Genomic DNA, 56,515 nt, shown 5'->3' with positions numbered 1-56,515 from the left:
TCGGGGTCGGCCGGCTTGAGGTGCAGCGTGACGGCGGTGCCCTGCGGGGCCTGGTCCACGGTCTCCAGGGTGTACGTGCCCGCGCCGCGGGAGCTCCATCGGGTGCCCTGGGTCTCGCCCGCCTTGCGGGTCACCAGGGTCATCTCGTCGGCCGCCATGAAGCCGGAGTAGAAACCGACGCCGAACTGGCCGATGAGCCCCTCGGCGCCGCCCGCCTCCTTGGCCTCCCGCAGTTCCCGGAGGAACTCGGCGGTCCCCGAGTTGGCGATGGTGCCGATGAGCCGCCCCACCTCGTCGTACGACATCCCGATGCCGTTGTCCCGCACGGTGAGCGTACGGGCCTCCTTGTCGACCTCGATCTCGATGTGCAGGTCGGAGGTGTCGGCGTCGGGCGCGTCGTCGCGCAGGGCCGCGAGGCGCAGCTTGTCCAGCGCGTCGGACGCGTTGGAGACGAGTTCGCGCAGGAAGACGTCCTTGTGCGAGTAGACCGAGTGGATCATCAGCTGGAGCAGCTGACGGGCCTCTACCTGGTACTCAAACGTTTCGGTCGGCATGGTCGGTGTTTACCTCACAGGTCCCACTGTCGCCGGATCTGGTGAAGTTCACTGTAAAGCACCAAGTCAGCGCGCAGCTCCCGTTGTTCCCAACACCGCCGCCCGCGACACCCCGCCGCCCGACGGGCCGTCCCGCTGTCCCCCGCTCTGGGGTCCCTCTCCCCCGGGCCGGGGGGACGGCCGGGCATCGGCGCCGCCGTGGCGCGCCTGTTCGCCCCGGAGGGCGCCCGGGTGCCGGGGTGCGGCCGGTGACCGGGCCCCTTGCGGACGTTCAGGAACGGATGGTGTCCCGGCGCGCGACGATCAGGGCCATGCCGTCGTCGAGCCGGCCTCCCGCGTGTTCCCTGAGATCGGCGGTGATGCGCCGGACCAGCGGCACGGGCGCCTCGTCCACCCAGGCGGCGAGGCGCGCGCGGAGCGGGTAGAAGACCCCGCGCTCGTCACGGGCCTCGCTGACTCCGTCCGTGTACAGCACCAGCCGGTCGCCGTGGTGGAAGGGAACGGCGAGCAGGTCCCCGCCCGCAGGTCGTCGGGCAGCGGGGCATCGGCGGCGGGGATGCCGCCGGCCTCGCGGTGTCGGCCCACCATCGTCACCCGGGCCGTCGCCGACGTCGTACGCCGGCCGATCAGCCGGGGCGCGTACCGGGCACCGTACCGAGCGGGTCGTGGGCTGTCGCCCATGCCGCCGTCGACGGCGACGAAGCTGTGCCCGGCCGTGCGTTCTTCGACGGACAGCACCCGGTACACGGCGACGCCCGCCGGGTCCACCACGAAGCGGGCGCGGGGGCCGGTGCGGAGAGCTGCGGGTCCACCGTGACGAGGGCGACGCCGAGCGGGACGAGCAGCGAACGCAGCGCGGGCTCGGCCAGTTCGAGCCACGGCTGCTCACGGCCGAGGGTCGCGGTCAGGCGCCGCGGCGAGGTGAAGCCGACGGCCGTGCGGCTGCCCAAAGGGGTGCGGAAAACCCGGAGAACACAGAGCGCGTGTTCCCATGGTCCCGGCCGGACCGGGACGAACAGGCGTCCGGCCGGGTGCCGATCGGCAGGCTCGGGGTCGTCGTCCAGGAGTTCTGTCACGGGATGCCTCCGACGGGATCCGTTGTGTTCGGGCGGGTCTGCTGGATCGCCCCGGCCGCGGGGAGGCAGACCGGGGCGCTGCGTCGACGTTAGGCCCTGCCGCCCCGGCCTCCGACGCCTCATGACGCGACCCTGACGGTCGGCGGTCCAACGCTGACGAACCCCTGACACCGCCGTCCCCCGACGGCCATGCCCGCACCACCGGGAGCGGGCCCGCCCGGACACACCGCCGTCCTCACCCACACCAGCGGAGGCGGGTCCGCACCGGCACACCGCCGTCCTCCCTGCCCGGCCACGGCACGGCTGGGCGAGCAGACCCTGGAACCGGGTGCCGACTGCACGGGAGGCACATCGGGCCTGACCCCCCGCTCCGCGCCGCCCGGCCGTGGCCCGGCCGGGTGGTGCGGCCTCAGTGCGGGTGGGGTTCGTCGCGGTGGGCGGGGCCGTGGGGTGCCTCGCAGTGGTCGGGGCCGTCGGTCCGCTCGCCGGGACGGGTGACACGGAGGACGGATGCGGCGGCGTGGTCGACCTGGAGGGTGGTGTGGGTGATGCCGTAGTCGCGCCGCAGCAGTGCCTCCAGGTCCCGGCGGACGGCGTGGCAGTCGCCGTCCGGGTCGACCAGGACATGCGCGGACAGGGCCGGCTGGCCGGAGGTGATCTGCCAGACGTGCAGGTCGTGGACCTCGATGACGGCCGGCCGGCCGACGAGGGTGTCGCCCAGCAGGTCCGGGTCGACATCGGCGGGGGCGGCCTCCAGGAAGATCCGACCGGAGTCGCGCAGCAGCCCGTATCCGGCCCTCGCCATCAGGGCGACGACGACGAGTGTGGCGAAGGCGTCGGCCCGTGCGAAGCCGGTGAGCACCACGATCAGGGCGGCGATCGCCGTACCGATGAAGGCGAACAGGTCGTTGAGGATGTGCTGGTAGGCGCCCTCGACGTTGAGCGAGGCCCGGTTGGCCTTGGAGATGCACCAGGTCGCGGCGATGTTCACGGCGATCCCGGCGAGCGCGGTGGCCAGCATCGCACCGCCCTCGACCTGCGGTGGCGCGATCAGCCGGCGCACCGCCTCGTAGGCGAGCCAGGCACCGAGCAGCAGCAGGGTCAGCCCGTTGGCCTGGGCGGAAAGGATCTCGGCCCGCTTCAGGCCGTATGTGTAGCCGCCGCGCGCCGGCCGGGCGGCGAGCCGCATCGCGACAAGTGCGAGCACGATGGAGACGGCGTCGGTGAGCATGTGCGCCGCGTCCGAGATCAGCGCCAGGGAACTCGCGACGATACCGACGGCGACCTCGGCGGCCATGAACACCGTGATCAGCGTGAGCGCGATGGCCAGCCAGCGGCGGTCGGCGTCCGCGGCCAGGCCGTGCGAGTGCCCCGCGTGGCCGCCCGCGCCGTGGTCGTGCCCCACGCCGTGGTCGTGCTCGCTCATCTCGTGCCTCCCCGCTCGTGACGGATGCCCGACTCGCAGTGAAACGCATGCGCGGGGGAAACGCCAAAGACTGCACCGGTGACCGTTGTCATGTCCGTTAATAGCCCGTTGACCTGCGGAAATACCCGGCCGGTCGGGACGGTCCCGGAGGCGGGCGCGGCGGGCACGTCGCTCGCTCCGTTGGGGGGCCTGCGCCGTCCGTGCGGCGGACGGACCGTCTGGGGGAGATACGGTCGCCCCCGGGGGCGACCTGGCGCGGTGCTGGGACAGGGACGAGCCGCGGTCCGGCCGCCCCGGGACATCGCCTCGCCCGTGCCCGCCGTGGACGAGGCCGCGGCGCCGGCCGCGACCGACGACGAACTGCGCACCGCGAGAGCGGGCCCGTCCGGGCGCCCTCGTTCGCGCGGCCCCGGGGTTATCGCGGCTGGGGAGTCGGCCGGTCGGCGTCGAGGGCCGCTCGCCCGTGTCCGGGTCCGCGCGGGGCCATGTCCGGGTCCGCGCGGGGCTATGTCCGGGCCCGCGCGGGGCTATGTCCGGGCCCGCGCGGGGCTATGTCCGGGCCCGCGCGGGGCTATGTCCGGGCCCGCGCGGGGCTATCGGACGGCGCTTTTCGGGGGGCGCTCGCGCAGGGCCCCGTATCCGATGAAGTACGCGGGCAGCCGGCGCAGCAGCCGGGAGGAGGCGAGCAGACCGGCCGCACGCCGGGCCCTGCGCACATCGCCGAGGGGCGGGCGGCCCTGAAGGACGGGAGCGATGAGGCGCGCATGGGCCACGCGTTGCAGTCCCTGGGTGGCGACGGTGGTGGGCCGGCGGCGGCGCTGGATGCCGCGCACGTCGTGCAGGCCCACGGTGCCGCGGCGCAGCGGTCCGACCAGATGGCGCGCGGCGGCCACGGCGTCCTCGACGGCGAGGTTGATGCCGATGCCGAAGACCGGGGACATCGCGTGGGCGGCATCGCCGATGCACAGCAGCCCGGGCCGGTGCCAGCGGCGCAGCCGGTCAAGGCGGACGTCGAGGAGCTTGACCTCGTCCCAGGAGCGCAGCCGGTCGACGCGGTCCGCGATCCACGGGACGGCGGTGGCGTACTCGGTGCGGAAGCGGTCGAGCCCGGCGGCGCGGCGGCGGGCGTCGGAGCCCTTGGGGATGAGGGCGGCGCACTGCCAGTAGTCCCCGCGGTCGATCATCGCGGTCAGGAAGCGGTCGCCCGCGGCGCCGACGAGTCCGCGCGGATCCCCCGCGTGCCGGGGCAGCCGGAACCACCAGGCGTCCATCGGGCAGCGGTAGCGGCGCAGTCCCAGTTCCGGCCGGGAGCGGGCCAGGGAGCCGCGGCCGTCGCAGGCGACGGTGAGCAGGGCGCGCAGCTCTTTGTGGCGGCCGTCCCGGGTGCGGTAGCGGACGCCGGTCACCCGGCCGTGCTCGACCAGGAAGGAGTGGGCCTCGGTGCCCATCCGCAGGTGGAAGGAGGGTTCCCGCCGGGCCTCGTCCGCGAGCAGGTCCAGGAGGTCCCACTGGGGCACCATCGCCACGTAGTTGTACGGGCCGCGCAGCACCGCGAGGTCGGCGACCGTGACCTGCGACCGGCCGGCCCCGACGGGCATCTGGACGGTGTGCACCCGGCGCTGCGGGAGCCGGGCGAACCTGTCGGCCAGGCCCAGCTCGTCCAGCAGGGCGAGCGTCGAGGGGTGCACGGTGTCGCCGCGGAAGTCGCGCAGGAAGTCCTCGTGTTTCTCCAGGACGGTCACCTCGACGCCGGCCCGGGCCAGCAGCAGGGCGAGCACCATACCCGCGGGGCCACCGCCCACGACACAACATGTGGTCCGTTCCATCACGGCCCTGCCTTTCCGGAGAGCAGCGGTTCGTCACCAGTAATTCATCACCCAGTGAATAGTGTACTCGCCGGGCCCCCGTCACGACATCCCGAAGGCGCGGGGCGCGGATGGAGCGGGTGCGGTCGGTCAGGGGGCACGGCCGGGCACGGGTGCCGCGGGTGCGGTCGGTCACGGGGCACAGTCGGGCACGGGTGGCCGACGCGGCCGGTCACGCGGGCCGGTGGGGCGGCCGTCGGTTCCGTGGCGAACAGCCCGGAGGGCAACGGGGCGGCGGGGGCGGGCAGTTCGTCATCGACGCCCGCGTGCCGGGCAGCCGCCGCGGCTGCGGGCCGGGGCGCTCCCGCTGAGCCCGTCGGTACGCCCTCTCTGCGGGGAGCCGGTCCGCTCAAGGTGCGGCGGCGTGTCCGGGGTGGGGCGGGGTCACTCGTGTCGTGGGCGCCGGTGCCGCACCGCACACTGCGCGGTACGGCACCGGCACTCGGGGTCAGCCCTGATGTGCGGGGGTCTTCCGGCCCGGTGCCGGCTTCTGGCCCGGCTCGTGCGGGGTCCCGAGGAACTCCGTCAGTTCACCCGGTGACCGGTCCTGTGCCCGGGCCAGGGACCAGAACAGCAGGGCGACCCCCATGGCGCCGGGGTCGGCCCAGCCGACGGCGCGTTCGCCGACGTAGGAGGCGCGTCCGCGCCGGGCCCGCAGCGAGGCCGTGGCCCGGGCGCCGGCGAGGGCGGCGAGGGCGACGTCCCGCAGGTCCTCCCCCGCCTCCAGGGCGTCCCGGGCCGGGACCAGGGCGTCCACCATGGTGCGGTCCCCGGGCTCCGCCTCCCCGACCCGCTGGATCGCGGCGAGTCCCTCGCGTACCCCGCGGGCCCAGGCCGTGCGGTCGTCCCCGGCGGCGAGGGCGCCCGCGATCTCCTGGAACAGCAGTCCGAGCAGGGGGCCGCTGGTGCCGCCGACCTCGTTCAGGAAGACCTCCGCGGCCACCGCGAACGGCGGTGCGGCGGGCCGGGCCGCCAGGGCCGAGACGACCCGGTCGAGTCCTTCGCGGAGGTTGTCGCCGAAGTCGCCGTCGCCGGAGAGCTGGTCGAGGGCGGTGAGGGTCTCGTGCGCGGTGTGGGCCGCCTGCGCGTAGGTGCGCAGGACGAGATGCCGGTCGATGGTCAACGGATCGTCTCCAGTGCGGGGAAGGCGGGGGTGCGGGCCGGTGCGTGCCAGAAGGCGGTCCAGTCCTCGCGCAGGGCGGTCACGGTGAGGGAGAAGCCGCTCATGTCCAGGGCCGGGACAAAGGTCCCGACGAGCCGGCCGGCCACGCTCAGGCCGCGTTTGTCCAGCAGTTCGGACACCCGTGCGTGGACGGCGTGCAACTCCAGCAGCGTGGTCGCGCCGAGGCCGTTGACCAGCAGCAGGACACGGCCGGTGGGCGTCGGCAGCGCGTCGAGGACCCGCTGGGTCATGCGGTCGACAAGTTCTTCGAAGCCGGGGTGTTCCAGGGTGGCGGCGGCGCGCTCGCCGTGGATGCCGACGCCGTATTCGAGCGTGCCGTCGGGCAGGGCGAACGCCTCGCCGCCGCGGGACGGGGAGGTCTGGGCGCGCGCGGCGACCGCGAGGCTGCGCGAGGCCGCGGCGAACTCGGCGCCGAGGCCGGCGAGTTCGTCGAGGCCGAGGCCGTGGTCGGCAGCGCCGCCGAGGAGCTTTTCCACGATGACGGTGGCGCCGGTGCCGCGGCGGCCGGTGGCGGTCTCGGCGCTGTCGGTGGCGAGGTCGTCGTCTACGAGGACGCGGCGCACGGGGATGCCGTCGGCGCGCAGGCGTTCGGCGGCGATGCCGAAGTTGATGCGGTCTCCGGTGTAGTTCTTCACGATGTGCAGCACGCCGTCCGGGCCGGCGACGGCCCGGGACGCCTCGTACACCTGCCGGTTGTGCGGCGAGGCGAAGATCCGGCCGGGGGCGGCGGCGTCCAGCATGCCGCGGCCGACGAATCCGGTGTGCAGGGGCTCGTGGCCGGAGCCGCCGCCGGAAACGATGCCCACGCGCCGGCCGGGGTGCCGGTCGCGGGTGGTGACGTACAGCGGGTCCTCGGTGAGGTACAGCAGGTCGGGGTGGGCCAGGGCCAGGCCGCGCAGGGCCTGCTCCACGGGGTGCTGCTCGGGCAGGAACAGGCTGTTCACGAGACCTGGGTCCTTTCGGGGAGGTGCGGGGCCGGTGCGCCGGTCGTGGGGGCGGGCGCCTCGCCGGCGGCCGGCCGGGTGCCGGCCGGGGCGGAGACGACGGCGACGCCCACGCAGTGGACGATCAGCCGGGCCCGCTGTCCGCCGGCCGCGGACAGCGGGGCGGTGCCGAGGAGCGGGGAGAGACCGCCGCCGAGGGCGGCGCCGGTCTGCTGGGTGACCGACAGCCCCGTGTAGCGGACGTTGACCGGATAGAGGGGGGAGAAGAGGGCACCTTGAGCGCCGTACATGGCGCCGTGCCCGATGCCGAGTCCGAGGGTCATACCCAACACGTAGGCCCAGAACTGGCCGGTCTGCAGCAGCAGGAAGGACGGCACGGCGAGGATCGCCTGGAAGAGGGCACCGGCGATGTACACCTTGCGCCGCCCGATACGGTCCGAGAGGGCCTCGAAATACGGTCCGAGCGGGCCTCGACGTACGGCAGGATGCGGCATTCGACGGCGCAGGCGATCAGCACGGCGAGCAGCACGGGGCTCTTCGGCAGGTCGAGTCCGGTGGTGACGTAAGTGATCGCCACCACGCAGCAGATGGTGAAGTGACACAACGATGAGTTGTGCAAGCGTGCGGTGATACGTCAGCCTCGTCAAGAGTCGAGCGTCTTTGGACCGGCACGGCACAACCGGATGTTGTGCGGCTAGGGTGGCCGGGTGGATCTCAACGCTGTGCGCACCTTTGTCGCGGTCGCGGAATCAGGGCAGTTCCCGCGGGCGGCCGTCGACCTGTCCCTCACTCCACAGGCCGTCTCCAAGCGGGTCGCCGCGCTGGAGAAGGACCTCGGTGTGCGGCTGTTCACCCGCACGGCGCAGGGGGCCCGGCTGACCATCGACGGGCAGGTCTTCCTGCCGCACGCCCGCGATCCCCTTCAGGTCCGGGACCGGGCCGTCGCCGCCGTGTGCCCCGGCCGGCGTGCGCTGCGCGTCGACGTCATCGGCCGCAGGCTCTCGCCGGCGGGCGAGCTGCGCGACTTCCACCGGGCGCACCCGGAGATCGCCCTCGACGTGGTCACCCTCTTCGACGCGGACGCCGCCGTCGCGGCCCTGCGGTCAGGCGCCATCGACGCCGCCTTCCGCGCCGTCGCCATGCCGGGGCATGAGCTGCCCGACGACATCGAGGCCGCACCCGTCTACGACGAACCGCTCCAGCTGTTCACCGGCCCCGGCCACGAGTTCGCGACCGCCGGCGCCCTGACCCCCGCACAACTGGCGGGGCAGCGCGTCCGGATGCCCGGCAACGCACCGGGAACCGAGTGGACCGCGTACTACGACGAACTGGCCGCCGAATTCGGCTGCACCATCGACACGGTCGGACCCGACTTCGGCGTCGAGGCCCTGATCGACACGATCGCCGCGTCCTCGACGCCGGCGACCTTCCTCAGCGAGCGGACACCGCTGGTCCGGCCCGTCGGCCACGACCTGCGGCGCATCCCGCTGCACCGGCCCACACCGGTCTACCCGCACTCCCTGCTGTGGCACACCCGCAACCGGCACCCCGCCCTCGGCGCCCTGCGCGACCACTTCGCGGCGCTGCGCCCGGAGCACACGGGAGGCGACGTCTGGACGCCGCGCTGGGCCCGGCGCCGCACCCCGCGGCCCGCGGGCGACCGCGGACGCCCGCGGGCCCGCCGACGCGGGTCCTCAGATCCCGGCCGCCCGCGCACTCTCGTCGACGCGTTCGCGCGCCCAGGCCGAAAAGGCCCGCACCGCGGCGCCGGGAAGGGGCTCGGCGGCTGCGCGCGGGCGCTCGAAACTGCGTACCGCGGCCTCGACGAGCGGCCGGAAGTCCGCCTCGGCCGTGGCGATCTCGCGTGCCGCGGCGCGCTTGGCCTGCCAGCGGCCGGTACGGCAGAACACCACCGAGCGACAGCCGTTGAGGACGCGGTTGTCCGCGAGGTGCCCCTCGCCGTCGCTGTGCTCGCGCAGGGAGGCGCGGATCGCGGAGAGCAGCTCGGGGGGCCGCGGCGCGGCGATCGCCTCCCGCGCGGGCCGGCCGTACAGCGGGACACCGCACTGGTGGGCGACGGAACGGTCGATGACGTACCAGAACGAGGGGGAGCGGGTGGCGTCGTAGTCGGCCCGGTTCGGCAGTAGTGCGCCGGTGTCGAGGTTCAGCAGATACCCGGCCGCGCCGGACGGCCGGGCGGCGAAGTCCGCCGCGTAGACCACCAGTTCGAGCCCGGTCGCGGGGCAGGGCAGTCCCGGGTGGGCCAGGGCCCTGGCCAGGTCGCGCAGCACGGGCCGCGGCAGCGCCGGTTCGACCACGACGGTGACGTCGATGTCGCTGCGCCCGTGCCGGTAGTCGCCGAGCGCGAGGGAGCCGACGCCGACGACGCTCACCAACCGGGGTCCGCACACCGCGCTCGTGCGCCGGACCAGTTCCTCCAGATAGTCGCGCACCGCGGCGGGGACGGCCCGCGACTGTCCGCTCAGGGGGATCACCCGGCCAGTATCCACGGCGGCACCCGGTGAAAACGACCTTCGTGGGAGGTGGGACGGGCGCGTGTTTCGGGGCACTCGGCAGGACGCAAGCGATACCAGCGCAGGCAAGGAGCGGTCATGGCCGAGCAGAAGTCGCCTTCGCGCCCCGTCGCGCCCCTGCGCGCCGCGGCCTCGGCGGTGCGCAAGGTGCCCGGCGCCGAGGCGCTGACCAGGGCCGGCGAAGGCATACTGGACAAGGTCGAATCGGTGTCGCCCCGCGGACGGCGGCTGGCCGTCTACACCGGCGCCGGGGTGCTCGGGGCGGTCGGCGCGGTCGAATGGCCCGTCGCCCTCACCGGCGCGGCGGTCGTCTGGCTCACCCAGGCGCGCTCCAAGGAAGCCGAGGCCGAGGCGGCGGGCGCCGTCGCGGGCCCGGCGGCGCCGACGACGGCCGCAGCGGCTCCACAGCGCGCGAGCACCGGCCGCCGGACATCGACGCCGGCTCCGAAGAAGTCGACAGCGGCACAGAAGCCGACACCGGCGCAGAAGTCGACGGTGGCGCAGAAGAAGACCGCGTCGGCGGCCCCGCGGGGCACGACCTCCAAGAGCGGTACGAGCACCCGTACGACGAGGAGCGGTACGAGCGCCCGTACGACGACGGCGAAGCGAGGGCGCACCACTCGCTGAGCCGCGACCCAGGGGAAGTGATGCGTCATGGTTCTGGGCTTGCTGACCGCCCCGTCGGCCGCCGTCCGGGCACTGCCCACGGCGCCGTGGTTGCTGGCGCAAGTGGCCGCACCCGCGGCCGGGATCGCCGCCGGGGCGATCGCCGGCACGGCCCGGGCCGGAGTGCGGGGCGTGGACGGCGCGGTCCGGGTGGCCCGGGTCGCGCGCACCGCCCTGCCCGGGTCCGCGGCACAGTGGCGGGCCGGCGCGCGAGCCCATCTCGCGCTGCGGCCCGCGGACCCGGAGCAGTCGGCCGAGCGGACGCGCCGGGCCGCCCGTCGGCTGGCCGAGGAGGTGGGCCGGCACCCGGATGTGCTCCTCGCCTACTGGGACGACGGTCTGGGCCATCTGGTGGTGACCGGGACCGAGGACGCGGTCGGCGACGACGTCGTGGAGCACGCGCTGCGGCTGGCGGACCGCCACGGGCTGGCCCCGGCGGACGGCGGCCCCGAGGAGAGCGCGCATCCGGCCGACCCGGCCGGGGTGCGGGCGGCGGCGGCCCTGCTCGCGGCCGACGTGGTGGGAACGGGCGTGGCGATCACGGCGTACTTCCTGCGGCTGCCGCCGTCGCCCCGCGTGGTCACCGCCGTCGTGACGCTGCTGCGGGAGAATCCGCGGTTTCGCGCACTGCTGAGGGACCGGATCGGCCACTTCGGCATGGACATGACGTTGACGTGCGCGAACGCCATCGCGCACGGGGGCGGGCAGACGCCCGCCTCGCTGCTGCTCGACGGAGCGCTGCGCGCCTGCCAACTCGCGGACACCGTGTCCCGGGCCGCCTTCTTCGACACCCACCACGACAAGCTCAGCGGACCCGACCGCATCAGCATCGCGGACCCTCGCGCCCCGCGCCCCGCCCTGCGTGTCTCCCCGGCCCAGCACTACGCCGGCCACGCCACGCTCGGCAGTGTGCTCGGAGCGGCGGCGACCCTGCTGGTCAAGCGTGATGTCACCGAGGCGGCCGAGGCGGTCCTCGCGGGATCGCCGAAGGCCGCGCGCTACGGGCCGGCCGCCTTCCACGCCCTGCTCGGCGCCGCGCTCGCCCGATCGGGCGTCCTCGCCCGTGAACCGGAGCGGCTGCGGGAACTGGAGATGGCGGGCACGCTCGTGCTGCATCCGAGCGCGCTGCGCACCGAACGGGGAGAGGCCGACCCCTGGGCGGAACCCGTGCTGGACGCGGCACGCCGGGCCGGACTGCATGTCGTCCTCGTGGACGACCCCGCGCTTGAGGACTTCACCGGCCTCGCCGACCAGGTCGTGGACGCACGGCGACCGCTGGACGACGTGGTCCAGGGGCTCGGCGACGACGCGGGCGCCGTCATCACCGTCGCCCGGATCCGCTCCCGCGACAGCCATGTCGTGCTGGACGGGCTGCTCGCCAGCGACATCGCCTGCGCCCTCACCGACGCGGGCGGCGCCGTCGTCTGGGGTGCGGACGTGCTCGCCCCGCACGGACTGCCCGACGTGTGGCGGGTGTTGACGGCGATACCGGCGGCCCGTCGCGTCGGCGGCCGGGCGCAGACCCTGGCCCGCTCGGGCGCCGCGCTGTCGGGACTGCTGGTGGCCGTCGGCGGGTCGAAGGGCGGCCGGGGCCGGCGATCCGCGCTGCCGGGACTGCGGCACGCCCCCGTCGACCTCGCGGCGGCCGCCGCCCTGCTGACCGCCGCCCGCGCGGCGCTCGGCGTCGCCGCGGCCCGCCCGCCCGTGCCGCGGCCCCGGGTGCACTGGCACGAGATGGAGGCGAACGAGGCCCTGGACCGGCTGGAGCACCAACCGGCCGCGGGGCACGGCCGGTTGGAACAGGCGTCGGCCCAGGCCCGCAGAGCGGCACAGGCCGCGTCGCACACCGCCGTCCTCGCCCCCGCGTGGTGGACGGTGCGACTCGCCAAGGCCGTACGCGACGAACTGCACGATCCCCTCACCCCCGTACTGGCCGTCGGTTCGGCCGCCTCCGCGATCCTCGGCTCGGTCGTGGACGCCCTGCTCGTCCTCGGCGCCCTGGATCTGAACGCGCTCGTCGGCGGCATCGAGCGGCTGCGCGCCGAACGCGCCGTGTCCGGGCTGCTCGCCCAGCAGAAGCGGACCGCACGGCTCGCCCCGAGCGTCCGGGCCGAGCCGCACACCGTGGACGCCGCCGAACTGGAACCGGGAGACGTCATCGAGTTGCAGACCGACGACGTCGTGCCCGCCGACGCCCGGCTGCTGTGGGAGGACGGACTGGAGGTCGACGAGTCGGCGCTGACCGGGGAGTCACTGCCGGTGGAGAAGCAGACCGAGCCGACCCCGCACGCCGCGGTCGCCGACCGGCGCTCCATGGTGTTCGAGGGCACGACCGTGACGGTCGGGCACGCGCGGGCCGTGGTGGTGGACACCGGCGAGCGCACCGAGGCATCCCGGGCGGTGCGGCTCGCCGCCCGCACCCCGCCGGCCGCGGGCGTGCAGGGCAGGCTGCGCGAACTCACCGCCGGGGCGCTGCCGTTGACGTTCGCGGGCGGAGCCGCGATCACCTCTCTCGCGCTGCTGAGGGGCACGCCCGTCCGGGAGGCGGTCAGCGGCGGGGTCGCCGTCGCGGTGGCGGCCGTGCCCGAGGGTCTGCCGCTGGTGGCCACCGTGGCGCAGTTGGCGGCGGCCCGGCGGCTGAGCCGCGACGGGGTGCTGGTGCGTACGACACGGGCGCTGGAGGCGCTCGGCCGCATGGACACCATCTGTTTCGACAAGACCGGCACCCTCACCGAGAACCGGCTGCGGCTGGCGAAGGCCACCGACCACGACGGCACGGTCCACCCGGTGGGCGCCCCGGGCGCGGCCGACACGCTGCGCGTCGCCGCGCGGGCCTGTCCCCGCCTCAACGGCGGCTCGGACCGGCCGGTGCACGCCACGGACGAGGCGGTGCTCGACGCCACCGGACCCGACCCGGACTGGGCACAGTCGGAGGGACGGCAGTTCGAGGCCGCCCGCGGATACGCCGCCGCGGTCGGCCGGGCCGGTCAGGGCCCGCGCATGCTGGTCGTCAAGGGCGCCCCGGAGACCGTGCTGCCCGCCTGCGCCGGGCTGCCCGAGCGGATTTCCGAGGCGGCGCGGACCCTCGCCGGGGACGGCCTGCGGATCCTGGCGGTGGCCCGGCGTCGGCTGAGCGCGGCCGAGGACCCCGAGGACGTGCTCGAACAGGACCTGGGCGACCTGGAGTTCACCGGGCTGCTCGGGCTGGCGGACACGCCGCGCGACACGTCCCAGACGCTGGTGCGCGGCCTGCGCGAGGCCGGCGTACGACCGGTGATGCTCACCGGCGACCACCCGCAGACCGCGCATTCGATCGCGCTGGCGCTCGGCTGGCCCGAGGACACCGCCGTCATCACCGGGAGCGAGCTGGCGGCAGCCGACCGTTCGGCCAGGGCCCGTATGCTGCGCGACACCACCGTGGTGGCGCGGGTCGCGCCCGAGCAGAAACTCAAGGTCGTCGAGGCGCTGCGGGACGCCGGCCGCGTGGTGGGCATGGTCGGGGACGGCGCGAACGACGCGGCGGCGATCCGCGCGGCCGACGTCGGCGTCGGCATCAACGCCCGGGGTTCGTCGGCCGCGCGCAACGCCGCCGACCTGGTCCTCACCGACGACGATCTGACGGTCCTGATCGACGCGGTGCGGGAGGGCCGCGCCCTGTGGCGCAGCGTCGCCGACGCGATCGCCATCCTGATCGGCGGCAACGCGGGGGAGATCGGGTTCGGGCTGGTCGGCACGCTGCTGTCGGGGAGGGCGCCGCTGTCCACCCGGCAGATGCTGCTGGTCAACCTGTTCACGGACCTGTTCCCGGCGATGGCGGTCGCGGTCACACGGAAGGAGACCGAAGAGCCGTCGGAGGCGAGGTTCGCGAACTCCCCCGAAGCGGCGTCGGCCGTGCTCGGCGCCCCGCTGCTCACACAGATCCGGCACCGGGCGCTCACCACGTGCCTGGGTGCCGTCACGGCCTGGCTGATCGGCCGCTGGACGCCCGGCACGGCCCGCCGCTCCAGCACGATGGCCCTGTGCGGCGTCGTCGGCGCGCAGCTCGCCCAGACCCTGCTGGACCGCCGCGACAGCCGCCTGGTCCGGTTCACCTCACTGGGCTCGGCGATGGTGCTCGCGGCGCTGGTGCAGACCCCGGGCGTCAGCCGCTTCTTCGGCTGCACCCCGCTCGGACCCGTCGCCTGGCTCGGCGTCGCGGCGTCGATCGCGCTGGCCCTGATGGGGCAGCGGGCCCTGCCCCGCCTGGAGAAGACCGTCGGCCGCCTGCTCCCCTCATAGCCCGACGCCCCGCACCGCCCGCCCGGCGTGTGCCGCGCCGCGCCGCGGACCCGGCCCCGTCCCCCCAGCCGATGATCCGGCGCCCTGCGGCCGCCGTAACCGGTCGGCGCCCTGCCGTGCGGCATGCGGATGCTCGCCCGCACCCGGGAGATCGCCGCCTGGCCATTTCCCACCGCGACGCGGATGTCGTCGGCTTCGACATCGCCGTAGCCGAGGACGGCTTCCCCGGCCGCCGTAACCCGGTAGACGTGCGCCACGCAGCGGTCGATGTGGATGCCGAGGTGACCGGATGCGCCGGTGGTGTCCAGGACGGCAGCACTGCGGAGACCGCCCGGCCACCGTCTTGAACGGATCGGACACCGCTAACGGATCGGACAGCGCCGGGCCGCCGGGTCCCGGCGTGCCCCGCCCGGCACTCACTCGGCGACCGCCGGGACCAGGGAGGCCCAGCGGATCCGGGTCGCGGACAGGCAGACGATCAGTGCCGAGACCGCCACCGCGGCCATGCCCGGGACCAGGCCGGCCGCGCCCGCGATGAAGCCGATCAGGGCAGGACCCACCAGCAGCCCGGTGGTGCCCATCGCGGCCACCAGCGCCAGGGCGTCGGACCCCTTCGCCGCCGCGGCCACGTACACGCACGGTGTCACGGCCGCCGCACCGAGACCCACGCAGGCGAAGCCGGCCAGCGTGGGCACCACCCCGCCGGCCAGGAGGGCGAGCGCCAGACCGACGCCGGCCACCGCGCTGCCGACGCGCACCACGCGTCCGTCGCCCCAGCGGGTGCGCCAGCGGTCGGCGAGGACCCGGGCCACCAGCATCATCATCGAGACGACGGCGATGCCCATCGGCGCCACCGTCTCGGACGCTTTGGCGACGTCCTTCATGTAGAGCGCGGACCAGTCGTTCATGGCGCCCTCGGTCACGGTGCCGAACGCCATGGCGCAGCCCATCCACAGCGTCATGCGCGACGGCACGGTCAGCGCCGGACGGCGCTTCTTCGCCCCCTCGGGTGGCTGTGCGCCGGCGTCCGGCCCGGCGGTCTCGGCCGGCTGCCGCGCCGCCTCGGTGAGCAGCCCCGGCCGGGCGTAGCCGAGCAGCAGCATCAGCAGGACGACGGCCACGGCGAAGTGCGCCGTGACGGCCGAGGTCACCAGGTTCACCCCGGAGGCCAGCAGCGCGGCGCCGAGCAGCCCGGCGCTGAAGGTGGCGTGCAGCTGGGACATGGCGGTGCGCCGGAACCTCGTCTCCAGCTCGGCGCCCTGCGCGTTCATGGCGACGTTCAGCGCGCCGACGCCGACGCCGTCACAGCAGATGATCAGGAGGGCGACCGGATAGTTCGGCGCCACGGACAAAAGCGCCAGCAGCGCCGTGAGGAGGAGTGCCGAGGCGAGGGCGAGACGCCGGGAGCCGAGCCGCCGCATGAGGAGGGCGACCAGCGGGAAGGAGGCGGCGGCCCCGGCGCCGCAGGCCATCAGCAGCAGCCCCAGTTCCGTCTCGGACAGCCCGAGTCCGCTTTTGAGCGTGGGCAGCCGCGCGGCCCAGGTGGCGTACTGGAAGCCGAGGAAGCAGAACAGCGCGGCGATGGCCCACTTGGCGCGGCGCGACGCGTCGTGCACACGGACGGTGTTCGTCAACCCGCTTCCTCCTGTTCGAGGGGCCGGCTCGCGGGCACCCCTGTCGACATGTAGACGGCGTCTTCGCCGTAGCCGGGCGGGACGTGGACCCCGTGATGGGTCCGGTAGCCGTGGGCCCGCCAGAAGCCCTCCATCCCGTCGATCGCGACGAGCGAGATCCGTTCGTATCTGCGGGCGGCGGCCACGGCCGTGAGACGGGCGAGCAGCCGGCGCCCCAGGCCCCTGCCGCGCAGCGGCTCGGCGACGGCGAGGTCGTGCAGATGGAGGTTGCGCGAGTGATGGGTCAGCCGCTCCGGCCGGGTCAGATCGGGGTAGCGGAACATCGGGTAGGGCAGGGCGAGCACATAGCCCGCGATCCGGCCGTCCAGGTCGAGGACGAAGCAGGTGCCGGGCGAGGCCCGCCCCCGGGACTCCAGGGCGGCCCGGCCCTCGGTGAGCGAACTGCCCGCGTAGGTGTCGGCCTCCAGGGCGGCGACGTGCGGCCAGTCGGCGTCGGCGATGGCACGGACGCGCGGCGGGTGGCCCATCAGTGCGTCCTCTCCACGGTCATGACGGGACCGGTGTGTCCGTCGCGCACACAGGTGTACGGCAGCGGACGGAATCCGTTGAACCCCCGGGTCGTGTAGCTGGTGGCGTAGGCGCCGGCGGACAGGATCCAGACGGGGTCGCCCGAGGCGGCGGCGGCCGGGACGCGCGTGGCGCGGTGTCCGCTCCCGTAGGCGTCGTCGCTGTCGCAGGTCGGTCCGGCGATCACCGCCGGCACCCGGTCCCCGCCCCGGTGGCCGGGGAAGACAAGCCGGTGGCGCAGCTGGTCCATCTCGTACAGTCCGTTGAACTTGCCGCAGCTCAGGTACAACCAGTGCGCCCTGCCCCCGTCGTTCCCCTCGGGCTGCTCGGGCTGCTCGGGCTGCTCGGGCTGCTCGGGCTGCTCGCGGCTGGTCAGCCGGTACACATGCGCCCGGATGGCGCCGTGGTCGGCCACCAGGTGGCGGCCCGGCTCCATCACGAAGTCGAGGGGGCCGGGGCTGAGGTGCCGCAGCTGCTCCATGCCGTCGCGGATGACGGCGAACATCTTGTCCAGCGGTGGTTCGAGCGGGCGTCCCTGCCGGTCGAGGTAGCCGAGCGCGGGCAGGCCGCCGCCGAGGTTGACGAGGTCGAGCGTGATGCCCCGCCCGGCCAGCGCGGCGATCGCGTCGCCGAGCAAGTCGAACGCCTGCCGCCAGGCGTCGGCGGTCATCTGCTGCGAGCCGACGTGCACCGACAGTCCGGCCGGTGTCAGGCCGGCCGCCGCCGCCGCGGACAGCACCCGCACCGCGTCGTCCCGGGTGCAGCCGAACTTACGGCTCAGGCCCCACAGCGCGCCTTCGCCGCTGGTGGCGAGCCGGCAGAACACCCGGGAGCCCGGGGCGTGGGCGGCGATCGCCGCGACGTCCTGCACGCTGTCGGTGGCGAAGGTGCGCACCCCGAGCCGATGTGCCTCGGCGATGTCCGCGTCGGACTTCACGGTGTTTCCGTAGTGGATCCGGTCGACGGGCACACCGGTGCGCAGGGCCTGGGCGATCTCGGCGGGGCTCGCCGCGTCGAAGCCGGCGCCCCGCCCCGCGAGGCAGCTCAGCACCTCGTCGACGGGGCACGCCTTGAGCGCGAACCGCACGGCGATCTGCGGCAGTTCACGCAGCAGTTGCTCGTAGTGGTGCTCGATCCCGGCGAGGTCGTAGACGATGCGGTCCGACGTGGCGCGGGCGAGGGCGGCTGCAAGCCGCGGGGACAGGTCCACGCTCACCCGCCCGCGCTCCTGGGCCCCCGGTCCCGTGCCGCCCGCACGAGCCGCGCCCAGGCGCCGGTCAGCAGGGCGAAGTCCGCCATGTCCCGTTCGGCCTCGTCGAGGAGTTGTTCTCGGCGTGGGGCCAGCAGGTCGGCGAACGCCTCGTAACGGCCGCCGAGTTTGCGGTACGAGGTGTCGACGCGGTCCAGCCGCCACACGTTCTCGGCGCGGTCGAGGCCGGTGCTCTCGCGCAGGAACTCAACGACGGTGTCGGCCCGGACGTGCCCGCGGTGGTCGAGCAGCGCGTCGCCCGCCGCGGCCATCCGGGCGTAGACGTGGTGGAAGTAGAGCATGGACAGCAGGAACTTCACGAACCGCGTCTGGTAGGCGACGAACCCGGTGTCGGTGCGCCGCTGCGGGGTGTAGAAGTTCTCGATGGTGCGGTTGTGCAGCACGCCGGGGAGCGCGGCGTCGTGGACCAGGTGGATGAGGAAGTAGTCGCTGCCGATGGTGCTGGTCGCCGGGGGCAGTGGTACCCGCTCGTACACCGCGTGGTCGAAGCTGATGTTGCACATGTCCACCCGCATGGGGTCGACGACGGTGAGCGTCGAGTGGTCTTCGGTGAACCGGGCGGAGCCGGCGCCGGTGAACGACTCCTCGACCAGCTGCCGTTTGCTTGTCTCCGGCCAGTCGGCGGGCGCCCACAGGCTCACGACGTCGTGGTGGACGCCCGGGTCGAGGCGGGCGATCTCGCCGATGTCCACGGAGAGTTCGCCGATGAACGAGGAACCCACCATGGACACGGGCCGCTCGGCGTGGGCCGGGTCGAGAAGCGTTTCGGTCACGCCCGCGGACGCCTCGGCCGCGGGCCTGCCCAGGGACCGCAGTTCGTGGTGGATGGGGAAGAGCGGCGTGCCGTCCGGGCACTGGTAGGTGCTGTCCGAGTCCCTGCGGTGCACGGAGCGGCAGCCGAGCGCGGCGGCGATCAGGAAGGCACGGTTCGTGCAGGCGCCGTAGGAGACATCGGCGGGCAGCAGGAGCCGGAGCATCGCGCCCCCGTCGGCGATGCCGGAGCGCTGGATCACGTCGCGCAGGAGGTCGCGCTGCTCCGCCTCGCCGAGGTGGTGCACGATCACATGGGGTACGGCCGGGAGTTCCGCCACGGCGCGGGCGTGCGCGGCCCGGGTGGCGTCGTCGCAGGAGTCGAGGATCAGCAGGTGCACCTCGACGTCGAAGTGGCGGGCCGCGTACGCCGCCTCCTCGCCGATGGCGGCGATGGTGGCGGAGCACGCCCGGTTCGTGGGCAGGGCCAGACAGATCCGGTCGGGGCGTCCTACGTGGTTCACTCGGCGCACGCCCGTCCGCTCCAGGATTCCTGTCCCAGCAGCCTGCGGCCCAGGTCGCTCAGGGTGGCGGGTCCGTAGCGCAGCGCCTCGGGCCGGGTCGCGTCGCCGAGCAGTGTCGCGTTCCAGTCCGGGGTGCTCAGCGTCCGCCACGACTCGACGCGGGAGTTCCGCAGTGTCTCGTGTTCTTCCAGCGCCGGCATCATCGACAGATACTGGACGGCCCTGACACCGTTGTCAGAGGTGTTGGGCGCCACTCCGTGCGCCAGCAGGCCGTTGAAGATCAGCAGGTCGCCGGCCTGGAGCTCGGGCCGCACCACCGGGAACTCGGCGCGGTCGATCGCGGGCCTGATCGGGTCGCGGCCCGCGGGCTGCTCGATGCGCCACTGCTCGAAGCGGCGGAACAGCTCGGGCGCGCACTGGAAACCGCCGAGTTCGGGCTGGGTGTCGTTGAGGGCGATGATGCCCTGCACCCGCTGCGGCAGCACGCCGAGGGTGGTGTCGACATCCCAGTGCAGCTCGATGTCGAAACCCTCGTCGGTGGGTGCGATGAGGGAGCGGGAACGGTTGCCCCGGTTGGGCGGGTTGAGGTTGAGCCGGTCGAGCGTGACCCACAACTCCTCGCAGTCCCATACGTCGACGAAGGCGTCGTGGACGCGCTGGGTCTGCCGGCTGTCCCAGATGAGCTGGTGGTGGTACGCCTCGACGAATCCATAGACATGCAGGTCGCGGTCCAGGTCCGAGCGGAACTCGCGCTCCTCGTACCAGGTTTCGGGCCGGTCGGGGTCCAGGCCCTGGAACTCCCAGGCGAATGCGAGCAGGCTCTTCGCGGCGCCGGGCGAGATGGCGTCCCGGACGACGACATAGCCGTACGTCTGCCAGAAGGCGAAGTCCTCCTCGGACAGCACGCGCAGCGGGCGGGACTTGTCGAGGTCGCGCAGCGGTGTCTGTGCGAGATAGCTCTCGCCGTCCGCGCTGAAGTAGGGGCGCCGTGAGGCGGCACGGTACAGATAGGGGGCATGCGTCGGCATGCAATCACTCCAGGGATCGAGTTCTTCGGCGGCCGAGTGGCTGAATCCCAGATCGCCACGACGATCGAACTGAGGTACGTTCAACTTGGACTGGACCAGTTGCGGTGTCAACGATCTCCGCTCGAAGCTGCCCGCCAAGTGCCTGTGAACTGCCGGTCGTTGAGGTCCACGGCCGGTGGCGCCCTGACCGGCGCGGACACGCCGAGGGCCCCGCGGCGCGGTCGCGCTGCGGGGCCCTCGGCCCGGGGACGTCGGGGGACTCAGGTCAGCTCGCGACGATGGTCTCCGCCGCGGCCAGGCCGCAGACCCGGGCGGCTCCGTGCGTGGCGATGTGCACGGCGCCCCGCGGCGGGGACTGCGGAACGCCCATCTCCACCACGACCGTGTCCGGGCGGGCGGCGAGCAGCACATCCAGGCCCGACCGCATCCACGGGTGCCGGTGCTCGTCGCGGACCACGGCGACGATACGGCGGTCGCCCGCCGCCGCCAGGGCGTCGGCGCCCGCGCCCACCCCGCTGAAGGAGCCGCTCGTGGTGCCCGGCAGCAGCCGCTCCAGTTCGCCGGCGACCCCCCACGGGGTCACGTCGCCGACGGCGATGTTCGGAACCGGGTTGAACGTCGCCACGTACACCGGTGCGTCGACCGGTGTCGCCTGCGCCCCGCGCCGCACCCGCAGCGCCCTGCGGGCGGCCACCAGTCCGATCTCCTCGTCGGGTGCCGCCTGTGCCCGCGCGGTACGCCGCGTCGTGGCGGTCCAGCGGGCCAGCCGCCGTACCCGGGCCGCGGCGTCGGCGAGCCGTTCCTCGGGGAGTTCACCGCGGTGGACGGCGGCGACCAGGGCGTCCCGCAGCTTCAGCACCGTGTCCTCGTCGCACAGCCCGCCGCCCACGCAGATCGCGTCCGCGCCCGCCGCGATCGCCCTGACCACCCCGTGCTCCAGGCCGTACACCCCGGCGATGGCCCGCATCTCCATGCCGTCGGTGACGATCAGCCCGTCATAGCCGAGTTCGCCCCGCAGCAGCTCGGTGAGGATGCGGCGGGACAGGGTGCCGGGGCGTTCCGGGTCCAGCGCCGGGACGAGGATGTGTGCGCTCATGACGGCCTGGGTGCCGGCCTCGATGGCGGCGCGGAACGGGACGAGTTCGCGCCCGCGCAGCGTGTCCTCGTCGACGTCGATGCGCGGCACGGCGTGGTGGGAGTCCACGTTGGTGTCGCCGTGCCCCGGGAAGTGCTTGGTGCACGCGGCGACGCCGCTGGACTGCATGCCCCGGACGTACGCCGCCGTGTGCCGCGCCACCAGGTCGGTGTCGGCACCGAAGGCGCGCACGCCGATGACCGGGTTGTCCGGGTCGGCGTTGACGTCGGCGGACGGCGCCCAGTTGAGGTTGACGCCGCAGTCGGCGAGCCGCCGCCCCAGTTCGCGGGCCACGCGCCGGGTCAGCTCGGGGTCGTCGACGGCGCCGAGCGCGTGATTGCCGGGGAACGCGGAACCGGTGTGCACATCGAGGCGGGTGACGTCGCCGCTCTCCTCGTCGATGGCCACCAGCAGATCGTCCCGTTCGGCCCGCAACTGGCCGGTGAGGGCGGCGACCTGCTCCTGGCTGACCACATTGCGGCCGAACAGGGCTACGGAGGCGAGACCTTCACCGACCCGGCGGCGCACCCAGTCCGGTGGTGCGGTGCCGGCGAACCCCGGCTGCAGGACCGCGAGCGCGTCGCGGGTGAGGGTCTCGTTGCCGGTGGCAGTAGTGGTCATCGAAGGCGTCATCCCTTCACGGCACCGTCGGCCAGGCCGCGCGCCGCCGCGTGATGCGGAGGTGGAAAGAGGAGGAGAGGAGACGTGGAGGCGAGGAGGAGAAAAGGGAGAGGAGGGACGGGAAAGGACATGAGGGGCAGCCCGGAACGGCCGCAGGGCACACCGAGGCGGCCGGACCGCGCAGCATCTCCCCCTCCCCCGAAGACCGCCGCCGACCACGCCCGGCGGCTTTTTGCGCACGCCGCCACCGCGCACCGACGGGACCCGACGCGCTAATGGTGTAGACCTGCACGAGGGAGCTTGGCCTAGACTTTTATGCAGCGTCAAGGCTGCCAGGGCGTCGATCTCGACCCTTTGGCGAAGAACGTCTCACCGGGCGCGGCAGCGGACCGCATTCCCCACTTGGACTAGACCACAGCACGGTTGAGGGTTATAACGGGGTCCGGCGACCGAGCCGGGAAGGCAGGCCATGACCACCCACGTCAGCAGCACCCCGCAGCACCGGGCCACGCCCGGCCGCGCGCCACGCGTCCCGAAGTACTACGAGGTCAAGCAGCAGGTCCTCGCGATGACGCGGGCGATGACGCCCGGCTCCAGGATGCCGGCCGAGCGATTACTCGCCGTCCGGCTCGCCACCTCGCGCACCACGGTCCGGCAGGCGTTGCAGGAACTCGTGGGCGAGGGCCGGCTGGACCGTGTCCGGGGCAGGGGGACCTTCGTCGCCCGGCCCAAGCTCCACCGCACCCTCCTGCTCACCTCCCACACCGAGGACATGCATGCCCAGGGCCTCGAACCCGCCTCGCGGGTGCTGGACATCAGTCAGGTCGCAGCGGACGGGAAGCTGTCGGCGCTGCTCGGCGTCGCGGCCGGTGACGGCGTGCTGCGCGTGGAGCGGCTGCGGCTGGCCAGCGGCGAGCCCATGGCCATCGAGACGACACACCTGTCCGCCCGGCGCTTTCCCGGGCTGCACCGGTCCCTGGCCGCGCACCGGTCGCTGTACACGGCGCTCGCCGAGGCGTACGGGGTGTGCCTCGCGGAGGCCGAGGAGGCCATCGAGACCTCGCTCGCCACTCCCCGTGAGGCCGCGCTGCTCGCCACCGAGGTGGGCCTGCCGATGCTGCTCCTGTCCCGTCATTCCCGCGACGCGCACGGCACACCGGTCGAATGGGTCCGCTCGGTGTACCGCGGCTCCCGCTACAAGTTCACGGTGACGCTGACCCGCCCGGCGGACTGAACCCCCGCCCGGCGACGGCCCCTTACCGCTCACCGCCCCGGCCGCCGCACCGCGCGGCACCCGGTTCCCCCTCGGTTCCCCCCGGCCCCGCATCCGCGCGGACGCCCCCGATGCCCCTTCCCCTTCACCGACCTCGCTCTGGCGATGGCCGTGTCCGGCCCGACCCCAGATCCCGACGCATCTCCCCGCGCGGCGAGCGCCATGGCTGTCGGCTCCCCGCGGGCTCACCACCGCCCCGGCGCCCGGACGCCGGGGCAGCACCGAACGACGAAATGGGCGTGAAGTGAGCGATACATCCACGGTGGACGCGCTTGCGGCGGCGCTGGTCCACGCGCGCGAGGCGGCCTGCCTCACCCAGGAGGACCTCGCGGAGAAGTCGGGGCTCAGCGTGCGGGCCATCCGCAACCTCGAAACCGGTCACACCGCACGGCCCCGGAAGCAGTCACTGCTCCTGCTCGCGGGGGCCCTCGGTCTGCCACCCGCCGAAGTGACGCGGTTGCTGCGCGGCTCCCGCGCCGAGCGCCACACCGTGCCACGCCCCGAACGGCCCCCGCAGCCGCTGCCCGCGGAACTGCCCGCGGCGCCCCGCAACCGCCTCGTCGGGCGGGAGCGGATCGTCGCCTCCCTCCGCGCCCATCTCTCCTCGCCGCAGGCCCGCGACCGCGCACGGCCCGCGGTCGTCGTAGGACCGCCGGGCGCGGGCAAGACGTCCCTGGTCCTGCAAGTCGCCCACGGCGTACGCGACCGGTTCCCGGACGGGCAGGTCTTCGTCGATCTGCATCCGGCCTCCGCCGCCCCGTTCACACCCGACCTGCTCGTGCGCCGTATCCTCCGCTCGCTCGGCGAGGCACCCGCCGTGCGGAACCCGGAGGAGGCCGGTGCCCGGCTGCGGGACGCGCTCAGCCGCCGGCACGTCCTCGTGGTCCTCGACAACGTGGACAGCGAGGCGCAGATACGGCCGCTGCTGGTGGACGATACGCGCAGCGCCGTCCTGGTCGCCGCCCGACGTGAACTCCCCGCGCTGCCAGGTCAGTTGACACACCGGATCGGCGCGCTCGGCCCACCGGACGCGCACCGGACGCTGGCGGACCTCGCGGGCGCCGAGCGCACCCGCGCGGAGCCGTCGGCCGCGCTGAGCATCGTGCGCTCCTGCGGGCGGCTGCCGCTGGCCCTGCACATCGCCGGGCTGTGGCTGTCGGCGCGCCCGCACCGGTCGCTGCGCGACCTGGCCGACCGTCTGGTGGACGAGCGGGACCGCCTGCCGTTCCTGCGGGTCGGGGATCTGTCGTTGCAGGCGAGCGTGGCGGCCCGCCACCGGGTCTTACCGGCCCCGATCGCGGCTTCGCTGCGCCGGCTCGGCGCGGTGCGCGGGGACTTCGGCGTCGACGACGTGGTCGGACGCGCGGCGCCGTCCCGGCAGCTCGCGGTGGACCTGCTCGACGAGTTGCTGAGCCGCCAGATCACATATGTCAGCGAGTTCGGCAGGAACGGACACAGCCGCTACCGGTTGTACGACTCGGTGCGCCTGTACGTCGCGTACGGCGGCGAGCGCCCGCCCGGCGACGGCGGCCCGGCCGACCGGGTCCGGCTGCCCCGCCGGTCCGGACACACCCAGCACCGGGTCCGCCGCCTGCGCTCCACCACCTGACCCGCCGGGCCACGACCCCGTATGCCCGGCCCTCTCCCGGCGCGGACCCCCGACGAGATCCGCCAGCGGGGAGCCGGTCGGGCCGCGTCGGCCGTCGACTCGGGTCGCCGTCAGGGCAGTTCGGCGCGGTTCGCGCACGGATCCGACCCGGCCCGGCGATCAGGTGCGCGGACCTCGTGCGCCGCCTTGGCGTCCGCCGCGGTCTACGCCGGCGGGAGCCGGTAGACGGACACATGTGAGCGCGAGTCCGCGGTGAACTCGGCGCCGGTCCAGTCCGCGTGCCTGGTCTCCAGCTCGAACCCGGCGAGCTGGGCCATGAGGTCGAGTTCGGCCGGCCAGATGTAGCGGTGCGGGCTGCGGAACAGCCGCGCCTGATCGCTCTCGTCGAAGTGGAAGTGATGCGACACGGCGCGCTGGTGCAGGACGTCATAGGTGTCGAGCCCGATGTATCCGGCCTCCGCGTGCCACACGGTGGCCCGCCGGCCCGGCGGCAGCTTGCGCAGCTCCGGCACCCACAGCTCGATCACGAACCGGCCACCGGGCCCGAGATGGCGGGCCGCGTTGCGGAAGCACTCGACCTGCTCGGCCTGTGTGAGCAGATTGGAGATCGTGTTGAAGACGAGATAGACGAGGGTGTAGTCACCGGGCGCGACGGTGGTCGCCATATCACCGATGACCACCGGGATGGCCGCTTCGTCCGCCTTGGTGCGCAGTTGCTCCACCATCGGCGGTGACAGCTCGATACCGGTGACGGGGACTCCGCGCGCCGCGAGCGGGACCGCCACCCGGCCGGTCCCGATGGCGAACTCCAGGGCCGCGCCGTCGCCCGCGAGTTCCGCGAGCCGTTCCACGGTCGGCGCCAGCACCTCGGGCGCGAACATGCCTGTGCCGGGGGTGTCGTACCGCTGAGCGGTGTCGGCGTCCCAGATCTTCTGCTGCTGTGTCGCGCTGTCGTCCTCCTGTGTTTCCCGCATGGCGCCACCCTTGGCGATCGGCCGCCGCGGTGTCCAGCCAATATCCGGCGCCGGGCCGGGTCGGTCCGGGTCCGGGTCGGGTCCGGGTCCGGGTCGGGTCCGGGTCGGGTCCGGGTCGGGTCCGGGTCCGGGTCGGGTCCGGGTCCGGGTCCGGGCGCCGGCCGTGCCCGGCCGTCATGCCGAAGCCGCCGCCGGCCCCCGCGTACCCTGTGCGTGTGCCGCCCTCCCGTCTGCAGCGCGTCGCCGTCCTGGTGCTCGACGGCGCGAAACCGCTCGATGTCGGCATTCCCGCGCAGGTGTTCACGACCCGCGCGAGCATGCCGTACGAGGTGCGGGTGTGCGGTGCCGAGCCCGGGCTGGTGACCGGCGGTGACGGCCTGTCGTACCACGTCGCGCACGGCCTCGACGCGCTCGCCTGGGCGGACATCGCGTTCGTCCCCGGCTACCGGTTCCCGGACCGGGACGACCCGCCGCGGGCCGTGGTCGACGCGCTGATCGCCGCCCACGACCGGGGGGCGCGGCTCGCCGCGATCTCCACCGGCGCCTTCGCGCTCGCCGCCACCGGGCTGCTCGACGGCAAACGCGCCACCACGCACTGGCACTACACGCGGGCGCTGGCGGCGCGGCATCCGCTGGTCCGGGTCGACGAGAACGTGCTGTTCGTCGACGAGGGCGACATGCTGACGTCGGCGGGCGCGGCCTCCGGCATCGACCTGTGCCTGCACATCCTGCGCCGCGACCTCGGGGTGGCCGCGTCCCATCACGCGGCCCGGCGGCTGGTCGCGGCGCCCTATCGCAGCGGCGGTCAGGCGCAGTACGTGCCGCGCAGTGTTCCCGAACCGCTCGGCGAGCGGTTCGCCGCGACCCGCGAATGGGCGCTGCACCGCCTGGGCGAGCCCCTGACCCTCGATGTGCTCGCCCGGCATGCGGCGGTCTCGCCGCGCACCTTCTCGCGGCGCTTCGTCGAGGACACCGGGTACACGCCGATGCAGTGGGTCCTGCGCGCCCGTATCGACCTCGCCCGTGAACTGCTGGAACGTTCGCAGCTGAGCGTGGAGCAGATCGCCGCCGACATCGGTCTGGGCACGGGCACCAATCTGCGGCTGCACTTCCAGCGCATCCTCGGCACCACCCCGAGTGAGTACCGGCGCACCTTCACCCAGGGCGAATAGGTTCCCGGCGCCGCATGGCGTGATCCTTTCGAACCATGGCACTCACGCCGCTGCCGACGGCGGGCGCCGCACGCGAGGCTGGGGGCGAACCGAAGGGACACCATTCATGACTCGCATCGCCGTCAACGGATTCGGCCGCATCGGACGCAATGTGCTGCGCGCACTGCTGGAGCGCGACAGCGACCTCGATGTCGTCGCCGTCAACGACCTCACGGAACCCGCGGCCCTCGCGCGGCTGCTCGCCTACGACACGACGGCCGGCCGGCTCGGCCGGCCCGTGACCGTCGACGGGGACGCCCTCGTCGTCGACGGCCGGCGCATCAGGGTGCTCGCGGAACGTGAGCCGGAGCGACTGCCCTGGGCCGAACTCGGCGTGGACATCGTGCTGGAGGCGACCGGCCGCTTCACATCGGCCAAGGCCGCCGGCGCCCACCTCGCCGCGGGCGCGAGGAAGGTGCTCGTCGGCGCGCCGTCCGACGGGGCCGACGTGACGCTCGCGTTCGGTGTGAACAACGACGCGTACGATCCGGCCGCGCACACCATCGTCTCGAACGCCTCGTGCACGACCAACGCGCTCGCTCCGCTGGCCGCGGTGCTCGACGAACTCGCCGGCATCGAGCACGGCTTCATGACGACCGTGCACGCCTATACGCAGGAGCAGAACCTCCAGGACGGCCCGCACCGCGACGCCCGCCGTGCCCGCGCCGCGGCCGTGAACATCGTGCCGACCACGACGGGTGCCGCCAAGGCGATCGGTCTCGTGCTGCCGAACCTCGACGGCAAGCTGTCGGGCGACTCGATCCGGGTGCCGGTGCCGGTGGGCTCGATCGTCGAACTCAACACGACCGTCGCCCGCGAGGTGACCCGTGAGGAGGTGCTCGCGGCGTACCTGGCCGCGGCACGGGGGCCGCTCGCCGGCATCCTCGAATACTCGGACGACGCGCTAGTCTCGTCCGACATCACGGGCAATCCCGCCTCCTCGATCTTCGACTCGGCTCTCACCCGCGTCGACGGCCGGCATGTCAAGGTGGTGGCCTGGTACGACAACGAGTGGGGCTTCTCGAACCGGGTGATCGACACACTGGAACTCCTCGCCTCCCACTGACCGGCGTCGTAGTCCGACAGCGCCGCGTAGGGGCGCGGGGTTGGGTCGATATGCGGCTCCGCCGCGATGGGGGTCCCGGTTCTTCGAGCGGAGCCGAGGGCTTGGGGGAACGACCGGCCAGGACGGCGCCGCGGACGACTGACGGCACATCGCCGTGCTCCCGGTGGAGCGCCTAGGCTCGCGGGCACACCCTTCCCGGCGGCAGGAGCGATGTCATGACCAGCCGAGTGTTCCTCGTCTCCCCCGCCATGAGCGTGTCGCTGCGGCAGGCCCGCTTCGACGACGGCGCCCCGATCGAGGAGAGCGGCGCGCGCCGGGCCCGCTCGGCGGCCGGTTCACTGCCCCCGGCGGGCCGCGTTCTGGCCTCGCCGAGCGTGCGCTGCCGGGAGACGGCCGTGGCGCTCGGCCTGAACGCCCTCGCGGCCTTGGAGTTGGCCGGTCTCGACGCGGGGCGCTGGCGGGGCCGCACCCTGGACGAGGTGGGCGCCGCCGCACCGGAGGCGGTCGCCCGCTGGCTCGGCGATCCGGACGCCGCGCCGCACGGCGGCGAGTCGGTGCGGGAGTTGTGCGGACGGATCGCGCGCTGGCTGGCCGGCATCGCGGACACGGACGGCCCCACCCTCGCCGTGGTCGAGCCGGAGGTCGTACGGGCGGCCGTGGTCCATGCGCTGGACCTGCCCGTGACGGCGTTCTGGCGCCTCGACGTCCCCCCGCTGACGGCGACCGAACTGAGCGGCCGGGCCGGCCGCTGGAATCTGCGGCTGGGCCGCCCGCCGACCGCGCCCGAGGCCGACTGAGCGCTCAGCCAAAAATGCCGCGATGTGCCGTCGCTCGTCTGCGTCACCGTCGTGGCCGGCCGCTCCCCCAGGCCTGCTCAGTGCGGCTTGCGCACCATGTACACGTCCACCGGGTCCTCGGTCTCCACGGTGAACCCGTGCCGCTCGTACAGCCGCCGGGCCGGGCTGCCCTGAAGGACGTTCAGCCGGACCGGGAGACCGTCGCGGTCGCACCGCTCAAGGAGTTCACCCAGCACGCCCGAGCCGATGCCGTGGCCCTGAAGGTGCGGGGCCAGATAGAAGTGCTCGAGCCAGTGGGCGTCCACGGCCGGGCGCAGCGCCACACAGCCGGCGAACACGCCGCCCGCCTCGATCGCCCAGGTGTGCCCCGGGTCGAACGCGTCGCGCAGCCGCTGCCGTACCCGCCGCGCGTCGTAGCGTCCGAGGCGTTCCAGGTCCGCCCGCAGCACGACCGCGCGCAACTGCGCCGCCGCCTCGACGTCCGACACCGACGCCGACCGCAGGTTCCAGTCCGCCATGGCTTCCGCTCTCCTCGTCGTCACCGCCGCGGGCTGACTCCCGCCACGGTCAGGGCCAGCAGCCGGTCCGCCTCGCCGGCGGGGTCCGGATGGTGCTCCGTGGCCAGGGCGATCCCGGTGACCAGTGTGACCAGGTCGGCGACGGTCACGCCCGGTGCCACGGCACCGTCCCGGGCGGCGCGGCGCAGCAGCGGGTCGACGGCCTCGGTGAGCCTGGCCGAGCAGGCGTCGACGTGTCCCGCGTCCGAGTCGCCCGCCGGATCCTGGGCGAGTACGGCCGCCATCCCGCGGGCGGACGCGGCGTACGCGGTGAGGGCGGCCAGCCACTCAATCAGCGCGGCCCGGCTGTCGGCGGCACCGGCCAGGTCACGGGCGCGGGCGCACAGGTGCTCGATCCGCTCCCGGAAGACCGCCTGCAAGAGGGCGCTGCGGCTGGGGAAGTGCCGGCGGACGGTGGCCGAGCCGACTCCGGCCGTGCGGGCGATCTGCTCCAGGGACGCGTCGGCGCCGTGCGCGGCGACCTCCTCCTCGGCCACCGCGAGGATGCGCGCGTAGTTGCGCCGGGCGTCCGCACGCTGGACGGGCATGGCGTCACCTCGGAGTTTGCTAATCGGCGGGGCCCTCCGTATCTTACCCGAGAAGAAACGGCGGGCCCCGCCGTTTAACTTATGGGCAGCATGGGAGAAGCATCATGCCGACAGATCCCGCACCCGTCCTGGTCACCGGTGCCACCGGCCGGCAGGGCGGCGCCACCGCCCGCGCCCTGCTCGCGGCGGGTGTTCCCGTCCGCGCGCTGGTCCGCGACCCCGCAACCGACCGGGCGAAGGCCGTCGAAGCGCTCGGTGCCGAGCTGGTCGCCGGTGACCTCGACGACCGCGGCTCCGTGGTCCGGGCCGCCGAAGGGGCCCGCGCCGTCTTCTCGGTGCAGATGCCCGACCTGAACGGACGTGGTTTCGAGGGCGAGTTCGCGCAGGCCGTCCATCTGATCGAGGGCGCGCTGGCCGCCGGCGTACCGCAGTTCGTGCACACGTCCGTGTCGGGCGCCGGGCAGCACACACAGAGCCCCGGCTGGGCGGAGGGCCGCTGGGCCGCGATGGAGCCCTACTACTCCACGAAGGCCGGGATCCAGGACCGCGTCCGTACGGCGGGCTTCGCGCACTGGACGCTCATCAAGCCGGGCTTCTTCATGGAGAACTTCCTGCCCGGCGAGGCGTTCCTGTTCCCCCGGGGCGTCGAGGGCGGTCTGGTGAGCCTGCTGAAGCCGGGCACCTGGCTGTCGCTCGTGGCGGTCGACGACATCGGGGAGGCGGCGGCCGCCGCCGTCGCCGCACCCGAGCGGTTCCACGGCGTGGAACTGGAGCTGGCCGGCGACTATCTGACGATGAACGACATCGCCAGGACGCTCTCCCGCGTCCTGGGAACGGAGCTGACCGCCCCCGACATGACCCTGGAGGAGGCCACCGCCGCCGGGATGCCCGCCATGGGCACCGGGCACGACCGGCTGAACGAGACCGGCCAGCCGGCTCGCCCAGAATACGCGCGGGCCCTCGGTATCCCGCTCACCGGCTTCGAGGAGTGGGCGCGGCAGCACCTGCGCGCCTCGGCCTGACACCGCTGCGTGCCGGGCGCCGCCGCCGGCGGGCCCCGGACGGTTCCGAGGGCCCTGGCGGGCCGAGCACACGGCGCGGGCGCGGTCCTCAGCGCGCGGCCGGAACCGCCTTTGACGTAGCCGCCGTTGCGGGCTCCGGGTGCAGCAGCCGCTCGGCCGACTCCGCGAAGAGCAGTCCGAATCCGCCCCACAGGACGGCCTGGACGGCCAGCGTGGACAGCCGGAACCGCCACAACAGGGAGGCCGGGAAGCCCGCCGGCACCTCGTCGACGACCGGCAGGAACGCATACGCCAGACCGATCACCACGACGAACGCGGTCACCGCAACGACGGTGGCGTGCCACGGGCCGAGCCGGGACGCGAGCCGCCGGCCCAGGATGGTGGCGGCGATCGCGAGGAGCACGCTGAGCAGCATCATCAGGAAGTACAGGGCGGTCCGCCTGCCGAGGGTGTCGGAATCGCCCACCGACGGCGGGTTGGCCGGGTACTTCAGGAACGGCACGACGTACACGGCGAGCAGCGCGCCGCCGGACAGCAGCAGCGCCGTCGCCCGCGGGCCGAACCGGCCCACACGCCCGAGGGCGAAACAGAAGGCGAGCGCGGCGATGCCGCCGAAGGCGACCCCGTGCACGAGGACACCGGTGGCGAGGCCGGCGGTGGACTGCAGGGAACGGGAGACGACCTCCGTCTCATGCTCGTGGGCGTGGGTGTGGGCGTGGGCGTCCTCGAAGCCGATCGCCTTGTCGACGCTCGGCTCGCCGAGGAAGTACGCCACGATCAGGGCGAGTACGCCGGCCGCGAGGCCGGCGAGCATGCCCCGCAGAAGCAGGCCTCGTACGGTTGCGGAGTTCATGGGCGGGCTTCGTCCCCTCGCGTCAGTGGCAGGGGAAGCCGAGCAGATGGCGGGCGTCGTGCACCCATTCATGGACGCCTGTGCCGCTGACCACGGAGGTGGCGCCCTGCTCGGCGCCGACGAAGTAGAGCAGGACCAGCATCAGGATGCCGAAGAAGACCGCCCAGGGGGCTATCGCCTTCAGCGGCAACGTGGCGGGAACGGAAGGAGTGGTGGCTGACGGCCGGGCGACATGCTGCGCCATGGCGGACCTCCTTGGGGAGTTCGCGTCCCCTCTCGGTGGTGCACAGGACGACGGCCACGGGTCTGACTCACGAGCGGCCCAGGGGCGCTCGCACACAGTGGCGCGACCGTGCCGGATTCCCACCGGCTTCCGTCGTACCGTCGTCGATGTCGCAGCGACCGTACCGCGTGCCACGTGCGGCGCCAAGACCACGCCCGCCACCATCGCCACGGCCACCGCCCGGCGGACCCGCCACGCGGCCACCGCCCGGCAGACCGACGAACCGGCAGATCGGCTTTTCACCCCACCGGCCTTTCGACAGACCGGCCTCTCGCCCCACCGGCCTCTCGCCCCACCGGCCTTTCGCCAGACCGGCCTCTCGCCCCACCGGCCTTTCGCCAGACCGGCCTTTCGACAGAGCGACAGAGCGACAGCCGATGGTCACCCTGCGGCCGGGACGTCCTGGTCCGCGCCGTACGGCACCGGTGCGAGGTGCGGCGGGGCGAACACCAGGTCGGCCCGGTCCGCCGTGGCCGCGATGAGGTCGGCGTTTCGCTGGTCGGTGCCCAGCGACCACGCGCGGGCCTCGGCGAGCGGTTTGCCGTAGGCGACATGCCGCTGGATGAGCCGGTCCAGCCGTGTCTCCTCGTCGGTGGCGACGTACCACGTCTCGTCGATAAGCGCCTTGACACCCGCCCAGGGGCCGTCGTCCAGCAGCAGATAGTTGCCCTCGGTGATGACCAGGGGCGTCCCGGCCGGGACCGGGATGGCGCCGGCGACGGCCTCCTCGAACGCGCGGTGGAACCGCGGGGCGTAGACACACTCCCCCGTCGGTTCGCGCAGTCGGCGCAGCAGTGCCGCGTACCCCGCGGCGTCGAAGGTGTCCGGTGCGCCCTTGCGCTGCCGGCGGCCGAGCCGTTCCAGTTCGCTGTTGGCCAGGTGGAAGCCGTCCATGGGCACCACGACGGCCGTGTCCGGGCCGAGCACGGCGGCCAGGTGCGAGGCCAGCGTGGACTTTCCGGAACCCGGTGCGCCGACGATGCCCAGCATCGCGCGCCGTCCGGACCCGGCGAGGGCCCGGGCCCGTGCGCACAGGCCGGGGAAGGGCATCACGTCAGGGGCACCGGCGGGGACGGCTGTCATGGGACGACTCGCACGACGGGTGGTCCTCCGGCTGAGGGTGTCTGATGTGCCCGTCACGCTAGACGCCGCTCAGGCGCTCGGCAAGGCCGGGACGTCGCCCGTGCGGCGCCGGAACCCCGGTCGGCGTCGCCCGCGGTCGGTGTTCCCGGCGTCAGCGCGCGGTCACGCAGAAGGGGTGGCCGGCCGGGTCCGTGAAGACCCGCGACCGCTTCTCGTGCGGCTGGTGCGCCGGCTTGGCCGCGCCCCACTTCAGCAGCAGGGCCTCGGCTTCGTCGAGGTCGTCGACATCGAAGTCGAAGTGGAGTCGCTGGGGCACCGTCTGGTCGGGCCAGTGCGGGGCCCGGTAGTCGTCGACCCGTTGGAAGCCGATGGTGAACCCGTCCTCGCGGGTGATGCCGGCGAAGTCGGCATGGGACTTCGGGTGCGGCTCGTATCCGGTGACGCGCTGATAGAACGCGGCCAGTTCCCGTGGGTCGGCGCAGTCGAGGGTCACCGCGGTCAGTGTCATCCGCAGGGGCATGGCAACTCCGTCTCAGCCGTCGTGCAGGGGTCCGAACTCGTGGGGGTCGTACCGTGGCGATCCGTGTTTCGGGCGTCAGGTGTCGAAGCGGCTGCGGGAGGCCTCGATATGGCCGAGGTAGCGGTGGGTCCAGGCGCACATTCCGTCGACGGTCGCCCTGAGGCCCCGGCCAGGCTCAGTGAGGGTGTACTCGACCCGCGGGGGCACGGTGGGGTGCACGGTCCGCTCGACCAGGCCGTTGCGCTCCAGCATGCGCAGGTTCTGGGTGAGCATCTTGTGGCTGATGCCCTCGATCTCGTTTCGCAACTCGCTGAAGCGCAGGGTGCGTTCACCGAGGGACTCGATGATCAGGAACGCCCACTTGTTGGCGACGTCCGAGAAGATCTCCCGCGCAAGGGAGTCGGCGCGGGTGAGGTCCGCGTCATCGGGCGTGCCCTTGAGTTGCTTGGTCACCATGAGGTTCCCCAGTCACCGAAAAGTGCGTTCTTCCATGTCAGCGACCACTCTCCTACGGTTTCCGAGTAACCACAAGAGAGCACGAGGCGCTGCGCCCCCTGCGCAGGCGGTCCTCGGGCCCGACGGACACAAGGAGTCAGCACACATGGCCATCACCCTCGTCAACCCCGGCGGACTGCCGGAGATCGATGTCTATCGGCAGGTGTCGGTGGCGTCCGGCTCGAAGCTGGTCTTCATCGCCGGCCAGGTCGCCTGGGACGCGGACGGCGTCACGGTCGGCAAGGACGACCTCGCCGCCCAGGTCGAGCAGTGCTATCTCAACGTCGGCACCGCCCTGTCCGCGGTCGGCGGTTCCTTCCACGACGTGGCCAAGCTGACCGTGCATGTCGTGGACTGGACCGCCGACAAGATGCCGCTGCTGCTGGCGGGCATCGACCGGGCGGCGGCGCGTCTCGGCGTCACCCCTGTACCGCCCGCCACTCTGCTGGGCGTGGCGGCGCTCGACATACCCGAGCACCTGGTCGAGGTGGAGGCCGTCGCGGTCCTCGACTGAGCCCGGGTCGTAAGCCGGCCTGGAGGCTGACGCCGGTCTCGCGGACGAGATCGCCGGCGGGCCCGTCCACGGGGATGGCGTACCCGCGCGGGGCGATGGTGCGGATGCGGTGGCTGCCGTCCTCGGCGGTCCGGTACGTGGCCCGCAGCCGTGCCTCGTCGGCGTGGCCGCCCTCGCGGCCGGTCTGTCGCCCGTGCCTCTCACCGCCCGGGCCCCGGGTGCTGCGCACGAGGCTCGCCCTAACTAAAGTTAGGCTAACCTTTCTTCATGCCAAAGATCCCCCGACTGATGCCGCAGCACCCCCGTATGTTCCGCGCCGAGGTCGTACGCACCGAGCGTGTCTCCCCGTCCATGCACCGGGTGACCGTCACCGGCGCGGACCTCGGCGAGTTTCCATGGCTGGGTTACGACCACTGGTTCCGCCTGTTCCTGCAACTGCCCCATCAACACCGGCTGCGGCTGCCGGAGTTCACCGGGTCGCGCTGGTGGCAGCCGTACCTGGCCATCCCGGAGGAGGAACGGCCGCACTGCGCGAACTACACCGTGGCCGGCTTCCGCCCCGACGCCGCGGAGTTGGACATCGACTTCGTCGTGCATCTCGGCCCGACGGGCGAACTCGACGGAAGGGCCGCGATCTGGGCGTGCCGCGCCCGGCCGGGTGACGCGCTCGCCCTGCTGGACCAGGGCCTGCTGTTCGACTGCCCGCCGGACGCCTCCGAGGTCCTCGTCGTGGCCGACGAGACCGGTCTGCCCGCCAGCACCGGCATCCTGCGTTCCCTGCCACGGGACACGGTCGGGCGGCTCATCCAGGAAGTGCCCACCGCCGGGGACGTACGCGCACTCGACGCGCCGGCCGGGATGAGCGTCACCTGGGTGGTCCGCGAGGACGGCGGCACCGTACCCGGCACCGCCGCGCTCGGCGAACTCCTGCGGCACGCCCCCGCCGACGCGACCGGTTACGCCTTCGTGGTCGGCGAGTCGAGCCTCGCCACCGAGGGACGCAGGCATCTGCACCGGTCGGGTCTGCCAAAGGACCGCATCACATTCTCGGGCTTCTGGAAGCACGAGACGGCCGCAGCCGCCTGACCGGCGGCCCCGGTCAGCGGATACGGGCCACGGCGGCGTAGATGCCGCTCTCCTCGGGCGCGGGCGGCGCCGACCGGAACCACTCGGGAGCCGTCACCACCCCCGGCTCCACGAGGTCCAGGCCGTCGAAGAAACGGCCGACCTCCGCGCGGGTGCGGAAACCGAGCCGTATGCCGCCCTTGGCGTACTCGGCCGTCACCTGCCGGGCCTGCTCCTCGAAGAGGTCAGAGGCGGCGTGCGAGAGGACCAGGTGACTGCCCGAGGGGAGCGCGTCGAGCAGATTGCGCACGATGCCGTACGGGTCCTGGTCGTCGGGGACGAAGTGCATCAGCGCGATCAGCGACAGGGCGATGGGGCGCTCGAAGTCGAGCACGCCCCGGGCGTGTTCGATGATCTGCTCGGGGCTGCGCACGTCCGCCTCGATGTAGTCGGTGACGCCCTCGGGACGGCTGACCAGCAACGCCTCCGCGTGCGCCAGCACGATCGGGTCGTTGTCGGTGTAGACGACCTTCGCGGTCGGCAGGACCCGCTGGACGATCTGGTGCAGATTCGGTTCCGTGGGAATGCCGGTGCCTATGTCGAGGAACTGGTCGATGCCCTGCTCGGCGAGCCAGGCCGCCGCGCGGTGCATGAACTCACGGTTCTGCCGGGCGGCGTCATGGGCCTCGGGCGGCAGTTTCTCCCCCACCGCCTCGTCCACGGGGTAGTTGTCCTTGCCTCCCAAAAGCCAGTCGTAGACCCTCGCGGGGTGTGCCTTGCTGGTGTCGATCTTGCGGGGGCCGGGGGTGCCGGTCGTCATGACGGACTCCGTCGCTCAGGTGGACCAGTGAGCACTGGTGATCAACGAAGTCTGGCACACCGTCGCACCCGCGGGAACGCATGGGGGCGGCTCCGCGCCGCGGCCCGCGGCCCCGCCCGTCCGGCCGCGTCCGGGGTGACAATGAGCTGGGCGGATCCGGACGATCGAGCGGACCGGCGGCGGCCGGAGAGGAGCGGGCGATCATGGGCAGGACGGCCACGGTGCTGGCGGTGCGCAGCAGTGCGGGCTCGGGGCCCGGACGCTGGGGGCGGTGGCTGGCCCAGGGCGGGGTCGGGGTCGAGGTGGTGCGCGCGGACGCCGGCGCCGCGGTGCCGCGCCGGCTGGCGCACTCGGCGCTGCTGGTGCTGGGCGGCGGGTATCTCCCGGACGACGACGAGCGGGCACCGTGGCTGGCGGCGACCCGTGAGCTGATGCGGCAGGCGCTCACGGACGGGAGGCCCGTCTTCGGGATCTGCCTCGGCGGCCAGATGCTCGCGCAGGTGGCGGGCGGGCGGGTGGCCGGGGACCACGGTGCGCCGGAGTTCGGCAGCACGGTGCTGACGATGCGGCCGGAGGCGGCGCGGGACCCGCTGTTCCAGGGGCTGCCCGAGCATCCGAGCGCGCTGGAGAACCATGTGGACGCGATTGTGGCGCTGCCGGCCGGGGCGCACTGGCTGGCCGGCAGCGAGCGCTGCCCGTATCAGGCGTTCCGCGTGGGCGAGGCGGCATGGGGCGTGCAGTTCCACCCGGAGGCCGGACCGGAGCGGATACGGCGGTGGCCCGAGGAACGGCTGCGGCGCCACGGCATGGACCGGGCGGAGCTGCACCGGGTGGCCGCCGACCGGGATCCGGCCACCGCCCGCACCTGGCGCGAGGTGGCACTACGGTTCGCGGCGCGGGTACGGCAGCACCGAACGTAACGCGCAAGCACCTGGCCCCAGCCACGACCGGAGCGAAGTGGGCGGCACGCCCGCGTTACGTGCGGCCCCCCACACTCACCAACGGCCCGGCGACGACACCCCGAACCCGCACACAGCAACCACGCCCCCGGAACACCCGCCCCTCCCAGGAAGGCCGCGGCCCCCTGATCCGACCGGCGCCGCCGCAACAGCCCGCCGCGAACGCCTGGCCCGAGGCACGATCCGAGCCGAGCAGCCGGACCTCACACACCCGCCCCGGACTACGAACTCAGCGGCACACCCGCGTTACGTGTTGCTCCCCACCCCGAACCCGCACACAGCGGCCACGCCCCCCTTTTCCAGGAAGGCCGCGAACCCCTGATCCGACCGCCGCCGTACCACCGGCTCGTGCCGGGCGGTGCCTTGGGGGTGCTCCGCGCAGTGGGGCTCTTTCCTCGTTCCCCGCCTGCGGCGCCTCGTTCAGGCCCGCGCCGCGGTTGCGCCGCATTCCAGGTCCGCCCAGACGACGCGGCCCTTGCCGTCGGCCGCCTCGCCCACGCCCCAGGCATCGCTGAGCCTGCTCACCAGCAGCAGGCCGCGCCCGCCCTGGTCGTCCGCGTCCGGCTCACGCACCGCCGGGACGCTCGCGGCGCGCCGCTCGTCCTCCACCTCGATCCGCACCCGCTCGCCGCGCACATGCACCCGGCAGGTGATCCGGCTGCCGCCGGAGTGGGCGATCGCGTTGGTGACGAGTTCCGACACGACCAGGAGCGCGTCGTCGGCCTGCTCGTCAGCGAGGCCCCAGCCTGCCAGCAGGGTGCCCACGAGGCAGCGGGCCTGCGCGACGCAGGCCGCTCCGGCCGGCAGACCGAACTCCTCGGAACGGGGGGCCGGCCGTTGAGCCGCACACCCCATGGCCGGATGCGGGAGAGGGAGCAAGGCCATTGCGGTACGCCCTTCGCCTGGCTGCGCCGTGGTCGGGCAGGTCCGTGTCACATCGGTGTCGACACGCGGCCGGCGAACTTTCTCGCCGGACCCGGCCGTCGGCGGTCATGTCTGACCCGACCAGCGTCGCACCGGAGGATCATTTGTGCAACCAGCAATCTGCACATTTCAAAATGACAGGCATGCTTTACTGGAGTGAAGGGTTGATCGCATTGCTTGGATTATGTCCCTGAGGGGAATCGCATGACCTCGGCAACCGACTGGGGCGGAGCGCCCTCCGTACTGCGGATGATCCTCGGAAAACAGCTGGAGGAGTTGCGCTGCCGGGCCGGTCTGAGCTTCGAGGAGGCCGGCGCCGCGATCGGGGTGAGCCACTCGACGATCCGTCGCATGGAGGCGGCGAAGGTGGCGCGGCTCCGCCTCGCGGAGACCGAAAAACTGCTGCGCACCTACGGTGTGACGGACCAGCAGGAGATCGACGAATTCCTGAGTTCGGTGCGCCGGGCCAACGTGCACGGCTGGTGGCACGAGTTCCGGGACGTCCTTCCGGAGTGGCTGCCCTCGTACCTGAGCCTGGAGCAGGCGGCGCAGCAGATCCGCGGCTATGAGGCGCAGTTCGTCCATCCGTTGTTCCAGACCGCCGACTATGCCCGGGCACTCGCCCGTTCCGACGCTCCGCACGCCCCGGAGGAGGCGACCGAACGGAAGGTCACCATGTGTCTGCGCCGCCAGGAGATCCTGTCCCGCGAGGCACCGCCGCGGCTGTGGGTGATCATGGACGAGACGGTCTTCCACTGGCCGGTGGGCGGACCGGCCGTCATGCGCGGCCAGATCGACCGCCTGATCGAGGCGAACCGGCTGCCGCATGTGACCGTGCAGATCATGCCGTTCCAGAACGGACCGCATCCCGCGATGCACGCCGGCGCGTTTCATCTCTTCCGGTTCCGGGCCCGGGAACTGCCGGACATCGTCTGGCGTTTCGGTCTGACCGGCTCCGCCAGCCTCGACCGGCGCGAGGACGTCGTCGCACACCGTGAGGCCCTTGACCGCCTCGGTGCGCAGGCGACCTCGGCACGCCGGACCGAGGCGCTGCTCACCGCCCTGCGCAACACCCTCTGACCGCGGTATCGCCGTGTACGGCGCGGTGGCCCGCAAGCCGTAGCGGTTCCGGACGGGCGCCGCCGGGGCTCCCGCGGGGTCAGCGTGCCACCGTCGGGTCAGCGTGCCAGCGTGGGGTCAGCGTGCCAGCGTGGGGTCAGCGTGCCAGCAGATCGTCCAGTTCGGCGGCGTACAACTGCGCGGGGTCGAAGCGCATACCGGTGAAGTGCCCGGCCAACTCCAGGGACAGCAGACCGTGCAGCCGGGTCCAGAAGGACAGGGCCCGGTGCAGGGCCGCAGACGGGGCGGGATGGCCGTCCGCCCACTTGCGGTGTTCTTCGATGTGGTGGTCGAAGGGGCTCGCCCGGCCCTCGGAGGGCAGTTCGGCGCAGGCGTCGAGCAGGAACGTCATGATCTCGGACGCGATCGCGGTGATGTCGTCGGGCGCGTGATAACCCGGCACGGGGGTGCCGTAGACGAGGAAGTAGCGCTGGGGGTCGGCCAGGGCCCAGCCGCGCAGGGCGTGTGCCAGCGCCGCCAGGTCGGCGCCGGACTCGGACCGCGCGACCTCGCCGAAGGTGTCGGCCAGGCTGCGGTAGGCGTCCCTGATCAGTTCGGTGATCAGCTCGTCACGGCCTGCGTAGTAGCGGTAGAGCGCCGGTCCGCTCATCCCCATCCGCTTGGCGATCGCGTTGAGCGAGAGGGCGGACGCGCCCGCGGCGGCGATCTGCTCCCACGCCCGCTCCTTGATCTCCCCGCGCACCTGGGCGCGATAGCGCTCGCGCGGGGTCTTGGTGCCCGTTTCCGCCATGGTCTGCCACCCCTCCACGCCGTAGAGCTACATACCGAAGATTCAGTTAGAAGCTATCACGGCTCCGGTTGACCTCCCCGGGCTTGTCGAGTTACAACATCTAACGAACGCGAAACTTACTTACTCAAGCGGTGGAGGCCGCCATGAACGCCGAACAGCTCACCGAGGTCGTCCTGCCGGGCAAGGTGGAGCCCGAGGAACTGCGGATCCGGCACGGCGCGGTCCCGGCGCCCGGCCCGGGTCAGGTGCTGCTCCGGATGGAGGCGACCGGGGTCTCCTTCGCCGAGCAGCAGATGCGCCGCGGCCGGTACTTCGACCAGCCCCCGTTCCCCTTCGTGCCCGGTTACGACCTGGTCGGCACCGTGGAGGCGACCGGCGACGGGGTCGGACGAGGGCTGGCCGGCACCCGGGTGGCCGCGCTGGTCAAGGTGGGCGGCTGGGCGAGCCATGTGCTCGTCGACGCCGCGGACGTGGTGCCGGTGCCCGCCGGCGTCGGCGCGGCGGAGGCCGAGACGCTGGTGGTCAACGGGATCACCGCCTGGCAGATGCTGCACCGCAAGGCCCGCGTCCGCGCCGGGCAGACCGTGCTGGTGCACGGCGCCAACGGCGGCGTCGGCTCGGTCCTGGTGCAGCTCGCCCGGGCCGCGGGCGCGCGGGTGATCGGCACGGCGTCCGCACGCCACCACGACGCCCTGCGGGCACGCGGTGTCACCCCCGTCGACTACCGCTCCGGGAACGTCGCCGCACAGGTCCGCGTACTCGCCCCCGGCGGGCTGGACGCCGTGTTCGACCACGTCGGCGGCCCCGGCATCATCGACTCCTGGCGACTGCTCGCGCCCGGCGGCACGCTCGTCGCCTACGGCACCGCCGCCACCCGCGACGACACGGGGTCCCAGCAGTTGCCGGTGCTCAAGCTGCTCGGCCGGGTGTGGCTGTGGAACGCCCTGCCCAACCGTCGCCGCGCCTGCTTCTACAACGTCTGGGCCTGGCGGGCGCTGGCCAAGGACCGGTTCCGGGCCCGGCTGCGCGCCGACCTGACCGAGGTCTTCGCCGCCCTGCGACGCGGCGACATCACCCCGCAGATCGCGGCCGAACTGCCGCTCGCCCGCGTCGCCGAGGCCATGCGGCTGGCCGAGTCCGGCACCGTCGCCGGAAAGGTCGTCCTCACTCCGTGACGCGTCACACCCCGGTCAACGGACCTGCACCCGCAGGCCCGCGGGTGCTGCACCGCCCAGGACGCGGAACCCGCGCGGGACGACCTCGTCGGCCGCGCGCCCCTGCACCGCGAGGGGCTGAGGAACAGCAGAGGAGCGCCGGAGCCTGCCCTGGATGAGCGCCCCTACGCCGCGAAGGGCTGAGGAACAGCAGAAGAGCGCCGGAGCCTGCCCACGATGAGCACCCCCACGCCGCGAAGGGCTGAGGAACAGCAGAAGAGCGCCGGAGCCTGCCCTCAATGAGCACCCCCACGCCGCGAGGGGCTGAGCCTCGAAGCACTGCCTCGGCCCGGCACCGCGTTCCGCTTCGTGTGCGTCGTGTGCGTCGGGTGCGTCGGGTGCGTCGGGTGCGGCAGCCTCGTGGCCGAGCGCGCAGCTCCCCGCGCCCCTTCGGTTCTTCAGGGCGCCGTCTCGGCGCACGGCGCACGGCGCACGCCCTGGGCCTCGACGGGAACGCCGGCCTGTGCCACGGCAAGGGCGTGTCCCGGGGCATACTCACCCCCGCTCGCCCCGTACACCGCGCGCCTCGTTCGCCGCGGGCCCACCGCACTCAGCTCCGGAGGTTTGTGTGAATCGCAGCACCCGACGGTCCACTCGTCGCGCCCTGCTCGCCGCCCTGCTCGGCGCCGCGGCCACGCTCGGCGCGGCATCGCCCGGCACGGCAACGCCCGGCACGGCAACGCCCGGCGCGGCAACGCCCGGCGCGGCAACGCCCGGTGCGGCATCGGCGGAGCGGGCGGCCGCGCCTGCCGTGCCGCTGCGCGTGGCCACGTACAACATCCACGCCGGAGCCGGGCAGGACGGGGTCTTCGACCTCGACCGCACCGCGGCGGCGCTCCGCGACCTGCGCGCCGACGTGATCGGCCTCCAGGAGGTCGACGTGCACTGGGGTGCCCGCAGCGGCTTCGCCGACGAGGCGAGGGAACTCGCCGAACGGCTGGACATGCGGGTCTTCTTCGCTCCGATCTACGACCTGCCGCCCGCCGCGGGGCACGCCGAGCGGCGGCAGTACGGGGTGGCGGTGCTCAGCCGTCTTCCGGTGGCCGCCGCCGAGAACCACGAGATCACCCGGCTGTCCACCCAGGTCCCCGATCCCGTGCCCGCTCCCGCGCCCGGCTTCGCCGAGGTGACGGTCCGGGCCCGCGGCACCCTCGTGCACGTCTACTCGACCCACCTGGACCACCGCACGGACCCCTCGGTCCGGCGGGCCCAGGTGGACGACATGCTCCGCGTCCTCGCCGCGGACCCGGGTCCGAAGGTCCTCGTCGGTGACTTCAACGCCGAGGCCGACGCGCCCGAGTTGGCGAAGCTGTGGGGACCGCTGGCGGACGCGGCCCCGAACGGCGGCAGGACCTACCCGGCGACCGACCCGGTCTCCCGTATCGACCTGGTGACCGTCTCGCCCGAGGTCAGCGTGACCGGTGCGCACGAGGTCGCGACCGAGGCATCGGACCACCGGCCGGTGGTCGCCGACCTGCGGGTCCGGCGGCACGGCCGCTGACCCACGACGGCTCTCGGGCCTGCACGTCTCGACGCTCGGGGCAGGCCCTCGTCGAGCCGGCGAGGCCCTGTGGTGTGCGCTCGGCGGCGCACGGCGCCGTCCGACGGTCCCGGTCTCAAGCGCGACCAGGGGTCCGGCACCGCTGAGCGACGACGGCTCGATGTCGGCGACGCAGCGCACCTTCACGGGTGGTGAGCGTCAGCGTCCTTTCGATGGGCACGCTGCCGGTGCCGTGCGCGAAGTCGGCCCCGCCCAGTTCGGTGACCGTCCGGTCGACGCGCACGCCGAGGTCCGTGCCGCCGCACGGGTTGGGGAGCCTGATGAAGACGTGTCCCGACTCAGTGATACGCCGCGGCCGGGCACGGTCTCCAGCCGCCCGTAGGAGAGGCCGGCTTCCGCCGGGCAACGCCCTGTTGGCCACGGTGCCGCGGCCGACGGCGCGGCGCCACCGGCTTGATCGCCTGGAACAGCACCGACTACGACGACCTGTGGGACCGGTCCCCGTACGGCCACCGCCCGTTCGAGTCACCCTGGCCTCGCCGGACCGGGACCGGGAGCCGGTCGTGGAGCCGGGTGAGGTACTGCTGGAGAGGGGCCCCTCGGCCGACCGCACACAGGGGCCGGCCTGCGGATCGAGGGGCCCGCGGGCCGTTCCGGGTGAAGTGAATCGCAGGCCAAGACCGGGGAAACCTCCCGGCCGGGCGGAACACTTCTGGGCCGCGCCGTTGTTGAGGCGCATGATCGATCACGCCATCAGGTGGTCGGAAGAGGAAAAGAGAGAGTCATGTTCCACCGCATCCTTGTCGCCGTCGACTCCAGCCCCGCCCGTCACGCCGTCGTCCGGCTCGCCGGTGACATGGCCCGGCTGACCGGTGCCAAGGTCAAGGTCCTGCACGTCGCCCCGTCCACGGCCACGCTCGCCGCGGTCGTCCCCCTGGAGGACGACACGGAGGCCAAGGCCGTCCTCGACGAGGCCGTGGGCGCCCTGCGCGACGCGGACGTCGACGCCGAGGGCGCCCTGGCCGTGGGACTGACCACCCAGATCGCCGCCACCGTCGCCGCCACCGCCGAGGAGTTCCATGCGGACCTCCTGGTGCTCAGCCCGCACCACCGCGGTTCGCTGGAAGCCCTGTTCAACCCCCGGGTCAGCGACGCCGTCGCGCACATCAGCCGCGCGGCGATCCTCCTCGTGCCCGAGACCGCCGAGGACACCGGCACCGACAAGGACTGATGCGTTCGGTGCCCCACGGCGCGTGCCGGTGACCCGGGTCGCGGGCATGGGCGGGGACAGCGCGGGAGCCGACGGATGTCAGGTGGCCGTCGACTCCCGGGTTCCGGGTGGTGCGGTCAGGCCGCGGCGCGCGGGATGTCCTCGCCCCCCGCGACCGACAGGTGTTCCGCGCCACCCGGAGCCGGCCCGGACCGCCTCGCGCCGCGGGCCGGCCCCCTGACTACAGTCACCGCATGCCGCGCTTCGCCCACGACCTGCCCTTCGACCCCACTCACGGACACACGCCGGACACCCTGCTGGCGGTGCCCGCGCCGCCCGCGCCGGCCGGCTTCGACGACTTCTGGCGCTCCCGCCGGGCGGCCGCGCGGCGGATCGACCCACGGCCCCGGGTGGGCGCCTTCGTGGAGGAACGCGACGGAGTGCGGGTCCACGAGGTGACCTACGCGTCCACCAGTGGCCGCTGCGGCGGCTGGCTGGCCCTGCCCGCAGACGGCCGGCCCGCCCGCCACGGTTTCGTCATCGGGCACGGCTACGGCGGACGCGAAACGGCCGGCGCCGCCCTGCCGTTGCCCCTGCCCGGTTCGGCCGCGCTCCTGCCCTGCGTGACCGGGATGCCGACGCGCGGCCTCCGGGCGGACGTCCCCGCGCACGCCGCCGAGCACGTACTGCACGGCATCGGCTCACGGGACACATATGTGCTGGGCGACTGCGTCGCCGACCTGTGGTGCGCGGCGACCGCGCTGCTGGAACTCGTACCGGAACTCGACGGGCGGGGCCTCGGCTATCTCGGCGAGAGCTTCGGGGGCGGCCTCGGCGCCCTGGCACTGCCCTGGGACGAACGGTTCGCCGCCGCGCTGCTCACGGTGCCGACGTTCGGCAACCATCCGCTGCGGCTGACCCTGCCCAGCACCGGAAGCGGTGAGTCGGTGCGCGGGTACGCGCGCGAGCACCCGGAGGTCGTGGACGTCCTCGCGTACTACGACGCGGCCACGGCGGCGACCCGGCTGCGCCTTCCGGTGCTGGCCGCGTGCGCCCTGTTCGATCCGGCGGTGCCGCCGCCGGGCCAGTTCGCCGTGCACAACGCACTCGCCGGACCGCACACTTTGCACCTCCTCGACGCCGGCCACTTCGCGCACCCCGGCGAGGCCGAGGAGCGCCGACGCCTGCGCGCGGCCACGGACGCCTTCTTCGCCCGGCAGCTGAGGTGACGACGCCCGGACGAGGTCCCGGTCACGGGCCGGGGGTGACATCCCTCGTCATCCGCGTCCGTCGGGGCGGCGTCGGGGTCCGCGCAGTCCGGGAAACACAGGCCGAGGACGCCGGCGGAGCGGCCGGCGAGCCCGCGGGGCGTTGTGCTGTCCCCGGCGGCGGAGCGAACGCCGAGGCGGCCCGGCTGCCGCGGGCGGCCATCGCCGACGGCCGCGCCGGTGACGCCGGTCAAACCCCGTCCCCGTACGGCCGTTGGCGCGAAGGTGACACATGTCCGGGGGAAGTGACTAACCTGCCCCCATGATCGCGGATGCGGGAGCCGGGCCGGAGCGCGGTGGTGCGGCCGCCGACGAGGAGGAGTGGCGGGCGACGCGTGCCTGGGTGGAGCGGAGGCTGTCGCAGGGAGAGCGCGTCCACGAGGTGGTACGACTGCGTGGCGGGTGGACGTCGCGGATGCGCCGCCTCGATGTCCACGGACCGTGCGGCCGCCGCTCACTGGTCCTGAGGTCCTTCGTCACCCCCTTCTTCCTGCGGCACGCCGAGGGTCTGCTGACCCGTGAGGCGAGCGTGCTGCGCCTGCTCGGCGGCACGGACGTACCCGCGCCCACACCGATCGCCGTGGACGCGACGGCACGGCACTGCGACCACCCCTCCCTGCTCATGTCGCTGCTGCCCGGAAACGTGCGCCTGGGTGACGACGGGGTGGAGCGGCGCACCACGCTGCTGGCCCGCCAGTTGCTGCGCATCCACCGGGTGCGGGTGCCCGCCGCGGACCGGCCCCGTGCCTACCAGGCGTGGACCTCCCCCGCACAGGTGCGCCCGCCGGACGCAACCGCGCGACCCGAGCTGTGGCGACGGGCCGTGGACGGCATCCGCCGCGAACCCCCGGAGCACGTGGCCCGCTTCCTGCACCGGGACTTCCACCCCGGCAACGTCCTGTTCACGGAGGAACGCGACGAAAGCGATGAACACGATGAACGCGACAGGGACGGCGGTGACGGTGGCGGCGGCCTGCGGATCACCGGTGTCGTCGACTGGGTGGAGACCTCCTGGGGGCCGGCGGACCTGGACGTGGCGCACTGCTCGACCGCCCTGGCCCTGCTGCACGGTGTGCCCACCGGGATGCGCTTCGCCGACCAGTACGTCGCCGCCGGCGGAACCCTCACCGCCGATGCAGGCGGCCACCTGTACTGGCGGCTGCTGGACGCGCCGGCCTTCGCACCGGACGCCGAGAAGGTGGCCGTACCCTGGCGCGGACTGGGCCGTACCGACCTCACCCCCGCCGTGGTGAGCGGACGGCTGGAGGACTATGTGCAGACGCTCTTCGACCGCTACGGCGACCGCCCGCACGCACACCCGTGAGGCCCGACGCGTCCGGCCTCGGGGCAATTCGGATGGTGGGGTGAATCGGCTGAACGTCCGGGGCGGTCGTGCTTGCATGGGGGCCATGGTGGCCGCCGATCGTCTGCTCGCCTTCGCCGCGATGTCGTTCCTGCTGATCGTCGTTCCCGGGCCCAGCGTGCTGTTCGTGGTCGGGCGGGCGCTGGCGCACGGGCGGCGCGCCGCGCTGACCACGGTCGTGGGGAACACGCTCGGCGCCTATGTGCTCGTGGTGGCCGTGGCGCTGGGGATCGGGACGGTCGTGGAGCGCTCCGTGCCGGTCTTCACGGCGTTGAAGCTCGCGGGCGCCGCGTATCTCGTGCATCTCGGTGTCAGGGCATGGCGGCAGCGCGGTTCGCTCAAGGCGGCGTTCGCCGCGGACGAGGCGGACCGGGGAGGTCTGCGCACGCTGTGGGAGGGGTTCACGGTGGGCGTGGCCAACCCCAAGACCATCGTGTTCTTCGCGGCCGTGCTGCCGCAGTTCGTCGATCCCGGCCGGGGACGTGTGCCGGCCCAGATGCTGCTTCTCGGGCTGGTCTTCAACGTCATCGCCATCGTCTCGGACAGCGTGTGGGGACTGGCCGCGGCCACCGCCCGGGACTGGTTCGCCCGTTCTCCGCGACGGCTTTCGCTGGTCGGCGGCGTCGGCGGGCTCGCGATGATCGGTCTCGGTGTGACCGTCGCCGCGACGGGCCGCAAGGACTGACCGCGGGGCCGCGGATGGGCCGTGCGGGCGTGATCGCGGCACCGGCTCGGGGCGACGACAGCAGGAGCCGGGCACGGACGGTTCCGTGACATCTCTCACACCGGCTCCGGGAATTGGCCGGGCCGGGTAGTAGACACTTCTGCGGGGACATTCTGGATTTGTCCGTCTTGACCCCTGTGTGCGCATCGCCGGAAGCGAGCACCCGCCGCACGGTCGGCACCTTCACTCCATCCTTTGCAGCAAACGGGTTCTGACGGTGCGACAGAAGACGGCGCCGACCGTGAACTCGGGCCTGCACTCTCGTACTCCGCTGACAAGGGGCGCATGCATCTACGAAGCGGGATCGTACGAGAGCCCTTTGCGCTGCAAATGAAGCCTTCCTGAGAATCGACGCGCACGGCCTCGCCGCGGTCGACGGGCGGGGTCTTCGCAGCCGGCACACCGCACCAGGAGCGCTCGGCGACTACCGAGTGAGGTCACGCATGGGGAACCACCGCAAGAAGAATCATCACCGGCGCATACTCGTCGCCGCCGTCGCCGTGGGCGTCGTGGGCGTCCCGTCCGCCGCCATGGCGGCCTGCACCGACTGGCAGGGACCGGGCGGCGGCGGACAGCAGCAGCTCAGTGGCGCGGCGGACACCACGACGGCAGGCGGGTGGAGCAGCACCGGCCGGCGCCCGGACGGGTGGAACCACACGGGCTGGCGTCAGGACGGGAACCGCGGCGCGGGTCGGCAGTGGACCCCTGGCGGGGGCGGCGCCCCGGCGGCGCCGGACGCCCCGCCCGCCGCGGCGGACTCGCCGCAGACCGGTGCGCCCGAGGCCGCCGACCCGCCGTCGTGGGCGGGCCGGCACCCGGGGCACCGGCACTGGAGGGACACGCCGCCCGGCGCCCCGGCGCCCAGCACCCCGGCACCCGCGCCCAGTACGCCCGCGCCGAGCACCCCGGCACCCTCGCCCAGCACGGCCGCGCCCAGCGCGCCCGCCGAGGCACCCGAGACCTCCGCGGCCCCGGAGTCGCCGAGCGCTCCGGCGGCCACCAGCACCGCGTCCGAAACCGCCACCCGCATCCTCGAACTCGTCAACGACGAACGCAGCAAGGCGGGTTGCTCGGCGCTGACCCTGAACGACACGCTCACCAAGGCCGCGCAGGCGCACAGCGAGGACATGGCGGCCCACCGGAACATGTCGCACACGGGGTCCGACGGGTCCATGCCGGGCGACCGCCTCACGAAGGCCGGCTACGCCTGGAGCGCCTACGGCGAGAACGTCGCCTACGGCTACTCCGGTCCCGAACAGGTCATGGCGGCCTGGATGTCCAGCCCCGGCCACAAGGCCAACATCCTCAACTGCTCCTTCAAGGAGATCGGCGTCGGACTCGCGCAGCCCGGCGACTACTGGACCCAGGACTTCGGGGCCGCCCGGTAACCGGCGGGCGACGAGGAGTCCCATTGCGGGTGGCCGGTGCCATGGCGCCATGGCACCGGCCACCCGCCCCGGGGTCGGTTGTCATGACCCTGACTTCGAAAAAAGGCGGGCTCGGCGGCAGGCTCCGCTGTTACGATCGGCCGCATGATCACGCGTTCGCCTCAGCACCGGATGATGCCCCGCCGACGGGGCTGCTGAGGACGCACGCGTAGCGCATGCGAGGCCCCGAAACGGGGCCTCGATTCGTTGTGCGAACGGGCCCCGCCACCCCGGTAGGAGGACCGATGACCGCACGACGCCACTACATCACCACGACCATTCCGTACGTCAACGCCCGCCCGCACCTCGGCTTCGCCCTGGAACTCGTCCAGGCGGACACGCTGGCCCGTCACCACCGTCACCGGGGCGAGCAGGTCCGGCTGCTCGGCGGCACCGACGACAACTCCCTGAAGAACGTCCTGGCCGCCGAGGCGGCCGGCGTCGACGTGCAGTCGTTCGTGGACCGCAACGCCGACGCCTTCGCCGCGCTGCGCGGCCCGCTCTCGCTCTCGCTCGACGACTTCATCCGCACCAGCAGCGACCCGCGCCACCGGGTCGGAGTGGAACGCCTGTGGCGCCGGTGCGCGGCCTCCGGCGACCTCTACCGCACCCCGTACGAGGGCCTGTACTGCGTCGGCTGCGAGCAGTTCTACACCCCGGCCGAACTGGTCGACGGACGGTGTACCGAGCACGGCACCGAACCCCGACTCGTCGCGGAGGAGAACTGGTTCTTCCGGCTGTCCCGTTACGCCGACCGCCTGCACCGGCTGATCTCCGCCGGCGACCTGCGTATCGAGCCCGCGGCCCGCCGTAACGAGGTCCTCGCCCTGATCGAAGGCGGCCTGCACGACTTCTCGGTCTCCCGCTCCCACGCCCGCGCCCGCGGCTGGGGCATCCCCGTGCCCGACGACCCGAGCCAGGTCGTCTACGTGTGGTGGGACGCCCTCGGCAACTACATCACCAGCCTCGGCTACGGCACCGGCGACGCCGCGTACACCCGGTGGTGGGAAACCAGCGAACGCCGTATCCACTTGGTCGGCAAGGGAGTTGTCCGCTTCCACGCCGTGTACTGGCCGGCCATGCTGCTGTCGGCAGGTCTCCCGCTGCCCACCGACATCCTGGTCCACGACTACCTCACCGTCGGCGGTCGCAAGATCAGCAAGTCCGCGGGCACCACCGTCGACCCGGCCGCGCTGGTCGCGGCCCACGGAACCGACGCGGTGCGCTGGTGGCTGCTGCGGGACGTGCCACGGGTGGGGGACGCCGACTTCACTCCCGACCGCCTGACCGCCCGTGCGGACGCGGACTTCGCCAAGGGACTCGGCAACCTCGTCCACCGCGTCGTGACCATGGTCCACCGCTTTCGCGGCGGAGTGCTCCCCGCCGTCGGCCCCGCGCCGGCCACCGGTCCGGCGCCCGCCCTGGTCGACGCCTGCCGGAAGGCTCCACGACTCGTCGACGCCGCCTTGGCCGGCTTCGACTTCCGGCGTGCCCTCCACGCGGTCCAGGACATCGTGGAGGAGGCCAACCGCCTGGTCGATGCCACCCGGCCCTGGGAACTGGCCCGGGCTGAGCGGCAGGGCGACGCCGCGGCGGCGCGGCGGCTCGACGCCGTCCTCGTCACCCTGGTCCGGGCGTGCCGGGTGCTCGCCGACGAGCTGCGCCCCTTCGTGCCCGACGCCGCCGCGCGGATCAGGGAACAGGTGACACCGGTCGGGGGGCGCGTGCCCCCGGCACGGCCGCTGTTCCCCCGCCTCCAGCAGGACACAGGGCAGACATGACATCCGGTACCCCGGCAAACAGGACCCACCGACCGCAGGGCACCGAGAAACCACACCGCACCACCCCCGGACCGCCCCGACACGGACCCACAGCCCGGACGGGCCACCACGCGGACGGCCCGATCCCCATCGCCGGTCACCGCGCCAACCAGCCCAGCAGGAACGCCGGACGGACATGACATCCGGTACCCCGGCAAACAGGACCCACCGACCGCAGGGCACCGGGGAACCACACCGCACCACCCCCGGACCGCCCCGACACGGACCCACAGCCCGGGCGGGCCACCACGCGGGCGGCCGGTCCGCGGCGGTGGTCAGCGCGTCGGTCGGTCCGGCAGGGCGCCGCTCGCATTCGGGCGCGGAGGCAGCGCGAGGTGTGCGAGATCGCCGGGGGGCGGTGAGCGGACCGGCCACAGCGGTGCGGCGGAGCCGTCGGCGACCGCGGCCGGGGCGTCGGTGAGGTTCATGCGTTCGCGCAGCCGGCCGTAGAAGTCCATCGGCCCCAGTCGCACCGCGCGGAGCCGACGCGGCGACGGGTACACCCCGATCCAGTCCCCCGGGTTCAGGACGCCGCGGAGCTGGCCGTCGATGCTGACGGCGGCCCGGCCGGAGCGTTCGAGCACCCTGAGCGCGATGGGTTCGTCGGGAGCGGCGACGACGGACCGGTTGAACGTCATGTGCGGGGCGACCGGCGTGAAGATCAGCGCTTCCGCGCGCGGCGAGACGACCGGGCCGCCCGCGGCGAAACTGTAGGCGGTCGAGCCGGTCGGGGTGGCCACCAGCAGCGCGTCGGCGGAGTAGGACGCCAGCAGCCGGCCGGCCAGATACACGCCCACCGACACCTGCCGGTCCCGGGCGAGCTTTTCCAGCACGACGTCGTTCAGCGCGGTGATGTTCAGGGCGACGCCCCATTCGTCCCCGATCGCGCAGTCGGCGCGCACCCGCGGGGGCGGCAGCAGGGGTCCGCGGCCGTACCGCAGGAGCGCCTCCATGCCCTCGGGCACCTGTAGGCGGCAGGAGGCGCGCATGGTGAGCAGCATGCGGCTCTCGACGTTGAGCCGCCCGTCCCGGACGGCGTCCAGTGCGCAGCGCACGGAGGGGGCGGGGACCTCGGTGAGGAAGCCGACCCGGCCGAGATCGACTCCCAGGACCAGGGCGTCGTGCTCCGCCGCGAGCCGGGCCCCGCGCAGAAACGTGCCGTCGCCGCCCAGGGTGACGATGAGATCGGGGTCGCCCGCGGCCTCGATCTCCTCCTGCGCGCTGTGCCGCACGCCTTCCTGCCACACGTCGATGTCCGCGCAGTGCACGTCGTTCTGCGCGCTCCAGTCGCGGACGGCCCGGGCGGCGTCCACGGCCTCCGCGCGTCCGGCGTGGACGACCAGACCGATGCGGCTCACGGTCATATCCGCCTCCAAGGACACACGGGGCGACGGCCCGCACCGGCGCGGCGCACAGTCCGGGTCACCATCGAGCCTGCCACGGCATCGCACGTCACGCCGCCGGGGCACCCGGTTCCGTGTCCTCGCCATGAGACGGACGTCCCGCTCCCCGCCGCCCGACGAGACCGACGAGACCGACGAGACGCCAGCCGGTCAGCCCGCCAGGTACGCGGACAGCCCGGCCAGCAGCCGGTCGACGTCCTCGGTGTCGTTGTAGGGCGCGAGCCCGATGCGCAGCCCGCCGCGGTCGCCGAGGCCGAGGCGGCGGGACGCCTCGACGGCGTAGAACGATCCCGCCGGCGCGTGGACGCCGCGCCGCGCGAGGACGTGGTAGGCGTCCGCCGCGTCACGCCCTTCGAAGGTCAGCAACAGGGTGGGGGTGCGGTCGGCGGCCCTGGAGTGGACCGTGACGCCGTCGAGCTGGGACAGCCCCTTGTCGATGCGCTCGCGCAGGACGCGTTCATGGCCCTCCAGCGCGTCGAACGCGGCGGCAAGGCGCTCGCGCCGCGATCCGGTGGCGCGGGCGTCGAGGCCGGCGAAGAAGTCGACCGCCGCCCGTGTGCCGGCCAGGAACTCATAGGGCAGCGTGCCCAGTTCGAACCGTTCGGGGACCGCGTCGGTGGAGGGCTCCAGCTTGTCCGGGCGCAGTGTCTCCAGCAGTTCCGGCCGGGCGGCGAGCACCCCGTGGTGGGGGCCGAGGAACTTGTAGGCCGAGCAGACGAAGAAGTCCGCGCCGAGCCGCTCCACATCGACCAGGGTGTGCGCGGTGTAGTGGACGCCGTCGACATAGGTGAGCGCCCCCGCCTCGTGCGCCAGACGAGAGATCTCGGCGATCGCGGGGCGCGTCCCGATCAGGTTGGAGGCGGCGGTGACGGCGACCAGCCGGGTGCGCTCGCAGACGACGGCACGGACGTCGTCCGGGGTGAGTTCGCCGGTGGCGGGGTCGAAGTCGGCCCAGCGCACGGTGGCACCGGCCCTCTCGGCGGCCTGGATCCACGGCCGGATGTTGGCGTCGTGGTCGAGGCGGGTGACGACCACCTCGTCGCCGGGCGACCAGGTCGCGGCGAGGGTGCGGGAGAAGTCGTAGGTGAGCTGTGTGGCGCTGCGGCCGAAGACGATCCCGGCCGGCCGCGCTCCGAGGAGGTCGGCCATGGCCCGGCGGGTCTCCGTGACGATGGCGTCCGCGTTGCGCTCCCCCGGCGCCTCGTGGCCCCGGTTGGACAGCGGCTGGGCCAGCGCGTCGCCGATGGCCCCGATGACGGCCCGGGGCGTCTGGGTGCCGCCGGGGCCGTCGAAGTGGGCGATGCCGGCGGCCAGGGCGGGGAACTGGGAGCGGATGGCACCGATGTCGTACGTCACGAAGGGCTCCTGTGGGTGGCGGCGGGCCTGGAGGTGCAGGCGGCTGGGTGCGCGTCACACCGACGGTACTCGGCCGCACGTCATCGTCTCCGTTCGTCGCCCCCCGTCATCGCCCCCGTCGCCGTCTCCGCCCTGGTCTCCGTCGTCGTCTCAGTCATCACCCCCGTCGTCGCCTCCGTTGCCACCCCCGTCGTGGTGTCCCGTCTCCGTCGGCGCCTCCGTCATCGCCCCCGCCCCCGTCGCCGTCTCCGTCGTCGTCTCAGTCATCACCCCCGTCGTCGCCTCCTTCGTCACCCCGTCGTGGTGCCCCGTCTCCGTCGCCGTCGTCGCCCCCGTCGTCGCCTCCGTCCTGGTCTCCGTCGTGGTGTCCCGTCGCCGTCTCCGTCCTGGTCTCCGTCGGCGTCGGCGTCCGCGTCCGCGTCGGCGTCCGCCCCGGCGTCGGCGCCTTCGGCGCCGTGGGTGCCGGCAGTTCTGCGGGAGGCGCGGGTGAGCCGGCCGAGGCGGCCTCGCGCTGCCGCTCGCGGTGCAGCCGGGCCGCCGCCATCATCCGGTCCAGCACCGCACGCGTACGGACCATGTCGTCGCTGCTCGGAGAGCCGGTCGCGTTTCTGGGCCATCCGCTCCAGCGCGGTCGGACGCCTCCTCGCTGGGCGCGTCGACGCAGGGCAGCGGTTCGGCGATGGTGCGGCTGGAGAGTCCGGCGGCGCACGGCCGCTGGATGAACAGCGCCCGCTCGATCTCGTCGTCCGTGCAGTGCCGCCGGCCGCTGGTGCTGCGGGTGCTGCTCGGGAGCCCCTGTTCCTCGTAGTACCGCAGGGACCGGACGCTGGCCCCGGCCCGCGAGGCCAACGCCCCGACGCGCATGCCGCCGCCCGGTGGTGCACCACGCCGCAGACCTTGCCTCGGACGTCAATGTCAGGTTCTACCGTGACCGGCGTGCCCGGCGTCCGGGACCATCGATCGCCGAGCGACCGCAGGACGGTGCTCCGGGCGTCGCACCGGCTCCCGCCCCGCCCGGCCCGGCGCACCGGGTACGTGCGTCCGGTGTGGCCGATACTGACGTCGTCCAGGCAGGTGGACGGGCCGACCGCGGGAGGTGCGCGGGACCATGCGAGAACGGGGCGGCACCCGGCCGACGAGACTCCTGGCGTGGCTGCGCGCGCACGACCCGGACCTCGCGGCGACCCGTCGGGCGGGGCGCACCGCGCTGGTCATGCCCGCCCTGTTCGCCCTGTGCGGTCAGGTGATCGGCTCGCCCGTCATGGCGACCTACGCCGCGTTCGGGTCCGTCTCGATGCTGCTGCTGGTCGATTTCACCGGTCCGACGGTGCAGCGGCTGCGGGCGTATCTGGGTCTCGCGGCGGCCTGGGCGGTGCTGATCTGTCTGGGCTCGCTGGTCGCCGGGGTGACCTGGGCGGCGGTTGCCGTCATGGTGGTGGTCGGCTTCCTGATCCTGTTCTCGGGTGTGGTCAGCTCCGTGCTGGCTGGCGCGACCACCGCGCTGCTGCTCGCGTTCGTCCTGCCCGTGACCTCGCCCGCGCCGCTGACGCAGTTGCCGGCGCGGCTGGCCGGGGCGGGGCTCGCCGCGCTGGCGGCGCTGCTCGCGGCCGCCCTGCTGTGGCCCCGGCCGGTCGCCGATCCGCTCAGCGCGCCGGCCGCTCGGGTGTGCCGCGCGGTGGCGGCGTATCTGCGGGCCCATGTGTCGCGGTCTGCGGGCGCGCCGGACGCGCCGACGGCCGTGCGCCGCGACGAACTCGCCGCGCGAACGGCGTCGGCGGCGGCCGATCTGCGCTCCGCCTTCGACGCCACCCCGTACCGGCCCACGGGTCTGTCCGCCGGCTCCCGTGCCCTCGTCCGGCTCGTGGACGAGCTGACCTGGCTCACCGCCGTCGCGGCCCACGCCGGACGGTCCACGGCCGACTGCCGTGCCTGCGACGCGGACGCCCACGCCGTGCTGCGGGCCGCCGCCGCGGCCCTCGACCAGGCCGCCGACCTGCTCGCCCGTCCGCGCACCGCACCCGACACGATCGCGGCCGCCGCGACCGATCTGCGCACGGCAGTGGCGGGGCTGGAGCGCGGGGCCACCGTCCGGGTGCCGGTGCACCACCGGCCCGGGACCGAGGCGGAGGCCCGCGCCTTCCTCGGCACCCTGGACGTGTCCTTCCGCGCCCAGGAACTGGGCTTCGCGACCCTGCAGATCGCGGACAACGTGCGGGTGGCCACGGCAGCGGAGCGGCGCACTTGGCCGGAGCGGCTGCTGGGCCACGACCCCGGGGCGCTCGCAGGGCCGCTGGCCGCGGCCCGCGAGCGGGCCGCGGCCCATCTCCAGCCGCACTCGGTGTGGCTGCACAACAGCCTGCGCGGCGCGCTGGGACTGGGCATCGCCGTCGCACTGGCCGACGTGACCGCTGTCCAGCACTCCTTCTGGGTGCTGCTCGGCACGCTGTCGGTGCTGCGGTCGAACGCGCTCAGCACGGGGCAGAACGCGGTACGCGCCCTCGGCGGCACCCTCGCGGGCTCGGTCGTCGGCGCGGGGCTGCTGCAGCTCATCGGTCACCATGGCACCGCGCCCTGGTTCCTGCTGCCGCTCGCCGTGCTCGTCGCCGGCATCGCGCCGGCCGCCGTCTCGTTCACGGCGGGTCAGACACCCCATGTCGTTTGGTGTCAAGCGGCTGGGGTGTGGGCGTGGTGTGACCAGGCGGTTGCTTCGTCGTAGTGGGTGCGGGTTTTG

48 protein-coding genes and 4 pseudogenes (1 of these 52 cut by a window edge) are annotated in these 56,515 nt (G+C 73.6%); 22 read left to right on the top strand and 30 right to left on the bottom strand.

The window, feature by feature from the left end:
* From htpG to ABT245_RS35025, 9 genes and pseudogenes are all read right to left on the bottom strand, one after another.
* Positions 1–554: the start of a molecular chaperone HtpG gene (htpG, locus tag ABT245_RS35065; RefSeq protein WP_351741819.1), read on the bottom strand. 1,348 nt of this gene lie to the left of the window's left edge; the window shows 554 of its 1,902 coding nt (coding positions 1–554); it begins with the start codon at positions 552–554; the stop codon falls past the left edge of the window.
* A 271-nt stretch (positions 555–825) separates the two neighbouring features.
* On the bottom strand, positions 826–1,029 hold the full coding sequence (locus ABT245_RS35060) for a SpoIIE family protein phosphatase (protein ID WP_351741816.1): 204 nt from the start codon (positions 1,027–1,029) through the stop codon (positions 826–828).
* Positions 1,030–1,121: 92 nt separating this feature from the next.
* Positions 1,122–1,292: pseudogene (locus ABT245_RS35055) on the bottom strand (diaminopimelate decarboxylase); the annotation flags it as partial.
* 119 nt (positions 1,293–1,411) lie between these two features.
* A pseudogene (locus ABT245_RS35050) lies at positions 1,412–1,753 on the bottom strand (SAV_915 family protein); the annotation flags it as partial.
* Positions 1,754–2,039: 286 nt separating this feature from the next.
* Positions 2,040–3,056 (bottom strand): cation diffusion facilitator family transporter, encoded by a 1,017-nt coding sequence (locus tag ABT245_RS35045; RefSeq protein WP_351741813.1) that lies wholly within the window; start codon positions 3,054–3,056, stop codon positions 2,040–2,042.
* A gap of 593 nt (positions 3,057–3,649) precedes the next feature.
* On the bottom strand, positions 3,650–4,882 hold the full coding sequence (locus ABT245_RS35040; protein WP_351741832.1) for an FAD-dependent oxidoreductase: 1,233 nt from the start codon (positions 4,880–4,882) through the stop codon (positions 3,650–3,652).
* 487 nt (positions 4,883–5,369) lie between these two features.
* On the bottom strand, positions 5,370–6,044 hold the full coding sequence (dhaL, locus tag ABT245_RS35035; protein ID WP_351741811.1) for a dihydroxyacetone kinase subunit DhaL: 675 nt from the start codon (positions 6,042–6,044) through the stop codon (positions 5,370–5,372).
* The gene (locus ABT245_RS35030; protein ID WP_351741809.1) at positions 6,041–7,048 is read right to left on the bottom strand and encodes a dihydroxyacetone kinase subunit DhaK; all 1,008 of its coding nucleotides are present in this window, start codon (positions 7,046–7,048) and stop codon (positions 6,041–6,043) included. The genes dhaL and ABT245_RS35030 overlap by 4 nt, the downstream gene beginning before the upstream one ends.
* Entirely contained in the window at positions 7,045–7,542 is a 498-nt protein-coding gene (locus ABT245_RS35025) for an MFS transporter (protein ID WP_351741807.1), read from the bottom strand. The genes ABT245_RS35030 and ABT245_RS35025 overlap by 4 nt, the downstream gene beginning before the upstream one ends.
* Before the next feature lie 213 nt (positions 7,543–7,755).
* Here ABT245_RS35025 and ABT245_RS35020 point away from each other — a divergent pair.
* The 3 genes and pseudogenes from ABT245_RS35020 to ABT245_RS35010 all read left to right on the top strand — a co-directional run.
* Positions 7,756–8,685: pseudogene (locus ABT245_RS35020) on the top strand (LysR family transcriptional regulator); the annotation flags it as partial.
* Between the two features lie 975 nt (positions 8,686–9,660).
* Positions 9,661–10,209, top strand: a complete 549-nt coding sequence (locus tag ABT245_RS35015) for a hypothetical protein (RefSeq protein ID WP_351741804.1) — start codon at positions 9,661–9,663, stop codon at positions 10,207–10,209.
* 27 nt (positions 10,210–10,236) lie between these two features.
* Positions 10,237–14,526 (top strand): cation-translocating P-type ATPase, encoded by a 4,290-nt coding sequence (locus ABT245_RS35010; RefSeq protein WP_351741802.1) that lies wholly within the window; start codon positions 10,237–10,239, stop codon positions 14,524–14,526.
* Between the two features lie 416 nt (positions 14,527–14,942).
* On the opposite strand, the gene ABT245_RS35005 is transcribed toward ABT245_RS35010, so the two are convergent.
* The 6 genes from ABT245_RS35005 to ABT245_RS34980 form a co-directional block, all read right to left on the bottom strand.
* On the bottom strand, positions 14,943–16,160 hold the full coding sequence (locus ABT245_RS35005) for an MFS transporter (RefSeq protein ID WP_351741799.1): 1,218 nt from the start codon (positions 16,158–16,160) through the stop codon (positions 14,943–14,945).
* Positions 16,157–16,687, bottom strand: coding sequence for a GNAT family N-acetyltransferase (locus ABT245_RS35000; RefSeq protein WP_351741796.1), 531 nt, complete (start codon positions 16,685–16,687; stop codon positions 16,157–16,159). Before ABT245_RS35000 ends, ABT245_RS35005 begins: the two co-directional genes overlap by 4 nt.
* Complete coding sequence (locus tag ABT245_RS34995; protein WP_351741793.1) at positions 16,687–17,943, bottom strand: type III PLP-dependent enzyme; 1,257 nt, start codon at positions 17,941–17,943, stop codon at positions 16,687–16,689. The genes ABT245_RS35000 and ABT245_RS34995 overlap by 1 nt, the downstream gene beginning before the upstream one ends.
* Positions 17,940–19,271 (bottom strand): DUF6271 family protein, encoded by a 1,332-nt coding sequence (locus ABT245_RS34990; protein WP_502982254.1) that lies wholly within the window; start codon positions 19,269–19,271, stop codon positions 17,940–17,942. Before ABT245_RS34990 ends, ABT245_RS34995 begins: the two co-directional genes overlap by 4 nt.
* Positions 19,268–20,299 (bottom strand): phytanoyl-CoA dioxygenase family protein, encoded by a 1,032-nt coding sequence (locus ABT245_RS34985; protein WP_351741787.1) that lies wholly within the window; start codon positions 20,297–20,299, stop codon positions 19,268–19,270. The genes ABT245_RS34990 and ABT245_RS34985 overlap by 4 nt, the downstream gene beginning before the upstream one ends.
* 265 nt (positions 20,300–20,564) lie before the next feature.
* The gene (locus ABT245_RS34980) at positions 20,565–22,055 is read right to left on the bottom strand and encodes a glycoside hydrolase family 3 protein (RefSeq protein ID WP_351741785.1); all 1,491 of its coding nucleotides are present in this window, start codon (positions 22,053–22,055) and stop codon (positions 20,565–20,567) included.
* 469 nt (positions 22,056–22,524) lie between these two features.
* Here ABT245_RS34980 and ABT245_RS34975 point away from each other — a divergent pair, with 469 nt between their 5' ends.
* Together ABT245_RS34975 and ABT245_RS34970 are read left to right on the top strand one after the other, a co-directional pair.
* Positions 22,525–23,289, top strand: a complete 765-nt coding sequence (locus tag ABT245_RS34975; protein WP_351741783.1) for a GntR family transcriptional regulator — start codon at positions 22,525–22,527, stop codon at positions 23,287–23,289.
* Between the two features lie 283 nt (positions 23,290–23,572).
* Positions 23,573–24,937, top strand: coding sequence for an AAA family ATPase (locus tag ABT245_RS34970; RefSeq protein ID WP_351741780.1), 1,365 nt, complete (start codon positions 23,573–23,575; stop codon positions 24,935–24,937).
* 203 nt (positions 24,938–25,140) lie between these two features.
* On the opposite strand, the gene ABT245_RS34965 is transcribed toward ABT245_RS34970, so the two are convergent.
* Complete coding sequence (locus tag ABT245_RS34965; RefSeq protein WP_351741777.1) at positions 25,141–25,911, bottom strand: class I SAM-dependent DNA methyltransferase; 771 nt, start codon at positions 25,909–25,911, stop codon at positions 25,141–25,143.
* Between the two features lie 176 nt (positions 25,912–26,087).
* Between ABT245_RS34965 and ABT245_RS34960 the strand changes: the two genes are divergently transcribed.
* From ABT245_RS34960 to ABT245_RS34950, 3 genes are all read left to right on the top strand, one after another.
* Positions 26,088–27,083, top strand: coding sequence for a GlxA family transcriptional regulator (locus ABT245_RS34960; protein WP_502982253.1), 996 nt, complete (start codon positions 26,088–26,090; stop codon positions 27,081–27,083).
* A 106-nt stretch (positions 27,084–27,189) separates the two neighbouring features.
* A complete protein-coding gene (gene gap / locus ABT245_RS34955; protein ID WP_351741772.1) occupies positions 27,190–28,188 on the top strand; it encodes a type I glyceraldehyde-3-phosphate dehydrogenase in 999 nt (332 codons plus the stop codon).
* Between the two features lie 215 nt (positions 28,189–28,403).
* Positions 28,404–28,985, top strand: a complete 582-nt coding sequence (locus ABT245_RS34950; protein WP_351741769.1) for a histidine phosphatase family protein — start codon at positions 28,404–28,406, stop codon at positions 28,983–28,985.
* 77 nt (positions 28,986–29,062) lie between these two features.
* Here ABT245_RS34950 and ABT245_RS34945 read toward each other — a convergent pair whose 3' ends face one another.
* The gene (locus ABT245_RS34945; RefSeq protein WP_351741766.1) at positions 29,063–29,503 is read right to left on the bottom strand and encodes a GNAT family N-acetyltransferase; all 441 of its coding nucleotides are present in this window, start codon (positions 29,501–29,503) and stop codon (positions 29,063–29,065) included.
* A 20-nt stretch (positions 29,504–29,523) separates the two neighbouring features.
* The gene (locus ABT245_RS34940; RefSeq protein WP_351741763.1) at positions 29,524–30,090 is read right to left on the bottom strand and encodes a TetR/AcrR family transcriptional regulator; all 567 of its coding nucleotides are present in this window, start codon (positions 30,088–30,090) and stop codon (positions 29,524–29,526) included.
* Positions 30,091–30,194: 104 nt separating this feature from the next.
* On the opposite strand from ABT245_RS34940, the gene ABT245_RS34935 reads away from it, so the two are divergent.
* Complete coding sequence (locus ABT245_RS34935) at positions 30,195–31,112, top strand: NmrA/HSCARG family protein (RefSeq protein WP_351741761.1); 918 nt, start codon at positions 30,195–30,197, stop codon at positions 31,110–31,112.
* Between the two features lie 88 nt (positions 31,113–31,200).
* On the opposite strand, the gene ABT245_RS34930 is transcribed toward ABT245_RS34935, so the two are convergent.
* From ABT245_RS34930 to ABT245_RS34910, 5 genes are all read right to left on the bottom strand, one after another.
* Positions 31,201–31,965 carry a CbtA family protein gene (locus ABT245_RS34930; RefSeq protein ID WP_351741759.1) on the bottom strand — a complete coding sequence of 255 codons (765 nt, stop codon included), beginning with the start codon at positions 31,963–31,965 and terminating at the stop codon, positions 31,201–31,203.
* Between the two features lie 22 nt (positions 31,966–31,987).
* Positions 31,988–32,209: a CbtB domain-containing protein gene (locus tag ABT245_RS34925; RefSeq protein WP_351741756.1), complete on the bottom strand. Its 222-nt coding sequence runs from the start codon at positions 32,207–32,209 to the stop codon at positions 31,988–31,990.
* Between the two features lie 420 nt (positions 32,210–32,629).
* A complete protein-coding gene (locus ABT245_RS34920; RefSeq protein WP_502982252.1) occupies positions 32,630–33,331 on the bottom strand; it encodes a nucleoside/nucleotide kinase family protein in 702 nt (233 codons plus the stop codon).
* A 151-nt stretch (positions 33,332–33,482) separates the two neighbouring features.
* The gene (locus ABT245_RS34915; RefSeq protein WP_351741754.1) at positions 33,483–33,851 is read right to left on the bottom strand and encodes a VOC family protein; all 369 of its coding nucleotides are present in this window, start codon (positions 33,849–33,851) and stop codon (positions 33,483–33,485) included.
* A gap of 75 nt (positions 33,852–33,926) precedes the next feature.
* Positions 33,927–34,307 (bottom strand): winged helix-turn-helix transcriptional regulator, encoded by a 381-nt coding sequence (locus ABT245_RS34910; protein ID WP_351741751.1) that lies wholly within the window; start codon positions 34,305–34,307, stop codon positions 33,927–33,929.
* 145 nt (positions 34,308–34,452) lie between these two features.
* Between ABT245_RS34910 and ABT245_RS34905 the strand changes: the two genes are divergently transcribed.
* Both ABT245_RS34905 and ABT245_RS34900 read left to right on the top strand, forming a co-directional pair.
* Positions 34,453–34,860, top strand: a complete 408-nt coding sequence (locus ABT245_RS34905; RefSeq protein ID WP_351741748.1) for a RidA family protein — start codon at positions 34,453–34,455, stop codon at positions 34,858–34,860.
* A 267-nt stretch (positions 34,861–35,127) separates the two neighbouring features.
* Positions 35,128–35,946, top strand: coding sequence for a siderophore-interacting protein (locus ABT245_RS34900; protein WP_351741746.1), 819 nt, complete (start codon positions 35,128–35,130; stop codon positions 35,944–35,946).
* Positions 35,947–35,959: 13 nt separating this feature from the next.
* Here the strand turns inward: ABT245_RS34900 and ABT245_RS34895 are convergent, their stop codons facing one another.
* Positions 35,960–36,745, bottom strand: a complete 786-nt coding sequence (locus ABT245_RS34895; protein ID WP_351741743.1) for an SAM-dependent methyltransferase — start codon at positions 36,743–36,745, stop codon at positions 35,960–35,962.
* A gap of 203 nt (positions 36,746–36,948) precedes the next feature.
* Here ABT245_RS34895 and ABT245_RS34890 point away from each other — a divergent pair, with 203 nt between their 5' ends.
* Positions 36,949–37,665: a type 1 glutamine amidotransferase gene (locus tag ABT245_RS34890; protein WP_351741741.1), complete on the top strand. Its 717-nt coding sequence runs from the start codon at positions 36,949–36,951 to the stop codon at positions 37,663–37,665.
* A gap of 459 nt (positions 37,666–38,124) precedes the next feature.
* On the opposite strand, the gene ABT245_RS34885 is transcribed toward ABT245_RS34890, so the two are convergent.
* Positions 38,125–38,589, bottom strand: a complete 465-nt coding sequence (locus ABT245_RS34885; protein WP_351741738.1) for an ATP-binding protein — start codon at positions 38,587–38,589, stop codon at positions 38,125–38,127.
* A 243-nt stretch (positions 38,590–38,832) separates the two neighbouring features.
* Here ABT245_RS34885 and ABT245_RS34880 point away from each other — a divergent pair, with 243 nt between their 5' ends.
* A complete protein-coding gene (locus ABT245_RS34880) occupies positions 38,833–39,708 on the top strand; it encodes a Sco1979 family transcriptional regulator (protein ID WP_351741736.1) in 876 nt (291 codons plus the stop codon).
* A gap of 136 nt (positions 39,709–39,844) precedes the next feature.
* Here the strand turns inward: ABT245_RS34880 and ABT245_RS34875 are convergent, their stop codons facing one another.
* Positions 39,845–40,498, bottom strand: a complete 654-nt coding sequence (locus ABT245_RS34875; protein ID WP_351741734.1) for a TetR/AcrR family transcriptional regulator — start codon at positions 40,496–40,498, stop codon at positions 39,845–39,847.
* A gap of 143 nt (positions 40,499–40,641) precedes the next feature.
* Here ABT245_RS34875 and ABT245_RS34870 point away from each other — a divergent pair, with 143 nt between their 5' ends.
* From ABT245_RS34870 to ABT245_RS34855, 4 genes are all read left to right on the top strand, one after another.
* Positions 40,642–41,673, top strand: coding sequence for a medium chain dehydrogenase/reductase family protein (locus tag ABT245_RS34870; protein ID WP_351741731.1), 1,032 nt, complete (start codon positions 40,642–40,644; stop codon positions 41,671–41,673).
* A 607-nt stretch (positions 41,674–42,280) separates the two neighbouring features.
* Entirely contained in the window at positions 42,281–43,213 is a 933-nt protein-coding gene (locus tag ABT245_RS34865; RefSeq protein WP_351741728.1) for an endonuclease/exonuclease/phosphatase family protein, read from the top strand.
* Positions 43,214–43,997: 784 nt separating this feature from the next.
* Positions 43,998–44,444, top strand: a complete 447-nt coding sequence (locus tag ABT245_RS34860; RefSeq protein WP_351741725.1) for a universal stress protein — start codon at positions 43,998–44,000, stop codon at positions 44,442–44,444.
* A 233-nt stretch (positions 44,445–44,677) separates the two neighbouring features.
* Positions 44,678–45,652, top strand: a complete 975-nt coding sequence (locus ABT245_RS34855) for an acetylxylan esterase (protein WP_351741723.1) — start codon at positions 44,678–44,680, stop codon at positions 45,650–45,652.
* 44 nt (positions 45,653–45,696) lie between these two features.
* Here ABT245_RS34855 and ABT245_RS34850 read toward each other — a convergent pair.
* A pseudogene (locus tag ABT245_RS34850) lies at positions 45,697–45,801 on the bottom strand (LacI family transcriptional regulator); the annotation flags it as partial.
* A 152-nt stretch (positions 45,802–45,953) separates the two neighbouring features.
* Here ABT245_RS34850 and ABT245_RS34845 point away from each other — a divergent pair.
* The 4 genes from ABT245_RS34845 (at position 45,954) to ABT245_RS34830 (ending at position 50,986) form a co-directional block, all read left to right on the top strand.
* Complete coding sequence (locus tag ABT245_RS34845) at positions 45,954–47,015, top strand: phosphotransferase family protein (RefSeq protein WP_351741720.1); 1,062 nt, start codon at positions 45,954–45,956, stop codon at positions 47,013–47,015.
* Positions 47,016–47,100: 85 nt separating this feature from the next.
* The gene (locus tag ABT245_RS34840) at positions 47,101–47,739 is read left to right on the top strand and encodes a LysE family translocator (RefSeq protein ID WP_351741717.1); all 639 of its coding nucleotides are present in this window, start codon (positions 47,101–47,103) and stop codon (positions 47,737–47,739) included.
* Between the two features lie 482 nt (positions 47,740–48,221).
* Positions 48,222–49,166, top strand: a complete 945-nt coding sequence (locus ABT245_RS34835) for a CAP domain-containing protein (protein WP_351741715.1) — start codon at positions 48,222–48,224, stop codon at positions 49,164–49,166.
* A gap of 284 nt (positions 49,167–49,450) precedes the next feature.
* The gene (locus ABT245_RS34830) at positions 49,451–50,986 is read left to right on the top strand and encodes a methionine--tRNA ligase (RefSeq protein WP_351741712.1); all 1,536 of its coding nucleotides are present in this window, start codon (positions 49,451–49,453) and stop codon (positions 50,984–50,986) included.
* A 314-nt stretch (positions 50,987–51,300) separates the two neighbouring features.
* Here ABT245_RS34830 and ABT245_RS34825 read toward each other — a convergent pair whose 3' ends face one another.
* The 3 genes from ABT245_RS34825 to ABT245_RS34815 form a co-directional block, all read right to left on the bottom strand.
* The gene (locus ABT245_RS34825) at positions 51,301–52,389 is read right to left on the bottom strand and encodes an NAD(+)/NADH kinase (RefSeq protein WP_351741710.1); all 1,089 of its coding nucleotides are present in this window, start codon (positions 52,387–52,389) and stop codon (positions 51,301–51,303) included.
* 189 nt (positions 52,390–52,578) lie between these two features.
* Positions 52,579–53,784: a cysteine desulfurase-like protein gene (locus tag ABT245_RS34820; protein WP_351741707.1), complete on the bottom strand. Its 1,206-nt coding sequence runs from the start codon at positions 53,782–53,784 to the stop codon at positions 52,579–52,581.
* Positions 53,785–54,327: 543 nt separating this feature from the next.
* Positions 54,328–54,648: a MerR family transcriptional regulator gene (locus tag ABT245_RS34815; RefSeq protein WP_351741705.1), complete on the bottom strand. Its 321-nt coding sequence runs from the start codon at positions 54,646–54,648 to the stop codon at positions 54,328–54,330.
* A gap of 244 nt (positions 54,649–54,892) precedes the next feature.
* On the opposite strand from ABT245_RS34815, the gene ABT245_RS34810 reads away from it, so the two are divergent.
* Positions 54,893–56,500, top strand: coding sequence for an FUSC family protein (locus ABT245_RS34810; protein WP_351741703.1), 1,608 nt, complete (start codon positions 54,893–54,895; stop codon positions 56,498–56,500).
* Positions 56,501–56,515 lie beyond the last annotated feature (15 nt).

This window comes from Streptomyces sp. NPDC001508 (assembly GCF_040298665.1).
Lineage (GTDB): Bacteria > Actinomycetota > Actinomycetes > Streptomycetales > Streptomycetaceae > Streptomyces.
Note: the sequence above shows the minus strand (reverse complement) of the source record. Positions and strands in the feature narration are given on the sequence as shown.

What these genes read in the sequence shown, in the direction of transcription:
- ABT245_RS35045 (WP_351741813.1), bottom strand. Translation starts at nt 3,056, where the DNA reads ATGAGCGAGCACGACCACGGCGTGGGGCACGACCACGGCGCGGGCGGC.
- ABT245_RS35040 (WP_351741832.1), bottom strand. Translation starts at nt 4,882, where the DNA reads ATGGAACGGACCACATGTTGTGTCGTGGGCGGTGGCCCCGCGGGTATG.
- ABT245_RS35025 (WP_351741807.1), bottom strand. Translation starts at nt 7,542, where the DNA reads ATGCCGCATCCTGCCGTACGTCGAGGCCCGCTCGGACCGTATTTCGAG.
- ABT245_RS35015 (WP_351741804.1), top strand. Translation starts at nt 9,661, where the DNA reads ATGGCCGAGCAGAAGTCGCCTTCGCGCCCCGTCGCGCCCCTGCGCGCC.
- ABT245_RS35010 (WP_351741802.1), top strand. Translation starts at nt 10,237, where the DNA reads ATGGTTCTGGGCTTGCTGACCGCCCCGTCGGCCGCCGTCCGGGCACTG.
- ABT245_RS35000 (WP_351741796.1), bottom strand. Translation starts at nt 16,687, where the DNA reads ATGGGCCACCCGCCGCGCGTCCGTGCCATCGCCGACGCCGACTGGCCG.
- ABT245_RS34985 (WP_351741787.1), bottom strand. Translation starts at nt 20,299, where the DNA reads ATGCCGACGCATGCCCCCTATCTGTACCGTGCCGCCTCACGGCGCCCC.
- ABT245_RS34980 (WP_351741785.1), bottom strand. Translation starts at nt 22,055, where the DNA reads ATGACCACTACTGCCACCGGCAACGAGACCCTCACCCGCGACGCGCTC.
- ABT245_RS34975 (WP_351741783.1), top strand. Translation starts at nt 22,525, where the DNA reads ATGACCACCCACGTCAGCAGCACCCCGCAGCACCGGGCCACGCCCGGC.
- ABT245_RS34965 (WP_351741777.1), bottom strand. Translation starts at nt 25,911, where the DNA reads ATGCGGGAAACACAGGAGGACGACAGCGCGACACAGCAGCAGAAGATC.
- ABT245_RS34960 (WP_502982253.1), top strand. Translation starts at nt 26,088, where the DNA reads ATGCCGAAGCCGCCGCCGGCCCCCGCGTACCCTGTGCGTGTGCCGCCC.
- gap (WP_351741772.1), top strand. Translation starts at nt 27,190, where the DNA reads ATGACTCGCATCGCCGTCAACGGATTCGGCCGCATCGGACGCAATGTG.
- ABT245_RS34950 (WP_351741769.1), top strand. Translation starts at nt 28,404, where the DNA reads ATGACCAGCCGAGTGTTCCTCGTCTCCCCCGCCATGAGCGTGTCGCTG.
- ABT245_RS34945 (WP_351741766.1), bottom strand. Translation starts at nt 29,503, where the DNA reads ATGGCGGACTGGAACCTGCGGTCGGCGTCGGTGTCGGACGTCGAGGCG.
- ABT245_RS34940 (WP_351741763.1), bottom strand. Translation starts at nt 30,090, where the DNA reads ATGCCCGTCCAGCGTGCGGACGCCCGGCGCAACTACGCGCGCATCCTC.
- ABT245_RS34935 (WP_351741761.1), top strand. Translation starts at nt 30,195, where the DNA reads ATGCCGACAGATCCCGCACCCGTCCTGGTCACCGGTGCCACCGGCCGG.
- ABT245_RS34930 (WP_351741759.1), bottom strand. Translation starts at nt 31,965, where the DNA reads ATGAACTCCGCAACCGTACGAGGCCTGCTTCTGCGGGGCATGCTCGCC.
- ABT245_RS34925 (WP_351741756.1), bottom strand. Translation starts at nt 32,209, where the DNA reads ATGGCGCAGCATGTCGCCCGGCCGTCAGCCACCACTCCTTCCGTTCCC.
- ABT245_RS34920 (WP_502982252.1), bottom strand. Translation starts at nt 33,331, where the DNA reads ATGACAGCCGTCCCCGCCGGTGCCCCTGACGTGATGCCCTTCCCCGGC.
- ABT245_RS34915 (WP_351741754.1), bottom strand. Translation starts at nt 33,851, where the DNA reads ATGCCCCTGCGGATGACACTGACCGCGGTGACCCTCGACTGCGCCGAC.
- ABT245_RS34910 (WP_351741751.1), bottom strand. Translation starts at nt 34,307, where the DNA reads ATGGTGACCAAGCAACTCAAGGGCACGCCCGATGACGCGGACCTCACC.
- ABT245_RS34905 (WP_351741748.1), top strand. Translation starts at nt 34,453, where the DNA reads ATGGCCATCACCCTCGTCAACCCCGGCGGACTGCCGGAGATCGATGTC.
- ABT245_RS34900 (WP_351741746.1), top strand. Translation starts at nt 35,128, where the DNA reads ATGCCAAAGATCCCCCGACTGATGCCGCAGCACCCCCGTATGTTCCGC.
- ABT245_RS34895 (WP_351741743.1), bottom strand. Translation starts at nt 36,745, where the DNA reads ATGACGACCGGCACCCCCGGCCCCCGCAAGATCGACACCAGCAAGGCA.
- ABT245_RS34890 (WP_351741741.1), top strand. Translation starts at nt 36,949, where the DNA reads ATGGGCAGGACGGCCACGGTGCTGGCGGTGCGCAGCAGTGCGGGCTCG.
- ABT245_RS34885 (WP_351741738.1), bottom strand. Translation starts at nt 38,589, where the DNA reads ATGGCCTTGCTCCCTCTCCCGCATCCGGCCATGGGGTGTGCGGCTCAA.
- ABT245_RS34880 (WP_351741736.1), top strand. Translation starts at nt 38,833, where the DNA reads ATGACCTCGGCAACCGACTGGGGCGGAGCGCCCTCCGTACTGCGGATG.
- ABT245_RS34875 (WP_351741734.1), bottom strand. Translation starts at nt 40,498, where the DNA reads ATGGCGGAAACGGGCACCAAGACCCCGCGCGAGCGCTATCGCGCCCAG.
- ABT245_RS34870 (WP_351741731.1), top strand. Translation starts at nt 40,642, where the DNA reads ATGAACGCCGAACAGCTCACCGAGGTCGTCCTGCCGGGCAAGGTGGAG.
- ABT245_RS34860 (WP_351741725.1), top strand. Translation starts at nt 43,998, where the DNA reads ATGTTCCACCGCATCCTTGTCGCCGTCGACTCCAGCCCCGCCCGTCAC.
- ABT245_RS34855 (WP_351741723.1), top strand. Translation starts at nt 44,678, where the DNA reads ATGCCGCGCTTCGCCCACGACCTGCCCTTCGACCCCACTCACGGACAC.
- ABT245_RS34845 (WP_351741720.1), top strand. Translation starts at nt 45,954, where the DNA reads ATGATCGCGGATGCGGGAGCCGGGCCGGAGCGCGGTGGTGCGGCCGCC.
- ABT245_RS34840 (WP_351741717.1), top strand. Translation starts at nt 47,101, where the DNA reads ATGGTGGCCGCCGATCGTCTGCTCGCCTTCGCCGCGATGTCGTTCCTG.
- ABT245_RS34835 (WP_351741715.1), top strand. Translation starts at nt 48,222, where the DNA reads ATGGGGAACCACCGCAAGAAGAATCATCACCGGCGCATACTCGTCGCC.
- ABT245_RS34830 (WP_351741712.1), top strand. Translation starts at nt 49,451, where the DNA reads ATGACCGCACGACGCCACTACATCACCACGACCATTCCGTACGTCAAC.
- ABT245_RS34825 (WP_351741710.1), bottom strand. Translation starts at nt 52,389, where the DNA reads ATGACCGTGAGCCGCATCGGTCTGGTCGTCCACGCCGGACGCGCGGAG.
- ABT245_RS34815 (WP_351741705.1), bottom strand. Translation starts at nt 54,648, where the DNA reads ATGCGCGTCGGGGCGTTGGCCTCGCGGGCCGGGGCCAGCGTCCGGTCC.
- ABT245_RS34810 (WP_351741703.1), top strand. Translation starts at nt 54,893, where the DNA reads ATGCGAGAACGGGGCGGCACCCGGCCGACGAGACTCCTGGCGTGGCTG.